This is a genomic window from Phenylobacterium sp. (genome assembly GCF_022402485.1).
Taxonomy (GTDB): Bacteria; Pseudomonadota; Alphaproteobacteria; order Caulobacterales; family Caulobacteraceae; genus Phenylobacterium.
This window is the reverse complement of the sequence record NZ_JAKRSA010000015.1, coordinates 1-56806: the sequence shown is the minus strand read 5'-3', so window position 1 is coordinate 56806 and position 56806 is coordinate 1. Positions and strand designations below refer to the sequence as shown.

The 56806-nt window shown below is 66.2% G+C and carries 49 protein-coding genes and 1 tRNA gene (1 of these 50 cut by a window edge); 26 read left to right on the top strand and 24 right to left on the bottom strand.

The genetic code is table 11. The features are described 5' to 3' along the window. The 3 genes in view from MH112_RS05220 to MH112_RS05210 are tightly spaced (at most 3 nt apart) and all read left to right on the top strand, a layout consistent with a single transcriptional unit that may run on beyond the window. Positions 1 to 108 carry the final stretch of an efflux RND transporter periplasmic adaptor subunit gene (locus tag MH112_RS05220; RefSeq protein ID WP_296564852.1) on the top strand. The gene continues 978 nt to the left of window position 1, outside the view, so 108 of the gene's 1086 nt are visible here — the last part of the coding sequence; the start codon falls outside the window, past its left edge; it ends in the stop codon at positions 106 to 108. 3 nt (positions 109 to 111) lie between these two features. Further along, entirely contained in the window at positions 112 to 1320 is a 1209-nt protein-coding gene (locus tag MH112_RS05215) for an ABC transporter permease (RefSeq protein ID WP_296564849.1), read from the top strand. Beyond that, entirely contained in the window at positions 1317 to 2021 is a 705-nt protein-coding gene (locus tag MH112_RS05210) for an ABC transporter ATP-binding protein (protein WP_296564847.1), read from the top strand. The genes MH112_RS05215 and MH112_RS05210 overlap by 4 nt, the downstream gene beginning before the upstream one ends. Here the strand turns inward: MH112_RS05210 and selD are convergent, their stop codons facing one another. Then, complete coding sequence (gene selD, locus MH112_RS05205; protein WP_296564843.1) at positions 2022 to 3065, bottom strand: selenide, water dikinase SelD; 1044 nt, start codon at positions 3063 to 3065, stop codon at positions 2022 to 2024. A gap of 70 nt (positions 3066 to 3135) precedes the next feature. On the opposite strand from selD, the gene mnmH reads away from it, so the two are divergent. The 3 genes from mnmH (at position 3136) to sppA (ending at position 7787) form a co-directional block, all read left to right on the top strand. Then, the gene (mnmH, locus tag MH112_RS05200) at positions 3136 to 4209 is read left to right on the top strand and encodes a tRNA 2-selenouridine(34) synthase MnmH (protein ID WP_296564842.1); all 1074 of its coding nucleotides are present in this window, start codon (positions 3136 to 3138) and stop codon (positions 4207 to 4209) included. 123 nt (positions 4210 to 4332) lie between these two features. Then, the gene (locus MH112_RS05195; RefSeq protein WP_296564839.1) at positions 4333 to 5883 is read left to right on the top strand and encodes an AbgT family transporter; all 1551 of its coding nucleotides are present in this window, start codon (positions 4333 to 4335) and stop codon (positions 5881 to 5883) included. Between the two features lie 128 nt (positions 5884 to 6011). Next, complete coding sequence (gene sppA, locus MH112_RS05190; protein WP_296564836.1) at positions 6012 to 7787, top strand: signal peptide peptidase SppA; 1776 nt, start codon at positions 6012 to 6014, stop codon at positions 7785 to 7787. A 431-nt stretch (positions 7788 to 8218) separates the two neighbouring features. On the opposite strand, the gene MH112_RS05185 is transcribed toward sppA, so the two are convergent. Together MH112_RS05185 and MH112_RS05180 are read right to left on the bottom strand one after the other, a co-directional pair. Then, complete coding sequence (locus MH112_RS05185) at positions 8219 to 11188, bottom strand: TonB-dependent receptor (protein ID WP_296564833.1); 2970 nt, start codon at positions 11186 to 11188, stop codon at positions 8219 to 8221. Positions 11189 to 11431: 243 nt separating this feature from the next. Then, positions 11432 to 13093 carry a peptide ABC transporter substrate-binding protein gene (locus MH112_RS05180; RefSeq protein ID WP_296564831.1) on the bottom strand — a complete coding sequence of 554 codons (1662 nt, stop codon included), beginning with the start codon at positions 13091 to 13093 and terminating at the stop codon, positions 11432 to 11434. A 10-nt stretch (positions 13094 to 13103) separates the two neighbouring features. On the opposite strand from MH112_RS05180, the gene MH112_RS05175 reads away from it, so the two are divergent. After that, the gene (locus MH112_RS05175) at positions 13104 to 13646 is read left to right on the top strand and encodes a hypothetical protein (RefSeq protein ID WP_296564829.1); all 543 of its coding nucleotides are present in this window, start codon (positions 13104 to 13106) and stop codon (positions 13644 to 13646) included. Between the two features lie 18 nt (positions 13647 to 13664). Here the strand turns inward: MH112_RS05175 and MH112_RS05170 are convergent, their stop codons facing one another. Together MH112_RS05170 and oppB are read right to left on the bottom strand one after the other, a co-directional pair. Beyond that, positions 13665 to 14573 carry an ABC transporter permease subunit gene (locus MH112_RS05170; RefSeq protein ID WP_296564825.1) on the bottom strand — a complete coding sequence of 303 codons (909 nt, stop codon included), beginning with the start codon at positions 14571 to 14573 and terminating at the stop codon, positions 13665 to 13667. Next, positions 14570 to 15493: an oligopeptide ABC transporter permease OppB gene (gene oppB, locus MH112_RS05165; RefSeq protein ID WP_296564822.1), complete on the bottom strand. Its 924-nt coding sequence runs from the start codon at positions 15491 to 15493 to the stop codon at positions 14570 to 14572. Before oppB ends, MH112_RS05170 begins: the two co-directional genes overlap by 4 nt. Positions 15494 to 15611: 118 nt before the next feature. Here oppB and MH112_RS05160 point away from each other — a divergent pair, with 118 nt between their 5' ends. Further along, a complete protein-coding gene (locus tag MH112_RS05160) occupies positions 15612 to 16019 on the top strand; it encodes a TIGR01244 family sulfur transferase (RefSeq protein ID WP_296564819.1) in 408 nt (135 codons plus the stop codon). A gap of 12 nt (positions 16020 to 16031) precedes the next feature. Here the strand turns inward: MH112_RS05160 and MH112_RS05155 are convergent, their stop codons facing one another. Beyond that, on the bottom strand, positions 16032 to 16190 hold the full coding sequence (locus MH112_RS05155) for a hypothetical protein (RefSeq protein WP_296564816.1): 159 nt from the start codon (positions 16188 to 16190) through the stop codon (positions 16032 to 16034). Between the two features lie 93 nt (positions 16191 to 16283). Between MH112_RS05155 and MH112_RS05150 the strand changes: the two genes are divergently transcribed. Next, positions 16284 to 17183, top strand: a complete 900-nt coding sequence (locus MH112_RS05150) for an MBL fold metallo-hydrolase (RefSeq protein WP_296564813.1) — start codon at positions 16284 to 16286, stop codon at positions 17181 to 17183. Here the strand turns inward: MH112_RS05150 and MH112_RS05145 are convergent. After that, on the bottom strand, positions 17180 to 19465 hold the full coding sequence (locus MH112_RS05145) for a long-chain-fatty-acid--CoA ligase (RefSeq protein WP_296564810.1): 2286 nt from the start codon (positions 19463 to 19465) through the stop codon (positions 17180 to 17182). The genes MH112_RS05150 and MH112_RS05145 overlap by 4 nt on opposite strands. A gap of 441 nt (positions 19466 to 19906) precedes the next feature. On the opposite strand from MH112_RS05145, the gene MH112_RS05140 reads away from it, so the two are divergent. Beyond that, entirely contained in the window at positions 19907 to 20998 is a 1092-nt protein-coding gene (locus MH112_RS05140; RefSeq protein ID WP_296564807.1) for a 3-deoxy-7-phosphoheptulonate synthase, read from the top strand. A 4-nt stretch (positions 20999 to 21002) separates the two neighbouring features. Here the strand turns inward: MH112_RS05140 and MH112_RS05135 are convergent, their stop codons facing one another. Then, a complete protein-coding gene (locus tag MH112_RS05135; protein WP_296564804.1) occupies positions 21003 to 22496 on the bottom strand; it encodes a bifunctional aminoglycoside phosphotransferase/ATP-binding protein in 1494 nt (497 codons plus the stop codon). 14 nt (positions 22497 to 22510) lie between these two features. Next, positions 22511 to 23185, bottom strand: a complete 675-nt coding sequence (gene pdxH / locus MH112_RS05130; protein ID WP_296564801.1) for a pyridoxamine 5'-phosphate oxidase — start codon at positions 23183 to 23185, stop codon at positions 22511 to 22513. Positions 23186 to 23268: 83 nt separating this feature from the next. Here pdxH and MH112_RS05125 point away from each other — a divergent pair, with 83 nt between their 5' ends. The 4 genes from MH112_RS05125 to MH112_RS05110 all read left to right on the top strand — a co-directional run bounded on the left by MH112_RS05125 (position 23269) and on the right by MH112_RS05110 (position 26146). Then, positions 23269 to 23979, top strand: coding sequence for a DnaJ C-terminal domain-containing protein (locus MH112_RS05125; protein WP_296564799.1), 711 nt, complete (start codon positions 23269 to 23271; stop codon positions 23977 to 23979). A gap of 96 nt (positions 23980 to 24075) precedes the next feature. Continuing rightward, a complete protein-coding gene (aroC, locus tag MH112_RS05120; RefSeq protein ID WP_296564796.1) occupies positions 24076 to 25194 on the top strand; it encodes a chorismate synthase in 1119 nt (372 codons plus the stop codon). Positions 25195 to 25339: 145 nt separating this feature from the next. Beyond that, on the top strand, positions 25340 to 25852 hold the full coding sequence (locus MH112_RS05115; RefSeq protein ID WP_296564794.1) for a response regulator: 513 nt from the start codon (positions 25340 to 25342) through the stop codon (positions 25850 to 25852). 69 nt (positions 25853 to 25921) lie between these two features. Beyond that, entirely contained in the window at positions 25922 to 26146 is a 225-nt protein-coding gene (locus tag MH112_RS05110; RefSeq protein WP_296564792.1) for a hypothetical protein, read from the top strand. A 44-nt stretch (positions 26147 to 26190) separates the two neighbouring features. Here MH112_RS05110 and MH112_RS05105 read toward each other — a convergent pair whose 3' ends face one another. Genes MH112_RS05105 through queC form a run of 3 tightly spaced genes read right to left on the bottom strand, consistent with a single transcriptional unit; the run spans position 26191 to position 27959 of the window. Further along, on the bottom strand, positions 26191 to 26562 hold the full coding sequence (locus MH112_RS05105; RefSeq protein WP_296564790.1) for a 6-carboxytetrahydropterin synthase: 372 nt from the start codon (positions 26560 to 26562) through the stop codon (positions 26191 to 26193). A gap of 36 nt (positions 26563 to 26598) precedes the next feature. Continuing rightward, the gene (gene queE, locus MH112_RS05100) at positions 26599 to 27231 is read right to left on the bottom strand and encodes a 7-carboxy-7-deazaguanine synthase (RefSeq protein WP_296564788.1); all 633 of its coding nucleotides are present in this window, start codon (positions 27229 to 27231) and stop codon (positions 26599 to 26601) included. After that, positions 27228 to 27959: a 7-cyano-7-deazaguanine synthase QueC gene (gene queC, locus MH112_RS05095; RefSeq protein WP_296564786.1), complete on the bottom strand. Its 732-nt coding sequence runs from the start codon at positions 27957 to 27959 to the stop codon at positions 27228 to 27230. Before queC ends, queE begins: the two co-directional genes overlap by 4 nt. A 273-nt stretch (positions 27960 to 28232) precedes the next feature. Between queC and MH112_RS05090 the strand changes: the two genes are divergently transcribed. Beyond that, positions 28233 to 29336: a response regulator gene (locus tag MH112_RS05090; RefSeq protein ID WP_296564784.1), complete on the top strand. Its 1104-nt coding sequence runs from the start codon at positions 28233 to 28235 to the stop codon at positions 29334 to 29336. A gap of 100 nt (positions 29337 to 29436) precedes the next feature. Then, the gene (locus MH112_RS05085; protein WP_296564783.1) at positions 29437 to 30060 is read left to right on the top strand and encodes a class I SAM-dependent methyltransferase; all 624 of its coding nucleotides are present in this window, start codon (positions 29437 to 29439) and stop codon (positions 30058 to 30060) included. Positions 30061 to 30070: 10 nt separating this feature from the next. Here MH112_RS05085 and MH112_RS05080 read toward each other — a convergent pair whose 3' ends face one another. Further along, on the bottom strand, positions 30071 to 31924 hold the full coding sequence (locus MH112_RS05080) for an ATP-binding protein (protein WP_296564781.1): 1854 nt from the start codon (positions 31922 to 31924) through the stop codon (positions 30071 to 30073). Positions 31925 to 32181: 257 nt separating this feature from the next. Between MH112_RS05080 and MH112_RS05075 the strand changes: the two genes are divergently transcribed. Continuing rightward, complete coding sequence (locus tag MH112_RS05075; protein ID WP_296564780.1) at positions 32182 to 33222, top strand: amidohydrolase family protein; 1041 nt, start codon at positions 32182 to 32184, stop codon at positions 33220 to 33222. Positions 33223 to 33234: 12 nt separating this feature from the next. Here MH112_RS05075 and MH112_RS05070 read toward each other — a convergent pair whose 3' ends face one another. The 3 genes from MH112_RS05070 to MH112_RS05060 form a co-directional block, all read right to left on the bottom strand. After that, the gene (locus MH112_RS05070) at positions 33235 to 35043 is read right to left on the bottom strand and encodes an NAD(P)/FAD-dependent oxidoreductase (RefSeq protein ID WP_296564777.1); all 1809 of its coding nucleotides are present in this window, start codon (positions 35041 to 35043) and stop codon (positions 33235 to 33237) included. Between the two features lie 168 nt (positions 35044 to 35211). Then, positions 35212 to 35685, bottom strand: coding sequence for a hypothetical protein (locus MH112_RS05065; RefSeq protein ID WP_296564775.1), 474 nt, complete (start codon positions 35683 to 35685; stop codon positions 35212 to 35214). Positions 35686 to 35776: 91 nt separating this feature from the next. Further along, positions 35777 to 35853 (bottom strand) — tRNA-Met (locus tag MH112_RS05060). Positions 35854 to 35957: 104 nt separating this feature from the next. Between MH112_RS05060 and MH112_RS05055 the strand changes: the two genes are divergently transcribed. From MH112_RS05055 to MH112_RS05045, 3 genes are read left to right on the top strand one after another with little or no spacing between them, the layout of a single operon-like run. Next, the gene (locus MH112_RS05055; RefSeq protein ID WP_296564773.1) at positions 35958 to 36986 is read left to right on the top strand and encodes a glycosyltransferase; all 1029 of its coding nucleotides are present in this window, start codon (positions 35958 to 35960) and stop codon (positions 36984 to 36986) included. Beyond that, positions 36986 to 38686 (top strand): asparagine synthase (glutamine-hydrolyzing), encoded by a 1701-nt coding sequence (asnB, locus tag MH112_RS05050; RefSeq protein ID WP_296564771.1) that lies wholly within the window; start codon positions 36986 to 36988, stop codon positions 38684 to 38686. The genes MH112_RS05055 and asnB overlap by 1 nt, the downstream gene beginning before the upstream one ends. Before the next feature lie 42 nt (positions 38687 to 38728). Then, positions 38729 to 39979, top strand: coding sequence for a PQQ-dependent sugar dehydrogenase (locus MH112_RS05045; protein ID WP_296564770.1), 1251 nt, complete (start codon positions 38729 to 38731; stop codon positions 39977 to 39979). A 53-nt stretch (positions 39980 to 40032) separates the two neighbouring features. Here MH112_RS05045 and MH112_RS05040 read toward each other — a convergent pair whose 3' ends face one another. Together MH112_RS05040 and MH112_RS05035 are read right to left on the bottom strand one after the other, a co-directional pair. Next, entirely contained in the window at positions 40033 to 41154 is a 1122-nt protein-coding gene (locus MH112_RS05040) for an NAD(P)/FAD-dependent oxidoreductase (protein ID WP_296564767.1), read from the bottom strand. 51 nt (positions 41155 to 41205) lie between these two features. Then, positions 41206 to 44637, bottom strand: coding sequence for an indolepyruvate ferredoxin oxidoreductase family protein (locus MH112_RS05035; protein WP_296564765.1), 3432 nt, complete (start codon positions 44635 to 44637; stop codon positions 41206 to 41208). Positions 44638 to 44779: 142 nt separating this feature from the next. Between MH112_RS05035 and MH112_RS05030 the strand changes: the two genes are divergently transcribed. The 3 genes from MH112_RS05030 to MH112_RS05020 all read left to right on the top strand — a co-directional run bounded on the left by MH112_RS05030 (position 44780) and on the right by MH112_RS05020 (position 46206). Then, a complete protein-coding gene (locus MH112_RS05030; protein WP_296564762.1) occupies positions 44780 to 45277 on the top strand; it encodes an Lrp/AsnC family transcriptional regulator in 498 nt (165 codons plus the stop codon). A 207-nt stretch (positions 45278 to 45484) separates the two neighbouring features. Further along, a complete protein-coding gene (locus MH112_RS05025) occupies positions 45485 to 45664 on the top strand; it encodes a hypothetical protein (protein ID WP_296564760.1) in 180 nt (59 codons plus the stop codon). A 140-nt stretch (positions 45665 to 45804) separates the two neighbouring features. Further along, complete coding sequence (locus MH112_RS05020; RefSeq protein WP_296564757.1) at positions 45805 to 46206, top strand: GFA family protein; 402 nt, start codon at positions 45805 to 45807, stop codon at positions 46204 to 46206. A gap of 14 nt (positions 46207 to 46220) precedes the next feature. Here the strand turns inward: MH112_RS05020 and MH112_RS05015 are convergent, their stop codons facing one another. Continuing rightward, positions 46221 to 47549 (bottom strand): DUF6880 family protein, encoded by a 1329-nt coding sequence (locus MH112_RS05015; protein WP_296564755.1) that lies wholly within the window; start codon positions 47547 to 47549, stop codon positions 46221 to 46223. A gap of 200 nt (positions 47550 to 47749) precedes the next feature. Here MH112_RS05015 and MH112_RS05010 point away from each other — a divergent pair, with 200 nt between their 5' ends. Continuing rightward, on the top strand, positions 47750 to 48646 hold the full coding sequence (locus MH112_RS05010) for a pirin family protein (RefSeq protein ID WP_296564753.1): 897 nt from the start codon (positions 47750 to 47752) through the stop codon (positions 48644 to 48646). Positions 48647 to 48699: 53 nt separating this feature from the next. Here MH112_RS05010 and MH112_RS05005 read toward each other — a convergent pair whose 3' ends face one another. The 4 genes from MH112_RS05005 to MH112_RS04990 all read right to left on the bottom strand — a co-directional run bounded on the left by MH112_RS05005 (position 48700) and on the right by MH112_RS04990 (position 54191). After that, entirely contained in the window at positions 48700 to 49512 is an 813-nt protein-coding gene (locus tag MH112_RS05005; protein WP_296564750.1) for an SH3 domain-containing protein, read from the bottom strand. A 250-nt stretch (positions 49513 to 49762) separates the two neighbouring features. After that, the gene (gene pgsA / locus MH112_RS05000; protein ID WP_296564747.1) at positions 49763 to 50383 is read right to left on the bottom strand and encodes a CDP-diacylglycerol--glycerol-3-phosphate 3-phosphatidyltransferase; all 621 of its coding nucleotides are present in this window, start codon (positions 50381 to 50383) and stop codon (positions 49763 to 49765) included. A gap of 88 nt (positions 50384 to 50471) precedes the next feature. After that, a complete protein-coding gene (gene uvrC, locus MH112_RS04995; protein WP_296564744.1) occupies positions 50472 to 52331 on the bottom strand; it encodes an excinuclease ABC subunit UvrC in 1860 nt (619 codons plus the stop codon). Positions 52332 to 52403: 72 nt separating this feature from the next. Continuing rightward, the gene (locus MH112_RS04990; RefSeq protein ID WP_296564741.1) at positions 52404 to 54191 is read right to left on the bottom strand and encodes a long-chain-acyl-CoA synthetase; all 1788 of its coding nucleotides are present in this window, start codon (positions 54189 to 54191) and stop codon (positions 52404 to 52406) included. Between the two features lie 223 nt (positions 54192 to 54414). On the opposite strand from MH112_RS04990, the gene MH112_RS04985 reads away from it, so the two are divergent. Beyond that, positions 54415 to 54639 (top strand): hypothetical protein, encoded by a 225-nt coding sequence (locus MH112_RS04985; RefSeq protein ID WP_296564738.1) that lies wholly within the window; start codon positions 54415 to 54417, stop codon positions 54637 to 54639. A gap of 15 nt (positions 54640 to 54654) precedes the next feature. Here MH112_RS04985 and MH112_RS04980 read toward each other — a convergent pair whose 3' ends face one another. Continuing rightward, entirely contained in the window at positions 54655 to 56274 is a 1620-nt protein-coding gene (locus MH112_RS04980; RefSeq protein ID WP_296564735.1) for a ShlB/FhaC/HecB family hemolysin secretion/activation protein, read from the bottom strand. 171 nt (positions 56275 to 56445) lie between these two features. On the opposite strand from MH112_RS04980, the gene MH112_RS04975 reads away from it, so the two are divergent. Next, positions 56446 to 56806 (top strand): hypothetical protein (locus MH112_RS04975; protein WP_296564733.1); only part of this gene is annotated, 361 nt, incomplete at its 3' end.

Here is a 56806-nt window from a genome sequence, read left to right as displayed (position 1 = left end):
AGCGGATTGTCCGCTGGCGACCGACTGGTCCTTGCACCCGCCGGGCTTCGACCGGGGGAAAAGGTTCGACCGGTGGCGACCTCGGTTGCTTCCCCGGACGGGTCCTAGGCCATGTTCGCCCTCACGGTGGCCCGACGCTACCTGACCTCCAACCCTGCCCAGACCGTGCTGCTGGTTACGGGCGTGGCTCTCGGGGTGACGGTGTTCATCTTTATCACCGCCCTGATCGAAGGGCTGGCCATAAACCTGACCGAACAGGTCACAGGCAATAGCGCCCATGTGACCCTGGAGCCCGCCACCCGCCTGGCGCAGATCCTGCCGGGAGACGACGGCGTTCGGACCGAGGGCGTGGCGCTGATCTCAACCTTTCAACGCAGCCAGATTCGCACCTGGAGCTCCACGGTCGACCTGATCCGCAGCCAGTCCGGCGTGGCCGGGCTCAGCCCGCAAATCAGCGGTAACGCCTTCCTGGTCAAGGGCGAGGCGGTACAGCCTGTATCCGTCACGGGGCTCGAGCCCGAAGGTCTGGACGCCATCACCCCGATCACGCCCAGCCTGGTCAGTGGCCAGGGCGCCCTGGGTGCCGATGGTCTGCTCATCGGGGTGGAACTGGCCAAGGATCTGGGTCTGACGGCGGGCCAGCCGGTGCTGCTGCGAACCGATCGGGGTGGCGAGCGCCTACTGACGGTCAGGGGGATTTTCAAGACGGGGCTGCAGAGCCTGGATTCCAGGGTCGCCTTCATGTCCCTGCAGACCGCCCGTCCCCTGTTCAACCTGCCCGAAGGCGTGACCAATATCGAGGTCAAGCTCGACGAGCCAGGCCGGGCGCGGGAGGTGGCCGACTTCCTGGCCGGTGCCACAGGCCTTCGCGCCACCCCCTGGCAGGACAAGAACCTGAACCTGGAGGCCGCCCTCGACGCCCAGGGGCGCACAGGAACCCTGATCCAGATCTTCTCGCTGATCTCGATCATCATCGGTGTGGCCAGCGCCCTGGTGCTGTCAGCCTATCGCCGGCGGAGCGAGGTGGGGATCATGCGCGCGTTCGGCATTTCCGGGCGCTTCATCGTAGCGGTGTTCATGCTGCAGGGGCTGCTGATTGGCCTGGCCGGCGGTTTGCTCGGCTGCCTGAGCGGTTATGGGCTCTGCACCTTCCTGGCCTCCCTGACCGGCGCGGACGGGACCCCGCCCCTGCCCATCGCCCCAGAGCGCGGTGGTTATGTGGCGGTGCTGATCCTTACCACCCTGGGTGCGGTGCTGGCCTCGGCCTTCCCGGCCCGTTCTGCCGCACGGATCGATCCCCTGGAGGCAATCCAGCAATGAGCTCGGTGCTTCAGGCGCGCGGCGTGGTCATGACCTTCCGCAATGGCGATGAGGAAACCCAGGTGCTGCGCGGCATCGATGTGGATCTGGCCCCCGGGGAACTGGTGGCCCTGGTGGGGGCCTCAGGTTCGGGCAAGTCCACCCTGCTGTCGATCCTGGGTCTGCTGCTGCGGCCGACCGAGGGTGAGATCCAGATCGCCGGACAGAGGGTGGACGACATGGGGGAAAAGGCCCGGGCGGCCTTCCGCAACCAGCGGCTGGGGTTTGTCTTCCAGTTTCATCATCTGCTGCCTGACTTTTCGGCCATGGAAAATGTGGCCTTTCCGGCGGCGGCCCCGGCGGGCGGCATTTCCCCCGAGATGCGCCGTCGGGCCCTATCGCTTCTGGAAAGGGTCGGTCTGGCCGATCGGGCGCACTTCCCGGCCTCGCGGCTGTCGGGCGGGCAGAAGCAGCGGGTGGCTATAGCGCGGGCCCTGATGAACCGCCCCGAACTGGTGATCGCCGATGAGCCGACGGGCAATCTGGACCTGCGCTCGGCGGGCCAGGTCCTCGACCTCATGGGCGAGGTCAACCGCGAGGAAGGTGGAACCTTCCTGATCTGCACCCATGATGAGCACGTGGCCGCCCGCTGCCACCGGCGCATCCTGCTGGTCGATGGTAAGGTCCAGCCGCAGGAGGAGAAGGCGATCCCTGGGGGTTGATCAGATCACCTTCACCGAGGGCTGGCCTTCCACCACCTTACCGACGACGGCTGCGGCACCGGCCCCCAGCGCCGCGAGACGCGCCATCACGGCTGGAACAGCGGCGGGATCCAGGGCGATGAGCAGGCCGCCGCTGGTCTGCGGGTCACAAAGGATATCCCGCCGCCATTCTGGGAAGCCCTCAGGCAGGCTGACCGCCTCGCCATAGCTGGCCCAGTTGCGCCCTGAAGCGCCGGTGCGCACGCCGTCCCGGGACAGGGCTTCGACCCCGGCCAGCAGAACCGGCCCGTCAGCTGCGATCTCAGCCGCGACCCCTGCCCCTCGGCACATTTCCAGGGTGTGGCCCAGCAAGCCAAAGCCCGTGACGTCGGTCACGCCATGCACGCCCTCGAACCTGGCCAGCTCGGCACCGATCCGGTTGAGCTGAGTGGTCGAGGCGATCAGGGCCTCATACCCCGCCGTCTCAAGACGCCCCTGCTTGAACGCCGCGCTGAGCACCCCCACCCCAAGGCCCTTGGTCAACAGCAGGACATCGCCGGGCCGCGCCATCCGGTTGGTGAGCACCTGATCGGGATGCACCAGACCAAGCGCCACGAGACCATAGATCGGTTCGACGCTGTCGATGGAGTGCCCCCCCGCCACCGGGATGCCCGCCTCGGCGCAGACCGCCGCGCCGCCGGCCAGGATCGCGGAGATCTGTTCGGTGGACAGCTTGCCGATGGGCATACCGACAATGGCCAGGGCGAAGATCGGGCTCGCCCCCATGGCATAGACATCGGAGATGGCGTTGGTGGCGGCGATGCGTCCGAAGTCGAAGGGATCATCCACCACGGGCATGAAGAAGTCGGTGGTCGCCACCAGGGCCTGCTGATCGTTGAGGCGCCATACGGCGGCATCGTCGGAGGTTTCGGTCCCGACCATCAGGTTGGGGAACAGACCCGCCTGGGGCACACCGGCCAGAATCTCGCGGAGCACGGCAGGCGACAGCTTGCAGCCGCAGCCGCCGCCATGGGCCAGATCGGTCAGCCGCTGCTGTTGCGCCATCGGGTATCGTCCTTGTTTCGAACGGTTGCAGGCGCGTTGTATAGCACCCCGACGAGGTTGGGAGTGCAGCATGGCCGGGTATGAGACGACCGAGGCGGTAAGCGCCGCCGACCTCGCCCGTTATGATGCGGTCATCGATGTGCGCAGCCCCGCCGAGTTCGCCCTCGACCACCTGCCCGGCGCGGAAAACCTGCCGGTGCTGGACGACCAGCAGCGGGCGGAGGTGGGAACCATCTATGTCCAGGAATCGCGGTTCCTGGCCCGTCGGATCGGCGCGGCCCATGTGGCCCGCAACATCGCCCGCCACCTGGAGACCGCCCTGGCCGACCGCCCGGCCAGCTTCAAGCCGTTGATCTATTGCTGGCGCGGGGGGCAGAGGTCTGACGCCATGGCCACCATCCTGTCCCAGGTGGGCTGGCCCGTCACCCTGCTGCGCGGGGGTTACCGGACCTATCGACGACACGTCACCGCAAGCCTCTATGACACGCCAAAGGCGCTGAAATTGCTCCTGATTGATGGCCATACCGGCTCAGCCAAGACCGAAATTCTGCACCAGCTGGAGGCCTTGGGGGTCCAGATCCTTGATCTCGAGGGTCTGGCCGAGCATCGGGGCTCGCTGTTTGGGGCCCTGGCGGGGCGGCCGCAGCCCAGCCAGAAGCTCTTTGAGACCCGTCTGCTCCAGGCCCTGAACACCCTTGATCCTGAACGCCCCATCGTGGTGGAGGCCGAGGCCAGCAAGATCGGCGATCGGATGACGCCGCCGGTCCTCTGGCAGGCCATGCAGAGCGCGCCCCGGGTGGTGCTTGACGCCCCGCAAGCCAGCCGGGCGCAGTATCTGGTGGGCGCCTATGGGGATATTGCCGCTGATCCAAACGCCTTGGAGGCGGCCTTTGACCGTCTGCCGGTAGCACCGAGCGCCGAGCGCAGGGCGGCTTGGCGGGGGATGATCGCTGCCGGTGCCTTTGCCGACCTGGCCCAGGCCCTGATCGACCTTCACTATGATCCGGCCTATGACCGCGCCGCCCGCAAGGCCGGGGCGCCGGTGGTGGGACAGATCATCGTAGAGCCCACCGATCCGGCAAGCTGCAGCGCTGCGGCCCGGGGGGTCGCCACTCTTGTCTGCGAGACCTTTGGGTGCCTCTAGGCCGATCAAATTCGCGTTGGAACGCCCCCGATCTGGGGGGCATGAGGTGGCCCTCGCACGGCAAGGCTTGCCACGGCGCTCGCTATGGCGAAGTTTGGCGCAGAATTGCAAAGGGGTAGCCAGATGGCCATGCAGTCCGGGGTCTTGGGGATGATCGAGAAGGTGGGCAACCGCCTGCCCGATCCTGTGGTCATCTTCGTCTGGATGATCGTCGCCCTGTTCGTGGGCAGCATGATCGCTGCGGGCCTTGGTGCCTCGGCGGTCAATCCGGCCACCGGCGAGACCCTGACCGCCGTCAGCCTGGCCACATCAGAGAACCTGCAGCGGCTGTTTGTGGACATGCCGCGCACCCTGACCAGCTTCGCCCCCTTGGGCTTCGTGCTCACCGTCATGCTGGGGGCCGGGGTGGCCGAGCGGACGGGACTGTTCACGGCGGCCATGAAGGCCAGCATCTCCAAGGCCCCCAAGGCCCTGCTGACGCCGATCATCATCTTTGTGGCCATCATCGCCAACCACGCCGCCGACGCCGCCTATGTGGTGCTGATCCCCCTGGCCGGCGTGGTGTTTGCTGCGGCCGGCCGCCATCCGGTGGCGGGTATAGCTGCGGCCTTCGCCGGGGTCTCGGGCGGGTTCTCCGCCAACATCTTTCCAGGCCATCTGGACGCCCTGCTGCTGGGGATCACTGAGCCTGCTGCGCGGCTTCTGGACCCCAGCTGGACGGCCAATATCGCCGGCAACTGGTGGTTTATCCTGGCCATGACCGTCATCTTCACGCCCCTGGGGTGGTGGGTCACGGACAAGATCGTAGAGCCCAAGCTCGGCCCCTGGGTGCCGCTGTCGCCCGCGATCGATGCGGCCGAGGCCGAGGGGGACGCCGAGGGGGCCAGTGCCCGCGAGCGTAAGGGCCTCATCTGGGCGGGTATTGGCGCGGTGGTGGTGATCGGCCTCTGGACAGCCATGACCCTTGGGCCGGCGGCCCCCTTCATCAATGCCGAGGGCGGTCCCGGCGAGCGGCTGACTCCGTTCTATTCCTCCCTGGTGGCGGGCTTCTTCCTGCTGTTCCTGGTCTGCGGCGTCGCCTACGGCGCGGCGGCTGGCACCGTCAAGAGCCAGGGCGATGTGGTCCGCCTGACCGGACAGTCCATGGCCGAGATGGGTCCCTATATCGTGCTGGCCTTTGTGGCCGCCCATTTCGTGGCCATGTTCAACTGGTCAAACCTCGGGGCCATTGTCGCCATCCATGGCGCTGAGGGCCTGCGCGCCTCTGGCCTGCCAACCCCGCTGCTCCTGTCGGGCATCGTCCTCCTCGCGGCCTGCATCAACCTGTTCATCGGGTCAGCCTCGGCCAAGTGGGCGGCCCTGGCCCCCATCCTGGTGCCGATGCTGATGCTGCTGGGGGTCAGCCCGGAAATGAGCACCGCAGCCTACCGGGTCGGAGATTCCACCACCAACATCATCACCCCCCTGATGGTCTACTTCCCGCTGATCCTCGGCTTTGCCCAGCGCTACCAGAAGGACTTCAAGGTCGGCTCGCTGATGGCGGTCATGATCCCCTACTCGCTCACCTTCCTGGCAGCGGGCATGATCATGGTGCTGGGATGGACCGCCCTCGACCTGCCGCTCGGCCCCGGGGCCGGCGTCACCTATGAGCTGCCCACCCTCAGCGCGCCCTAGGACCAAGAGCGACATATTGCGCCTCTGGCGGGTGATCTGGCTGATCGCCCGTCAGATGCTCTTCATTTCCCCGCAACGGGCCCCGATATAGGGTTGAGATAACATCCTCCTCCCTGCACGGGCCCCCGATGAAGCAGTTCCTGACCACCATGGCTGGCGTGTTCGCCGGCCTGACCCTGTTTCTGGTGGGCGTGCCCTTCCTGCTGATCGTCATCGCCGCGGGGGCGACACGGCCAGCCCCTGTGCCGGGGGCGGTGGTCCTGCAGCTGGACCTGCGCAGTGCCCTGACCGACCAGGATTCCCAAGGCCCCCTGGCGGCCTTTGGCGGGGGCTCGCCCTCAGTGATGTCGGTCATCGAGGCCCTGCACCGGGCCGAGGACGACCGGCGGGTGAAGGGGCTTCTGGTTCGCCTGCCCGAGGTGGGCATGGAGCCCGGCGCTGCCGATGAAATTCGACTGGCCCTCAGGCGCTTCGAAGCGGCTGGCAAGCCGGTGATCGCCCACAGCCAGGGCCTCTATCAGGCCGGCGTGGTGACCTCCACCTACATGGTTGGGGCGGCTGCAGGTGAGCTTTGGATGCAGCCGGGTGCCGGCCTGCAGGCCACCGGACTTGCGGTAGAGGACGTGTTCTTCAAGCGCTTCTTCGACCAATACAGCGTTGAGCCAGACTTCGAACAGCGCAAGGAATTCAAGAACGCGGTCAACACCTATCTCCACAGCGACTACACCGCCGCCCACCGTACCGCCCAGCTGTCGTGGATGAACTCGGTCTATCTGAGCACCCTGGGTCTGGCCGCCAGCGACCGGGAGATGGAGCCTGCCGTGCTGCGCAGCCGGCTGGAGGCTGGCCCCTATAATGCCGCCCGGGCCCTGGAGCTGGGCCTGATCGACAAGCTCGGCCATCTGCATGAGGCCCAGCAGGCGATGTTGACGGCGGCTGGCGACAATGCCCGCCTGCTGGACCTGGCAGCCTATGCCCGCAGCGCAGGCACAGAGGATGGCTCGGGGCCGACCATCGCCGTGATCGAGGCCGAAGGTCCGATCATCACCGGTCAGAACGGCCTGTCGAACCCCCTGGCGCCCAGCGCCATGATCTTCTCCGACGATGTGGCCCAGGCGCTCTATGACGCCGCCGAGGACGACGACATCAAGGCCGTGGTTCTGCGGGTCAATTCGCCAGGCGGGTCAGACACCGCGTCCGAACAGATCCTCGCCGCGGTCCGCGCCGCCAAGGCCGCCGACAAGCCGGTGGTGGTCAGCATGGGGACCTATGGTGCCTCCGGGGGTTACTGGATCGCGTCAGAAGCCTCGGCCATCATCGCCCAGCCCACCACCCTGACCGGCTCCATCGGCGTCTATGGCGGCAAGCTCGCCCTCGGCCCGGCCCTGGCCGAGTTTGGTGTCGACATGCGCAGCTTAGGGGTCGGCGGCGAGTTCGCCGGGGCCTATGGCATGGGCGGCGGGTTCACTCCGGCCCAGGAAGCCGCCTTCTCGACCATGATGGATGATGTTTACGACGCCTTCATCGTGCGGGTGGCCCGGGGTCGTGATCTGACGCCCGAGCGGGTGGACGAGATCGCCCGCGGCCGGGTCTGGACCGGCGCCCAGGCCAAGTCCCTGGGTCTGGTGGATGAACTGGGCGGCTTCTATCAGGCCGTGGACAAGGCCAAGGCCCTGGCCGGGATCGAGGGTGAGGTTCGCCTGCGCCGGATGACGCCGCACGCCAGCCCGCTCGAGGCCCTGGAACGGGCCCTGGGCATGAGTGCGGTCTCGGTGAAGACCCTGGCGGCCGCCGCCTGGGTGCTGGGGGATCCTCGGGCCCAAGGGGTGCTCGACACCCTGGCGGCCGAGCGGCTTCGGGCTCAGGGTTCAGCCGCGGTCCTGGCCCCGACGCCCGTGCGCTAGGCTCCAGGCGCGCGCTCAAGGACCCATGCCCGCGAAACGGGGCGGGTCACCTTCTGTCTGTGTCTAGAGGGGCCGCCCTAGGACGCTAGGCGGGGTGCCATGGATGAGCCCGGCTAGGGCGGGCACCGACACAGCACAGGCTGCGACGGTGGCATCCTGATGATCTGCGGGCCGCCAGCGCGGCCAGCTCACGCCTTGCGCCCTAAGGCCAGGAAACACTGCCGCCAGGGGCCCGTTCCGCAGAACACGCCCCGCCCCCGATACCAGTAACAGCTCGATGGCCCCGGTGGTCCAGAGCCTTGGGCCCCGTTGCGAGACCGCGTTTTCAGGGACCGCTGCGCGATTGGCAGCTGGCGGGCTGTGTCTGGCCCACGAAAAAGGGCGGCGGACCGAAGTCCGCCGCCCCCTCTCCAGGACTGAACTACGGTCCTTTAGAACCGCAGGTTCAGGCCGACCGCGAAGATGCGGCCGAGCGTGTCGTAGGCGCTGGGCAGGGTGTTGCCCGAGTTCGCCGAGGTGGTCGCTGCTTCGTTGCCGAGCACCGGGGGATCCTTCTCGAGCAGGTTCTGCACGGAGAAGGTCACCTTGGCGACGTCGTTGAAGGCGTAGCTGGCGGCCAGGTCGATGTAGTTATAGGCCTCGATCTCGCGGAACGCCCGGAAGGTGTTGGGCTGCTGCACCGGCTCGATCTCGACCTTGTTCAGGTGACGCCACAGGTAGGACACCTGCAGGTCGCCCATGGTCCAGGTGGTCCGCTGGACGAAGCGGAACTTGTGGGTCGGGTTGCCACAGGCATTACCGAAGAAGCCCAGGCAGTCGATTTCCGGCACGGTGTTGCTCGAGCGCGACTCGTTGGTCAGGTAGTAGTTACCCGTCCAGGAGACCGCCAGGCTGCCCCAACGCTCGCTCAGGCCCAGGGTGTCGAGGTCGAGGCCGAAGTTGACCGCCGCTTCGACGCCTTCGGCGCGAATGTAGTTGAGGTTGGTGGTGAAGCGCTGAACGCCCGAGCCCGGCGAAGCGATGTCGCCGTCGACGCGGACGATGCGCTGGCAGAACTGCTGGATACCCGAGATGTAGCAGCCGTCCAGGGTTTCCTGGGCGGAGAAGGCACCGATGTAGTCCTTCACCTCGATGTCATAGTAGTCGACCGACACGACCGGAGCGCGCAGGGCGGTCAGGAAGGTCGGGGTCCAGACAAGACCGACGGTGGTGGTGTCCGCCAGTTCCGCCGAGGGCAGTTTGGTCAGGTCGGTACCTTCGAAGGTGTTGATCTGGCCGGCCACGATATCCTGGACGGTGCCGACTTGGGCGGCCGTCATGCCGGTGGCGATACAACGGGCGCGGACGTCAGCGGTAATGGCCCGACGGGCACCCAGCGAGCAGGGATCGAAGTCGGCGTTACGCAGACCGATCACCACCGGCGCGGCGATTTCGCCGACGTTCGGGGCGCGGGCGGCGCGCTGACGCATGACGCGCAGCAGCAGACCGTCGAAGGGCTCGTAGTTCAGACCGGCCTTCCAGGTGCTGTAGGTCCCGGTCGGGTTGTAGTCCGAGTAACGATAGCCGAGTTCCAGGCCCAGGGACTGAGCCAGGGGCTGGTCCATGGCGATCGGAACGATCATTTCGCCGAAGATTTCGTGCGCATCGAAGCCGCCGACGATCGGCAGCTGGTTGCCGCCAGCGCCGCCGAGGCAGCTGATGGGCGGGAGCTTGAGGCACTCGTCCGGCGTGGAGGCGCCGAACTCTTCGCGGTATTCCACGCCGAGGGAGGCGACCACCGACTGCGAAGCCCAGGGACTCTTCAGGGCGGTCAGTTCACCGTTCACAGACGCGTTGAACACGGTCTGCTCGTAGCTCTCGATAAGGACGCCCGTGGCGCTAGAGTAGGCGGCCATGGCCGGAGTAATGGTGCCATAGGCACCGAAGACGTTGATTGGAACGCAGCCCGAACCGCCCACACGGCAGGTGGTGGTGGAGACCGCGTCAAGCGCGTTGCCGAAGTTGGTGGTATTGGTATAGCCGGCGCGGATTTCGGTCCGGTCAACCTGACCCTGCTGGAGATAGACGTTCCAGTTCCAGTTATCCATGAACTCGCCCCGAAGGCCGAGGGTGAACTGGAACATGTTGTTGTCATAGGTCGACGAACGGGCGCCGAGCTCGCCGGTCCGGCGACGGATCACAAGCCGCAGGTCATCAGCAGCGTCGACGACGCCGTTGGCGTTCAGGTCACGCCAGCTGGTGGCCGGCAGGGTGCCGGCGGTGCGAGCGGTGTTGGCCGAGTTAATCAGGGTGGTCTGGGCCTGGGCCGTCAGGAAGGGGTTGGCCAGCGGCACGTAATAAGAGTTGCCGAAGATGCCCGACGGGGCGATCTGCTGGGACACATTGGTGGAGGAGTAGACCACGCGGGCATAGGCTTCGACGTTCTCAGCCAGCTCGTAGTAGCCGATCGCGGTGGCACCGAAACGCTCCTGCGGGGTCTGATAATAGTTGAACGGGTTGAAGTTGAACACGCCGCAGTTGGGGCCAAGGGTGCCGTCTTCACGGAACTGAGCCGCCGAGGTGCCGACGCCGGTGATCTGGGTGCGGGTGGGAACGGTGGTGGTCGAACCACCAGCGGCCACAGAACCCGGGCCGCCGCAGCCTGCGGGAGCGGGGGTCGGCTGACGGCCGTCGAGGAAGTTCTGATAGTTGGCGCCCGAGGCGGTTTCGATGCCGAGGTTACCGAGCGGACGGGTGCCGAACAGCACGCCTTCACGCTGGGAATAGTTCATGCTCAAGGCGACATTGCCGCGGCCGTCGGCCACGTTCGAGCCGAAGGTGAGCGAGGTGGAGATCACTTCGCCGTCGCCAGCGCCGGTCACCGAGTACTTGGTGTCCAGTTCGACGCCTTCAAAATTCTTCTTCAGGATGAAGTTGATGGCGCCGGAGATCGCGTCCGAACCGTACACGGCCGAGGCACCACCGGTGATGATGTCCACGCGCTCAAGGAAGGCGGTCGGGATGACCGACACGTCCACCTGGCCAGCCGTGTTGTACGGGGTGACCCGCTGACCGTCGATGAGGACCAGGTTCCGCTGGGCGCCGAGGCCGCGCAGGTTGACGGTCGACACACCTTGCGTGCCGTTGTTCACCGCGTCGCCGTCCGAGGGGACGGAGATGGGCAGGAAGCGGATGATCTTTTCCACTTCAGGCTGCTGCTGCAGGCCAATTTCAGCCGCGCCGACCGTCAGGATCGGGCTGGCCGATTCAAGGCCGGGCACCTGAATGCGCGAACCGGTGACGACCAGTTCTTCGACTTCGGCGACCTGGGCGGTGGCCGGCGAAACAGCCATGGCGGCAAAAGCCGCGCCGCAGATCATCGATGACGCCAAAAGGCGCTGTCGGTTAGATTTGATGTTCAAGGTCAGATCCTCCAGCGGGCCAACCCCACGTCCGAGACGGACAGGCGATGAGCCGCTCCCCACAAAAAAAGTGTCCCGCGGATCGAGACCGATCCGGGTTACGGGGAGTTACGAGGGTTACGGAACAGGGGTCAACGGCCATTAACAAGCCGCAATGTTTTCACGCCCCACCTGTCACATTCCAGACACAGACTGGCCATGTCTGAGGCACCTGACGATCAATTCATGCCCCTGATCGGCGGCCTAACGACCCTCAACGCATAGATAACGCGTCCGGTGATGGTCGATGATGTTGTCGACCCAGCCGGTGATCCTGGGGTTCACCAGAGCCTTGGTGTTCAGGAAATAGACCGGCACGATGGGGGCGTCTTCCAGCATGATCCGCTCGGCCTCAGCCAGGTACCCCGCGCGGATTTCAGCGTCCGGCTCATTGTCGGCCTTGGCCAGCAGTTCGTCATAGAGCGGGTTGTTATAGTCGGCGTAGTTCTGAGAACCAGCTGTGGAGCGGTTGAGATAGAGGAAGCTCATCGCGTCGTTATAGTCGGCCACCCAGCCGGCATCGGCGATCTGGAAGTCTCGCACCCTGTAAGAGGCATAGGCGATCTGAACCTCGTTCTGAGCCAGGGCCAGATCGATACCCACCGCCTTGAGGTCGGCCTGCACCGCCGGCATGAACAGGGTCGGATCGGCGGAGTTGCGGTGCTTGATCTCGAGTTTCAGGGGCTTGTTGGGACCATAGCCGGCCTCGGCCAGCAGCCGCCTGGCTTCCGCCTGCCGACGCTCAAGGGGCCATTTCGCCCATTCCGGCTCCGGGGGCGAGGTGTAGTTGGCTACCCCCGGCGGGACATAGTTGTAGGCCGGGACCTGCCCGCCCCGCAGCAGCTTGTTGGTGATGAACTCCCGGTCCAGCGCCATGCTGATGGCCCGGCGCACCCGGACATCCTTCAGTGGCTCCACACTGGAGTTAAAGGCCATATAGGCCACGCCCAGATAGGTATGGGTCCGCACATAGTCCGGGATTTCTTCCCGCAGGAAGGCGATCCGGTTGGACTGAACCTCATAGCTGATGTCCAGCTCCCCCCGCCGAACCCGGCGCTCGGAACTGGCGGCGTCGGTGGTGGGATAATAATAGACCTGATCCACGCAGACCTTGTCGGCCTCATAGAACCGGGGATTCTTGGTCATCTTCACGTGGTCGCCCAGCCGCCATGTCGCGATCCGGTAGGGGCCATTGGTGACGATGTTCTGCGGTTGGACCCAGGCGTCCCCCAGCCGCTCCACAAGGTGCTTGGGCACCGGCGACATGGTCTGGTGCTTGGCCACCTCGGTGAGATAGGGGGCCGGGTGAACCAGGCGGATCTCCAAAGTGCGGGGATCAACGGCCCGGACCCCCAGGGCCTCGGGCCCGGTCTTGCCTTCATTGAGTTCCTGGGCGCCATCGATGAAATAGAGCAGCGAGGAATATTCCGACGCGGTTTCCGGCAGCAGGATCCGACGCAGGGAGAAGACGAAGTCCTCGGCGGTCACCGGCACGCCGTCCGACCAGGTGGCCTCCCGCAGATAGAAGGTCCAGACAAGGCCGTCGTCACTGACCTCCCAGCGCTCAGCCATGCCAGGGGCCACCCCGCCGCTGGCGTCGTCCTGGGTCAGCCCAATGAAGGCATCAGCGAGGATTCGGCTTTCCCACGTCCCTGTGGCCTTGTGTGGGTCCAGGGTCGCAGGCTCCGACCCATTGCCGATCAGCAGGCAGACCTCCCCCTCAGGGCAAGGGGGGCGGACCGGCGCCTGAGGGGCGCAGGCTGCGGCGAGCAGCACGGGGACGACGATCGCCAGGGCGACATGGGATGACGAGAAGAGATTGCGCCGACGGCGGCGGACCTCTTCAATGAGGCTTGGAAAGATCATGAGGCAACCGATGACAGGTTTTTGGCCCGGAGCAAGACTCAGCCTGGTGATCGCCAGTGCTGGGATACTCATGCCCGCAGGCGCGCTGGCGCAAACGCCTGAGGCCCCAGGGCGGGCGGCAATTCTCCAGTCGCTGCTGGATTGCCGGGGACTCACCGAGGACGCCGCGCGGCTGGCCTGCTTTGACCAGGCTGCCGGTGCCATGGACCAGGCTGAGGCCAAGGGCGACATTGTCGTGGTGGACCGCGAACAGGCGAGAACCGTGCGCCGTCAGACCTTTGGCTTCTCCATGCCGTCCATGGCGCTGTTTGAGCGGGGGGTAGCCCCTGAAGAGATGGACAGGGTCAGTGGCGTCGCCAAGGCTGCCTATCAGGCCAGCGGTAAGTGGGTGATCGAGCTGGAAGACGGCGCGGTCTGGCAGCAGACCGACAGCGAAGTGGTCGGCCGCCGCCCCCGGGCCGGAACCAAGGTGGAGATCCGCAAGGCTTCCCTGGGCAGCTACTTCATGAACCTGGACGGCCAGCGCGCTGTGCGGGCCAAGCGCGTCCAGTAGCTGACCCATGCGCGGCGCCTATCGGTCCTTGGGATCGATGGCGTCGCGCAGGCCATCGCCGATGAAGTTGAAGCTCATCAGGGTGACCACCATGGTCAGCGATGGGAACACCAGCAGCCACCAGGCCAGCTCCATGTCCTGAGCGCCATTGGCGATCAGGGTGCCCAGCGAGGCCATGGGCGGCTGCACGCCCAGCCCCAGGAATGACAGGAAGCTTTCGGCCAGGATCACGGCGGGGATGGTCAGGGTCACATAGACCACGACGGGGCCCAGCAGGTTGGGGATGATGTGCTTGGCGATGATGCCGCCATCGCCGAGGCCTGCGGCGCGGGCGGCTTCGACGAATTCCTTGTGCTTCAGCGACAGGGTCTGGCCCCGCACGATCCGCGACATGGTCAGCCATTCCACCGCCCCGATGGCCACGAAGATCAGGATGATGTTCGAGCCGAAGGTCACCATCAGCAGGATGACGAAGAAGATGAAGGGCAGCGAATAGAGCACGTCGACGATGCGCATCATGATCTCGTCGATCCGCCCGCCCACATAGCCAGCGATCGCCCCCCAGGCGACGCCGATAATCAGCGACACGGTGGTGGCCACCAGACCGATGGCCAGCGAGACCCGCAGACCGGTCAACAACCGCGCCAGGAGGTCCCGTCCAAGGGAATCAGCGCCCAGCAGATGGCCCTGCGTCATGGGCGGCGCCCAGACATGGTCCTTGTTGATCTGGTCGTAGGCGTAGGGGGTGAAATAGGGGCCGATGATCGCCGCCAGCACCAAGAGGCCCAGCACGATCATGCCGCCTACTGCGGCCTTGTTGCGCATCAGACGACGGCGGGCGTCATCCCAAAGGCTGCGCCCGCGGGCCGCCTTTTCCATGGTCTCGGCACCCACCCGGGAGCCCGGGGTCAGAATGGTCCCGGTCATGACAGACGCACCCGAGGATCAAGGGCTGCCTGCAGCAGGTCAGCGATCAGATTGAGGATCAGGATCAGGGCGGCGTAGAAAATCACCATCCCCATGACCACGGTGTAGTCGCGCTGCAGGGCGCTGATCACGAAGAACTTGCCCAGCCCCGGCAGGTTGAAGATCTTTTCCACCACCAGGGAGCCGGTGATCAGGCCCGCGGCTGCGGGGCCGAGATAGCTGACCAGGGGCAGGATGGCCGCCCGCAGGGCGTGGCGGCGCACGATCCGGTTCTCCGGCAGGCCCTTGGCCCGGGCGGTGCGGATATAGTTGGAGCGCAGCACCTCGACCATGCCGGCCCGGGTCAGGCGCGAGATGATCGCCACCTGCGGCAGGGTCAGCACCACGATGGGCAGGATCAGATTGGGCAGGGCCCCGCCATTCCAGCCTGCACTGGGCAACCATCCGAGCTTGGAGGCGATCACCAGGACCAGCACCGGCGCGGTGACAAACGTGGGAATACAGACCCCCAATATGGCAATGGTCATCACCACATAGTCGGTGGTCTGATTCTGTCGTAGCGCGGCCAGCACCCCCAGACTGACGCCAATGATCGTCGCCAGAATGATGGCGGACAGGCCAAGGGTCAGGCTGACCCGGTAATTCTCCTGCAGAATCTGCAGGACGGACTTGTCCTTGTACTTCAGCGACGGACCGAGATCGCCCTGCACCACGCCGACGAGATAGGCGGCGTATTGCTCATGCAGGGGCCGGTCCATGCCGTATTTGGCCATGACATTGGCCTCGATCTCCGGCGAGAGCTTGCGCTCCCCGTCGAAGGGGCTGCCTGGGGCGGCCCGCATCATGAAGAAGGCCACCGTGATCACGAGGAACAGGGTGGGAATGGCGATGAGGAGGCGTCGGCCTATGAAACGCAGCATTTGAGGTGGCTTGGGTCTTCCGCTGAAGGCCTGGGCGTTGGGCCGGGCGTTGCGAAACTTTCATTGCGCCCCGATGATGTCAAACGAAGCTGTAACCCATGTCACCTTCAAGGCCCTCATGACCCCGTTCAGACGCGTCACCGACCAGTTCTCCGTCAGCCCTCAAATCGCCGTGAGCGATGTGGCGGCGGCCGCCGAACAGGGCTTTGTCCTGATCATCAACAATCGTCCCGATGGGGAAGACCCGGCCCAGCCGTCGGGCGCGGAGATCGAAGCCGCCGCCCGCGCCGCCGGCCTCGACTACCTCGCCATTCCGGTCCGCGGCGGTCCGGACGCCGCCCAGGTCGAGGCCCAGCGCGAAGCGATGGACCAGGCCTTAGGCCCGGTTCTGGCCTATTGCCGGTCGGGCACCCGCTCGATTGTCACCTGGGCCCTGGGCCAGGCTGCGGCTGGCAGGACCGATCGCCAGACCCTGGTCGCCCTGGGAGCCGAGGCCGGCTACGACCTCTCAGGCGTGGTGGGCTAGAGGCAGGGCGGCTTAAGGAAGATCGGCCAGGCTGACCCGTGCGGCCATGACCGAAGGCTCGGCCTCGCAACTGGCCATGGCCAGGGTCAACTGGGCCGCCATGAGACAGAGCATGGCGAACGCCGCCCGCTGTAGCCGTTTTGAGACAAAAATAGCCGTATCTGCGATCATGGCCCTTACCCCTGCCCTTGTGTCCCCCCTGATCCGCAACATCGGCGCCGCAATCACCTGTCCTTCGACCGACGCCTTCGGGAGCTAACGCCCATGATTCCCTATGTCCGCGACATCCAGTTCGAGTACGGGGTCTGCGATCAGGTCTCGCCCCTGATCCGCCGGGTGGTGGCCCGCAATCCTGGCCCGTTCACCTTCATGGGCACGGGCACCTACATCGTCGGCCGGGGCGAGGTGGCGGTGATCGATCCAGGGCCGGACCTGCCCGAGCATCTGGAGGCGATTCTCGCCGCTCTGGAGCCTGGCGAGCGGGTGACCCACATCCTGGTCACCCATCACCACAGCGACCACTCCCCCCTGGCGCGACCCCTCAAAGAGAAGACCGGGGCCCCGATCTATGGCTGCGCGGTGGGTATCGCCGCTGAAGAGTCGACCATACGCACCGAGGCCGGTGCGGATTTCGGGTTTGCCCCGGACATCAGCCTGTGCGGCGGCGGGCAGGTCATGGAGGGCCCTGGCTGGACCCTGGAGGCCGTGGCCACTCCGGGCCACACCTCAAACCACATCTGTTTCGCCCTGAAGGAAGAGAACGCCCTGTTCTCAGGCGACCACATCATGGGCTGGTCGACCACGGTGATCACCCCGCCGGACGGGGATATGACCGATTACATGGACAGTCTCGAGCGGGTGAAGGCCCGGGGATTCGACGTGCTATGGCCCACCCACGGCCCGCCGATCCTGGCGGTGACGCCATTCATCGAAGCCTATGCCGCCCACCGCCGCGCCCGGGAGGCCCAGGTGCTGGCGGCGGTGGGTGAAGGCTTTGAGCGGATCGTCGACATGGTGCCGACGCTCTATGCCGATGTGGATCCCCGCCTGCACCCGGCGGCGGCCAGGTCGGTCCTGGGGCACATGATCGACCTGGTGCGCCGGGGCAAGGTGACGACCGATGGACCCCCGTCCATCGACAGCCGCTACCGTCTTGCCGGCTAAACCCCCAGCCCGCCGCTGGCGGCCATGACCGCCAGGGTGAGCACGCTGATCAGAATGGCAGCAAAGGCCGGCAGCCAGTAGCGACGGAAGCCGCCAATGGCCGCCACGACAATGGCCAGGACGCCGGTGGCGGCGCTGGCCATGGCCACCTGTGGGAACAGGCCAAGCAGCAGCCGCGCGGGGTCCCCGCCCACCCAGCCATAGCTCCAGCCATAGGTTCCCACGGCCCACATGGCGGCCGGCGCCAGGGCCACGATCAGGGCGACGACCATAAAGAGGCCCGGCAGGGGCGAGGACCGGCGACGCCGGGGTGCTGCGCCCGGCATGACGAACGGCTGGTCGCTGAAGCTGGCCTCCGTCGCCGGGGCCGCCTCTGGGACATAGGCGGGCCAGGGGGTCGCGTCGGTGTCCTCAGGCTTTACAGCCTCACCGGGAAAAGGGCCGAGGGCGTCCGCCACAGCCTCCTCAACCGACGTGGCGGCAGGCTCGGCTTGCGGGGCACCCACCACCGTCAAGCTGTCAGTCGCTACAGGTGCTTCACCGGGTCCGGGGGCCGGGGTCCAGACTGACGCGTGGGGCTCAACCTCCGACGCCTCAGGCTCCGGGGCATAGAGCTTGGGGGCGGACGCCAGCAGGGGCGCAGCCGGAGCTGGCGCGGCCGTCGGCAAGGTGTAGTCGGCCATCCGGTCGCGGATCAGCTTCTTGTCGATCTTGCCTGTGGCGCCGAGGGGAATGTCATCCACAAAGACCACATCGTCGGGCATCCACCATTTGGCGATCTTGCCCTCCAGGAAGTGGAGGAACTCTTCCTTGCTGGCGGTCTCGCCGTCGCGCAGCTTGACCAGCAGCAGGGGCCGCTCGTCCCACTTGGGATGGGCCACGCCGATCACCGCTGCCAGGGCCGCCTTGGGGTGGCCCGCCGCCAGGTTCTCGATCTCGATGGAGCTGATCCATTCCCCGCCGGACTTGATGACATCCTTGGCCCGGTCGGTGATCTGCATGTAGCCGTGGCCATCGATGGTCGCCACGTCGCCGGTGTCGAAGAAGCCCTCGGGGTCGAGGATCTTGCCCCCGTCAGCCTTGAAGTATTCGCCGACCACGAAGGGGCCCTTGACCTTCAGGCGCCCGAAGGTCGTCCCGTCATGGGGCAGACGCGCCTCGGCGTCGTCCACCAGCTTCATCTCGATGCCGAGCGGCGGACGGCCCTGCTTCAGCTTGAAGCGTAGCTGCTCCTCGGCGCTCATGGCGGCGATCTTGTGGTTCGGAGTCGCCTGGGTGCCCAGGGGCGAGGTTTCCGTCATGCCCCAGGCATGGGTGACATCGACGCCGTACTCATCGCGGAAGCCCCGGACGATGGCTTCAGGCACTGCCGAGCCGCCGATCACCACCCGCTTGAGGCTGCTCAGCTTGCCGCCGGTGTCGCGCAGGTGCTGCAGAAGCATCTGCCAGACCGTGGGCACAGCGGCCGAAAAATTGACCTGCTCGCTCTCCAGCAGCTCATAGACCGAGGCACCGTCCAGCTTGGGACCCGGCATGACCAGCTTGGCCCCCACAGCCGGGGCGGAGAAGGCGATCCCCCAGGCATTGGCGTGGAACATCGGCACCACCGGCAGGATGGAGTCCGCCGCGCCAACGCCGAGCACGTCGGTGCCCATGGTGGTCAGGGTGTGGAGGAAGTTGGAGCGGTGCGAATAGAGCACGCCCTTGGGATTGCCCGTGGTGCCCGAGGTATAGCAGAGGCCCGCTGCGGTGTTCTCGTCAAAGCCGCCCCAGGCGCAGTCGGGGGAAGCCTCGGCCACCAGGGTCTCGAAGCACAGGGCGCCCTCGATGGGGCAATCGGCCATGTGCGCCTCATCGGTCATGACGATGATCTTCTCCACCGTCGGCAGCTTGCCCTTTAGGGCGGCCAGAATCGGCAGGAAGGTCAGGTCGGTGAAGATCACCCGGTCTTCAGCGTGGTTGATGATGTAGGCCAGTTGCTCCGCGAACAGGCGCGGATTGAGCGTGTGGCAGACCATGCCCACCCCCATGATGCCGTACCAGGCCTCCAGGTGGCGGGCGGTGTTCCAGGCCAGGGTGGCAATCCGGTCGCCGGGCTTCATGCCCAGGCTCAAGAGCGCGTTGGACAGACGCTTGGCCCGCTCATGGACCTCGGCATAGGTGGTCCTAACGATCGGACCCTCAACGCTGCGGCTGACGATCTCCCGGTCCCCATGCCATTCCTTCGCATGGTCCAGGATCTTGTCGACCGTCAACGGCCAGTCCTGCATCAAGCCCAGCATCACTTCGCTCCCAGAGTTTTTAGGCGTTTCCTTGAGGGCTAAGCTAGTTTTGCAACAGCCTTTAGGCAATGCGAGTCGCCCATCAGGCGCGCCTTGCGACGGAACGGGTGCCGGATTTCCGGGCGAAACCCGCCCAAGCCGTGGAGGTGGTATCAATATTCAACCCCAGGGCGATTGCGGCGGGCTGCCACAGGCTCCCAGGGGACGATGACGCAAGAAACTTGCGCAACATGGGTGACAGCCGGCCCCCTCTGGGTTAAATCTTCTCTGTCATGTCCAAGAACGCCGCCAGCTATCTCTTTTGGTATTTTGGCTATCCGACGCCCCTGGCGACGGACGGAGTTCGGCTGACGTGACCCAGACGTAAGACGCACCCCACCGCCGCCGCCGATCCGGCGGCTTTTTTTTGGCCCGTCGGACGGCTCCCCTCGAGAGCCCCCTATGACCGCCACCTTACCCAGCACCACTGACGACCTGCGTATCCGCGCGATTACCCCGCTGACGCCACCGTCTGAGATCATGGCCGCCCAGCCCCGTACCGACCGGGCAACCGGCACAGTCACCCGAGCGCGCGCCGCCGCCCAGGACATCATCCATGGACGCGACGACCGCCTGTTGGTGGTGATCGGCCCCTGCTCGATCCATGATCCGGATGCCGCCATGGCCTATGCCCACCGGCTGGCCGCAGAGCGGACGCGGTTTGCCGGCGAGCTGGAAATCCACATGCGCGTCTATTTCGAAAAGCCTCGCACCACGGTGGGTTGGAAGGGGCTGATCAACGATCCTGGTCTGGATGGCGGTTTCCAGATCGATCAGGGGCTCCGGATCGCCCGGGGCCTGCTGGCCGACATCAACGACATGGGGCTGCCAGCAGCCTGCGAATTCCTGGATGTCACCACCCCCCAGTACATCGCTGACCTGGTGGCCTGGGGCGCCATCGGAGCGCGGACCACCGAGAGCCAGATCCACCGGGAGCTGGCCTCGGGCCTGTCCTGCCCGGTGGGGTTCAAGAACGGGACGGACGGCAATGTGCAGATCGCGGTCGACGCCGTGCGCGCGGCCAGCCAGCCCCACCATTTCCTGGCCGTGACCAAGGAAGGCCGCTCGGCCATCGCCGCCACCACCGGGAATGGAGACTGCCATGTGGTCCTGCGCGGCGGATCAGCGCCCAACCACGACGCCGCCAGTGTCGCCGCCGCCTGCGCCCTGATCGAGAAGGCGGGTCTGGCCCCCCGTCTGATGATCGACGCCAGCCACGCCAACAGCCTCAAGAAGCCGGAAAACCAGCCAGGGGTCGTGGCTGAACTCGCCGCCCGCCTCAGCGCCGGCGACCAGAGCCTGATGGGCGTCATGATCGAGAGCCATCTGGTGGCCGGCCGACAGGACCTGATCCCTGGCAAGCCCCTGACCTATGGCCAGTCCATAACCGATGGCTGCATCGGCTGGGACGACTCGGTCGCCGTCCTGGAGACCCTGGCTCAGGCCGTTCAGGCCCGTCGCCGGGTCCTGGCCCGGGAGCCCGCAAAGGCCTGAGCCTTCAGGCCGGGGTCTGGAGGTGACTCCAGGCCTCGGCGGCTTCGTCGGCCGAACCTGAGGCGTCGATCCTGACCCAGTTGATCTGGCCAACTTCTTGATCGATCTGCTTGCGAAGGGTGTCCACGGTGGCGTCAGAGGCGTCCCCGTGACGGGCGTTGATCCTCTCGGCCAGGATCTCCGCCGGCGCCTCCAGCCACACGCCGTCAAAGGCGACGCCGTAACGGGTCGCCAGGGCTTCGGCCCTTCGACGCAGGTCCGGGGCGATGAAGGTGGCGTCGAGCACCACCGCCCGGCCCGCCGCCAGGGCCTGACCCGCCTCGCTGAACAGGGTGTCATAGACCTGCTCATAGAAGCCTGGCCCATAGGCGCTGGCCGGCAGGCGGCTGTCGGGGGCGACCCCCATCAGTCGCTTGCGAACCTCATCGGTGCGCAGGACGATCGCCCCGGGTGCCGCCCCGATGCCAGGGGCAACCAGCCGAGCGAAGGTGGACTTTCCTGTGCCCGATAGCCCGCCCACCCCCAAAAGCCTCGCCGGGGGGGGAGATAGATGGGCCAAGGCCGCATCCAGATAGGCGATGGCGGCCGGATCATCACCGGTATGGGCCCAGACATGAGCCCGCACGGCCGCCCGCACCGCCATCATCAGCGGCAGGGTGGCTAGGCCATCCCAGAGTTCGGGCCCGAAGTGCCGGGCCGCCTCGTCCAGATAGGCTGACAGCACCCGCACCGCCGCGTCCCGCCGGCGGCGGAAGTCCAGGTCCATGAGCAGGAAGGCAATGTCGTACTGCACGTCCACATCCGACAGGGTGTCGTTGAACTCAATGCAGTCGAACAGGATCGGCCGACCGTCCTCCAACAGAATGTTCCCCAGGTGCAGGTCACCGTGGCAGTGGCGGGCAAAGCCCCCGAGAACCCGAGCGTTCAGCAGGGCCTCATGGCGAGAAAAGGCCACTTCGGTGGCGGCAATGACGGCCTCGACCCGATCGGCCCCAAGACGCGGGGCCAGCTGTCGCAAGAGATGGGTGTTGGAATCGATGGTGAACTTGAGCGCGCGTCCCCCGCCCCCTTCGGGACGCAAGGCTGCGCCCGCATGGAAGCCGGCGACCGTACGGCCAAGACTGTCGGCCAGGGGGCCGTCTACGGCCCAGGGCTGAGCGGCGAGGACCGCGTTCTCATCGAAACGCCGCATCTCCAGGGCGTACTCCACGGCCTCGCCCCGGCCATCGAACTCCAGCCCCCCGTCCGCTGCCCGGGTGATGGCGCGCACGCTGCGATAGATGTCTGGCGCCGCCGCCCGGTTGAACCGAAGCTCCCGGTCCAGGGCCCAACGGCGAAGGTCCAGGGTGGAATAATCCAGATAGCCGAGGTCCAGTCGCCGCTTGACCTTGAAGGCGCGGTCAGGGGCCAGAAACACCCGGGCGCAGGCGGTGTCGATGCGCCGCTCGGCCTGACCTTCAAGCCAGGCGGCGACCTCGACCTCTTCGGGGTCGGTCAAGGCTCAGGCGTCCTTCACGGGTAAAGTCGTTCAGTGGTCCAGCCCGCGCCGCTGCGGCGGAAAACCAGGCGCTCATGCAGGCGGAACGGCCGGTCGCGCCAGAACTCCAGGGCGGTGGGCGCCAGCCGAAAGCCCGACCAGTGCGGCGGGCGCTCCACCTTGCCCAGACCAAATCGCAAACCTGCCTCGGCGATGCGTTTCTCGAGCGCCAGCCGATCGGGAAGAACCTGCGACTGCTCCGAGGCCCAGGCGCCCAGCTGCGACGCCCGGGCACGGGTGGCGAAATAGGCGTCCGCCTCCTCGCTGCTGACCGGGGTGATCGGACCGCGAACCCGAACCTGCCGGCGCAAAGATTTCCAGTGGAACAGCAGGGCAGCCTGGGGATTTTCCGCCAGTTGACGGCCCTTGGCGCTCTCCAGGTTGGTGTAGAAGACGAAGCCCTGCGGATCGACATCCTTCAGAAGCACCATGCGCACGTCTGGGGTGCCGTCGGCGTCGGCGGTGGCCAGCGCCATGGCATTGGGGTCGTTCAGCTCCTTGCCGCCGGCCTCCTGCAGCCACTGGGCGAACAGGGTGAAGGGGTCGGTGGCACTCAGCAGAGGCGGCGGCTCAGCCTGGGTGACCTGGGCGACATAGTCGTCGTCAGACGGCGAGGCCGGGATCAGCGAGTCTTCTGGGGTCTTTGACATGACCTTGGCCTATAGCGCGCAAGGTGACCGCCGTCAGGGGTTTAACGCGCCGTTGACGGCGCTGAGTCTAGGACGTTCGTCCTATGAGCGGGACAGATCAGGCCCTGACAGCGCGGCAGGCGCGGGAGTTGCTGGGCGTGGCCGCCGCCGCCTCGCCCGGCGAACTGCGCCGCGCCTTTCGAAATCGCGCCAAGACTGTCCATCCCGACCGCGTCGGCGGCGATGCCGAGGCCTTCCGCCAGACAGTCCTGGCCTATGATATCCTGCGTGGACGTGCTGCCGGTGACCGGCGCTTTCAGGCCCCCCCAAGCGTTCCGGCACGTCCCGCGCCGTCAGAGGCGGCAACGCTCACCCTCACCCCGCATCACGCCCTGCACGGCGGTCAGGTCGAGCACCGCATTGTTGATGGTCGCAGACTGAAGATCACCGTGCCCGCCGGCCTGCGCCATGGCGACCGGCTGCGCGCCGGGGGCGAGATGCTCACCGTGGCGCTTCGCGGTGAAGGGCAGCTGATCGTGCGGGGCAATGATCTGTGGATCACCGTTGGGCTGGAGGCTTCACTTCTGGACCAAGGCGGTCGGATCAAGCTGGACACGCCTCTGGGACCTCGGGACGTCTGGATTACCCGCAAGGCCTCGGCCCGGGGGCTGATCAGACTGAACGGTGAAGGGCTGCCGGCCAGAGGCCGCCATCGCCAGGGTGACCTGTTCATCCGGTTGCAGGCAGCCCATGAAACCGCCTCCAGCGCTGCCCGCACCCTTCTGCGCCGGTTCGCCGCCGCCTGGGCGGCGTGAGAGCCGCGCCAAGCAGCTCATACTAGCCTTCGGGCTAAAGCCCTAAGCCGCGTCACGGACGTGGCGCCTGCGTGGAAATGCGCTAAGAGCGCGGCTATGTCGCACAACACATTTGGTCATCTGTTCCGCGTCACAACCTGGGGCGAAAGCCACGGCCCAGCCCTCGGCTGCGTGATCGACGGTTGCCCCGCAGGTCTGTCCCTGACCGCCGAGGATGTGCAGGTCTGGCTGGACCAGCGCCGCCCGGGCCAAGGCAAGTTCGTCACCCAGCGGCAGGAGCCCGATGCCGTGCGTATCCTGTCGGGGGTGTTCGAGGATGCCCGCACCGGCGGCCCTGTGACCACCGGCACGCCCATCTCGATGATGATCGAGAATACCGACCAACGCAGCCGCGACTATTCAGAGATCGCCCAGGCCTTTCGCCCAGGTCATGCGGACTATGCCTATTTCGCCAAATACGGCGTGCGGGACTACCGTGGGGGTGGCCGCGCCTCCGCCCGGGAAACCGCCGCCCGGGTGGCGGCCGGTGCCGTGGCTCGGAAGATCCTGAGCGGCGTCAGCATTCGCGCCGCTGTGGTGCAGATCGGTCCCCATGAGATTGATCGCCGCCGCTTTGATTGGGCCGAGACCCGCAACAACCCCTTCTGGTGTCCTGACGCCGAGACCGTACCCGTTTGGGAGGCTCACCTGGAGAAGATCCGCAAGAGCGGCTCTTCCACCGGGGCCATTGTCGAAGTCGAGGCGACCGGCGTTCCAGCCGGCTGGGGGGCGCCCATCTATGGCAAGCTCGACGCCGAACTGGCCGGCGCGCTCATGTCGATCAACGCCGCCAAGGGGGTCGAAATTGGCGCAGGCTTTTCCTCGGCCGCCCTCACGGGGGAAGAGAACGCCGACGAGATGCGCATGGGCAATGACGGTGAGCCGATCTTCCTGTCCAACAAGGCCGGCGGCGTGCTGGGAGGGATCTCCACCGGACAAGCGGTGGCTGCGCGGGTGGCGTTCAAGCCGACCTCCTCCATCCTCACCCCCCGCCGCAGTCTGGATGAGACCGGGCAGGAGATCGAGTTGCGCACAAAGGGTCGCCACGACCCCTGCGTCGGGATCCGTGCCGTTCCAGTGGTCGAAGCCATGGTGGCCTGTGTGCTGGCTGACGCTTTTCTCCGGCACCGCGGCCAAGCGGGCGAGGCACGTTTCAAGCCCGGTCTACCAGACTAGACGCTAGAAAGACTGGGCGAGCCTTAAACCGGGTATCATTGGTTTTGACATTGACCGCGCGTCGGACTTACCCGAAATGGGCCACCCATGATGTCCCTCCGCCGCCCGTCCGACAGGACGCAGGCAGACCGCGAAAGACGGACCCTTGCGATACGAACTGCTCAGGATCCTGCTTGTTGACGACAACCACCACATGCGGGTGCTGTTGACCGAGATCCTGCGCGCCATCGGCGTGGTGCATATTCATGAGGGTGCCGATGGGGCCGAAGGGCTGCAGCAGCTGCGCAACCACCCTATCGACATCGTCATGACCGATCTGTCGATGCAACCCCTGGATGGCATCGACTTCGTACGTCTGCTGCGCAACTCCCCCGATAGCCCCAACCAGATGATCCCGGTCATCATGATCACAGGGCATTCCACCATGCGCCGGGTGGCTGAAGCCCGGGACGCCGGGGTCAATGAGTTCCTGGCCAAACCGTTGACGGCCCGCGGGGTGCTCGAACGGCTGAACCGTATCGTGGAATATCCCAGGCCCTATATCCGCACCCAGGACTACTTTGGCCCCGACCGCCGGCGCCGGGCAGACCCTGGCTTCACCGGGCCTTGGCGGCGTCGGGATGATGCGGCGATCTCCTTGGCGCACCAGCTCGACTGAGATCGGGCTACTCGCCACCATTTGGTGATGATTTGCGGGTCTTGTGGGGACTGTCCTGGGGGATCCAACATGACCATGCCGCTGCTTCTTCGCCTCAGCCTCATCGGAGCGCTGGCCCTCACCCAGGCCGGCTGCCTCGCCGCCGCCGTGGTCGGTACCACCGCCGGCGTCGCCATTGGCGTCACAGGTGCCGCGGTGGGTGCCACGGCCAAAGGTGTCGGCATGGCGGCTGGTGCCGTCATCCCCGGGGGCGACGATAAGGACGATGAGCGCAAGGCCCGCCGTGATCGCTAAGCCAAGAGGGTAACGTCAGGGCCCAATAGCCTAGACGACCCGCCCTAGAGGGACAGGGCGCAACTCTCGCCGATGGTGGGCCGGGATACCTTGACCCTTGCGAGGCCGGGAAACTGCACCTTCAGACGCTCTGCGAAGTACAGGCAGAGGTTCTCCAGGGTCGGACTGTCGAGCCCCGGCTTCTCATTGAGAAGGCCATGGTCCAGCTCCAGGGCGACCGCTCGCAGCGCCCCGTCCAGCTCGGCCAGATCGGCGACCCAGCCCACCGGCGGCTGCGGGGTGCCGGCTACGGTGGCCTCGACCTGGAAGGAGTGACCATGCAGGCGCGTATAGGGGCTCTCAGCCGGGCCATCGGGCAGATAGTGGGCCGCATCAAAGGTAGCGACCTTGGTGATCTCAAAAATTTGCGATGTCATTGGCGCGCTCGGGCAATCCGTCCAGCCGATCGGCCCTCAGGGAATGCCCAGATATTTGTGGGTTTGGACGCTTAAACGCCACTGAGGGTGCGCGAGGCAATAGGCGATCGCCGCCTCGGTGTTGGCGATCCTGTTGGGCCCATCCATGGGCTGAAGGTAAAATCGCTCGAAATCCAGGCTGGCAAACCGCTCTGGATCAACGCCGGGCTGAGGAAAGACCAGTTTCATTTCCTGGCCGGCCGTCTGGGCCAGGGGGGCCTGGGCCTTCGGACTGACGCAGATCCAGTCAACGCCAGGGGGCGCTGGGAGCGTTCCGTTGGTTTCCACAGCGATGGAGAAGCCCCGGTCCTTCAAGGCCGTGATCAGGGGCGGATCCAGCTGCAGCAAGGGCTCGCCGCCGGTGCAGACCACCAGCCGGTTAGCCGCGCCACCGGTCCACGCCCCGGCGACCGCATCGGCCAGTGCCGCCGCATCGGAAAAGCGGCCTCCCCCGGGGCCGTCCATGCCAACAAAGTCAGTGTCACAGAAGGTGCAGACCGCCTGTGCCCGGTCGGCCTCGCGCCCGGACCACAGGTTACAACCGGCAAAACGGCAGAACACCGCAGGTCGGCCGGCCTGTCCCCCCTCCCCCTGCAGGGTCAGGAAGATCTCCTTGACCGAGTAGCTCATGGGGCGAGCTCCGGGCGTCCCTGTGCCACCCACTCCGACCAACCTTTGGACCTGAGATCGCACGCCGGACAGGTGCCGCAACCATAACCCCAATCGTGACGCACGCCGCGCTCGCCCCGATAGCAGGTATGGCTTTCCTCACAGATGAGATCCGTCAGGTCCTCTCCGCCCAGCCCCTTGGCCAGGGCCCAGGTCTGCGCCTTGGTGAGCGACATCAGGGGGGTCCGGATCTGGAAATCCTGCGCCATGCCGAGGTTCAGGGCCCGCTCAAGGGCCTCGATGGTGTCGCGGCGGCAGTCAGGATAGCCAGAGAAATCGGTCTCACACATGCCGCCGACCAGGTCGCGTGTTCCCCGTCGGTCAGCCAGGGCCGCGCCGTAGGTCAGAAAGACGAGATTACGCCCCGGCACGAAGGTGGAGGGCAGCCCCTTGTCAGTGATCTCGAAGGCGCGCTCACGGGTCATGGCGGTCTCAGCGATGGCGCCAAAACTGGTCAGATCGATGAGATGATCAGGGCCCAGACGCTGCGCCCAATCTGGAACCTGATCAGCCATCGCCCGCCGGACCACCTGCCGCGCCTGCATCTCGACGGTGTGGCGTTGGCCATAGTCGAAACCCACGGTCTCGACATGGTCATAGCGAGCCAAGGCCCAGGCCAGGCAAACCGAGGAGTCCTGGCCCCCGGAAAACAACACCAGGGCGCGCCTGTCACGAGCAGTGTCCGTCATGCCCCCCATATGCGCGCGCAGGGGCTGCAAGGGAAGACGCCGCTGGCGCGCTGAGTGTCCAGATGATCGCCTTTTGGAGGGGTAAACCAACCCCCAGCAGTCCGACATTCCACTTTCAGTTGGCTACAACTTCAAGGCGTCTGATCCCAGCACCAACGAGACGTGCTGCGCGTTCTGCTTTTGAGCTCTGCGTCAAGGCGACACAGCTCGCTTAACGTCTCTGCAAAGTGTTGCACCCATCTTAGGTGGCAGATTGCAACGGCGTCCGAAACCATGCCCCCCTCCGAGTTCTTCTTCGAGCACATTACCGAAGAAATCCGCATCCAGATCGAGGGGATGCAGGCGCTGAATGCGCGCCTCGGACGACACCATCTTCCACCTGACGCCGCAGCCTGCGCTGACGGCATTGATGAGGCCGCCAACGCCATCTCGCGGCTGCTGGTCCTGGCCCAGGACCTGAAGCAGATAGCGACCGGCAGCCTGAGCGTGAGCCCCGCCCCTTATCAACTGCGGGACCTGATGGACGATGTGCAGGCCCGCTGGATCAGTCGCGTGGGACAAGGCGGCGTCACCCTGCTGGTGTCCTGCGTTGGGGAACCCGCCATGGCCGCGGTTGTGGACGCCCACAGATTGCACCAGGTGTTCGATGGTTTCATTGGCCTGGCCATCTCCGGGGTTCGGCGTGGCGCAGTTGAAGCTTCGCTTGAAGTCACGCCCCTGGCCGATGGGACGCTGCAGCTGGTGGGTCGCGTCCGGGGCGCTGGCGAGGCGACTGAGGGAAATCTGTCGGGCAGCCTTGAAGAGGTCACGGCGCGCTTTGGCCTGGAGACGGCCATGGGTGCTGCGCTCAGCCAGAGGCTTCTTGAGACCCTGGAGGGGCACTGCCGCACGGAACTGAATGCGGGGGGCGGAGAGACGGCTGTATTTACCCTGACCGCGCCCCTCGCGCCGGCTGCCGAGATGGTGCCAGGCGAGCATGCCGCCGAGCGCGTCGCCCATGTGCTGATCGTCGACGACAACGCCACCAACCGCATGGTGGCCGAAACCCTCTGCGAGATGTTCGACTGCACGGCAGAGACTGCCGTCGATGGGATCGAGGCGGTTGAGCTGGCCCGGACGGGGCGCTTTGACCTGATCCTGATGGACATCAAGATGCCGCGCATGGACGGTGTCGCAGCCACGCGCGCCATCCGCGCCTTGGATGGCCCTGCCGGCCAAACCCCGATCATCGCCCTCACCGCCAATGCCGATCCCGAGGATGCTGCGGGCTATATCGCCGCCGGCATGATCGGGGTGGTTGAGAAGCCGATGAAGCCCGAGCACCTCCTGCGGGCCTTGCAACAGGCCCTGGGGCAGGACAAGGCTCAGGCCGCCTGAGCGTCTAAATCAGCCAGGTCATGGCCCGTGACCTCGCCAGCGCCCTAGCCTCCCCGAGCACTGCAGGCCATGATGATCTCGCATCACCCGGGGGGCCTTGATGGCGAGCTATTACGAACGACGTATCCTGCCGGGTCTGCTGACCTGCGCCTGCGGATCGCCTGGCATCATGCGGCAGCGGGCGAAGATCGTGCCCCAGGCCCATGGGCGGGTCCTGGAGCTCGGCATCGGCGGCGGCCTGAATCTCGCCTTCTATGATGTAAACAAGGTCGAGAGCGTCACCGGCATCGACCCTTCCCCGGAACTGCGAGCCCTGGCTCTGACGGCCCCGAGGGATCCTGATCTCAGGCTTGAGGTGGAGGCCGGGACGGCCGAAGCTCTGCCCTTTGATGACCAGAGCTTCGACAGCGTGGTCTGCACCTTCACCCTCTGTTCGGTGGCGGACAGCGCCAAGGCCCTGTCGGAAGTCAGACGGGTGCTGAAGCCAGGCGGGACCTTCTTTTTTTGCGAGCACGGTCTGTCGCCCGAGCCGGCGATCGCCCGCTGGCAACGGCGATTGGACCCGCTTTGGAGCCGCCTCGCGGGGGGCTGCCACCTGAATCGCCCTGTGGCTGAGACGGTGGAAGGGGCGAGGTTTACCCTGACAAGCCTGGAAAAGGCCTATCTGCCCAAGACGCCCAGGATCGCCGGGTGGAATGAATGGGGCTCAGCCCAGCCAGCCTAGTTGCCGGGCTTCAGACCGGCCAGCCTGCCAGACTGCTGACGTCCCCCTGCCGGGCTGCCGGCTCCCTCACGACCTGATCGATCAGGCCAAGAAGGGTCTCAAACTGTACGGGCTTGGCCACCACCGCATCCATCCCCGCACCCATGTAGCGGCGGATCTCATCGGCCATGACACTGGCCGTGACGGCGATCACCGGGGTGCGGGTCATCGCGTCTGCCCGTTCCATGGCGCGGATCTGCCGGACGGCAGCCAGGCCATCAAGCCTGGGCATGTGAATGTCCATCAAGATCACGTGCCACTCACCGGCCGCCCAGGCCTCCACCGCCTGCAGGCCGTCGGCAGCTAGGCCACACTCGGCCCCCTCGCTTTCCAGGAGGGTCTGGAGAACCGCCCGGTTGGCCAGATTATCGTCGGCGATCAGCACCTTGCACCCCGAAAGCCCGACGGAAGGGGCCGGCTTGGTCACGATAGGCGGAAGAAGGCGCTCATTGCGCGCGGCGGTCATCGCATCTCCCGCCGCAACGGCGGGCAGGGGCAGGTCGAGGATAAACCGGCTGCCGCGGCCAGGCTGACTGGAGAAGGTGATCTGGCCACCCATGAGTTCGGCAAGGTCACGGCAAATGGACAGGCCTAGGCCCGTACCGCCTGAGCGACGGGTATTGGAAGAATCAGCCTGGACGAACTTCTCGAAGATGCTGGCCTGCTGATCTGTGGGAATGCCGACGCCGGTATCGTGAACCTCGCAGACGAGGTGCTCATGATCACCGCTGATCCTGACGATGACCGATCCCGCCTCGGTGAACTTGAGGGCGTTAGAGATCAGGTTGCTGAGGATCTGGCGGACACGGACCTCATCCCCCAGCCTCAGGCCCGAGACGTCCGGCGCGACATCCAGGCGGAAAATCAGACCCCGATCAGCCGCGAGCTGCCCATAGAGTTTCCGAAGAGTCTCTGAGAACCGGTCGAGGTCGAAAGGGGCTGGGGACAGGCTCATTTCGCCGGCCTCAATCCGCGACACGTCCAGCACCGCGTTGAGGATCTCCAGCAGATCTTCAGCCGAGCGCCGGACTGTGGTCAGGCGATCGCGCTGCTTGGGGGCCAGGTCATCGCGCTCCATCACCTGGACCATGCCAAGCACCCCGTTCATGGGGGTGCGGATCTCGTGGCTCATGGTGGCCAGAAACTCGCTTTTGGTGCGGTCAGCGGTGCGCGCGGCGACGGCGAGGTCTTGCGCCTCGCGGGCCAGGTCCTGATTGCGGGCCAGTTCGTGTCGCAGGGCATGGTTCAGCTTGTCAGTGGCCAGCCGGGCGCGGAGTTCGCGCATCATGGCGCTCCGCATCATCGCGGAAATACCGACCGCCGCGAACAGGCTGGCCAGACTGACATAAGCGTATTCACTGATCAGGTTTCCGGGGGCGTTCCGGGCCATCAGCACCAGCAGGGCCAGGGCCAGACCTGCCGCGGCAAACCCCAACCGCCGCGTCGGCGCGCCCGTGGCGAAGGCCAGGGCAAGCAGCACGTAGTAGATGAGTTTCAGGGGCTCGAAGTTAAAGCTGAGCTGCGTGGTGACATTGGCCAGAGGCAGGCCAAAGAGCAGAACGGCGAAGCCTTCAAGCTGCAGCAGCCCCACGGGCGCGCGCAGGCGTCGCCAGATCAGGAAACCGACCACCGTCGTCGTCGTCGACAGAGCCAGGAGCACCGGCAGCGCCACCCCCGACGTGAAGAAAGGATGGGACAGGGTGATGATCAGATAATAGACGGCCGCAATGGCCGCGAACATCCGCAGGATCGGTGCCTGGGACTTCGCCAGCACCTCCGGTTCGACCTTGATGTGGTCACCTTTTGATTTGTTCAGGATCAGCAAGTCGTAGTCCCGGCGTGTTTCAGAGCGAAGCTAGCGCGGTCATATGAAACCCCACGAGTTCATTGTGCAGACAAAGTGTCACACCCGTTTATCAGCCTCATCAGGAGGCTTCAGGGGACTCAGCGGACAATCCTATGGGGAGATCAGCCCAGGCCAGCCATATCCACATTGGGAAAGCGCGCGCACGCAACGAAAGTGAGGCGATCCGCGGCAGACTGACCTAAAACTGGGTGGCCGCGATGCACGGAGACACGCCAATGGCCCCCGAGACCATCCTCGATCCCCAGCTGCCGATCATCGATCCGCACCACCACCTTTGGGACATGCGGACGCGGTTTGGCCCCGATGCACCGCCCCCCCGCCACGGGTTTGAGGCCCTGCTGCGTCGCACGCCCCACTACCTGCTCGACCATCTTCTGGGGGACCTCGGCGCCGGCCATAATGTCCGCGCGACGGTTTTCATCGAGTGCGGTGCCATGTACCGCGCCGGTGCCTCACCAGCGCTCGCGCCTGTGGGCGAGACGGAATTCGTCAATGGGGTGGCGGCCATGAGCGCCAGTGGTCTGTATGGCGAGACCCGGGCCTGCGCCGGCATTGTGGGTCATGCGGATTTCACCCTCGGCGACGCCGTCGCCCCGGTGCTGGAAGCCCATCTCGCCGCCGGCGGCGGGCGGTTCCGGGGCGTCCGTCAGAGCGCAGCCCAAGATCCCGATCCTGCTGTCCTCGGGTCTCTCACCCCGCGCCCAGCGGGCCTGTTCCGCAGCACGGCGTTCCGTGAGGGCTTCGCCCACTTGGCCGCCTATGGTCTGTCCTTCGACGCCTGGCTGCTGGAGCCGCAGATCCCTGACCTGATCGACCTGGCAGACGCCTTTCCAGGGACAACCATCATCCTTGACCATGTGGGCACCCCCCTGGGGATCGGTGCCTATGAGGGCCAGCGGCAGGCGCGGTTCGGGGTCTGGCGCGATAACCTGCGGGCCCTGTCCCAAAGGCCCAATGTGCTCTGCAAGATCGGCGGGCTGGCCATGCCGTTTGCTGGTTTTCCGAGCTTCATGGCCGAGCCGCCCGCCCCCGCCGAAGCCCTGGCCGAGGAATGGCGGCCCTATGTGGAGACCGCCATCGACGCCTTTGGCCCCGCCCGCTGCATGTTTGAGAGCAACTTCCCGGTGGACGCCGGGACCTGCGATTACGCCACGCTTTGGAATGCCTTCAAACGCCTGGCGGCCGGCGCGTCGGCCGACGAAAAGGCGGCCCTGTTCCACGACACCGCCCAACGCACCTATCGCCTGGAGCTCTGAGGCGGCAAAGCCTCAGCGGAACTCCAGGCCCTCAAAGGCACCAGACGTCCGCCAGCCGTCGATATACTTGAAGTATGCGCTGGCACCCTGGGGGTAGCCGACGTTCAACTTTGCGGCGGGCCCCGGGTCCTGGCCTTCGTTGTTGTAGTAGCCAGGGGTGCAGTCGGGTGCCCCCAGCATGCGGCCCATGCCAGTGAGCAGCAGATTGACCCAGGCCTCCTGCGCCGCTTCGGTCACCTCCACCGCCTTGGCACCCCGATCAAGGGCGTGGCGGATGGTCATGGCGATGGTGCGGCCCGATTCCGTCAGATTGTGCGGAATGTTGGAGATCAGGTTGGCACCCTGGGTCGGCTGGACGAAGAAGGCGTTGGGGAAGTCCCGCACATGGATGCCGTGCAAGCTTTTCATCCCCTCGGCCCAGGCCTGTGACAGCTTCAGCCCGCCGCGACCGGAGAGGTCAAAGCCCGCCCGCTGCTCAAACGGCGTGCCCACCTCGAAGCCCGAGGCGTAGATGATGCAGTCGACCTCATACTCGACGCCGGCCACCACAAAGCCCTTTTCGGTGATCGCCTCGACCCCCTTGCCGTCGGTGTCGACCAGATGGGTCCCGGGCGTGTTGAAGGCCTGCAGATAGGCGTCGTGGAAGCAGGGGCGCTTGCAGAGCTGGCGGTACCAGGCCTTGAGCTTCTGGGCGGTCTCGGTGTCGGCGACGATGGAATCCACCCGGGCGCGGATCTCCTCCATCTTTTCGAAGTCGGAATCCTCGAAGGCGGCCAGCATCTTGAAGGGGCTGCGGTCTTCCGGCGGTAGTTCGTTGATGCGGGCGCGGATGCGACGGGAAAGATCGGTCCAGCCGTCCATGACCAAGTCGTCCTCGGCCAGGTTGCCGCCCTGGTTGGCGGTGAAGTTCTCCAGCCAGCGCTGCTGCCAGCCGGGCTCGGCCACGGTCTTGAACCAGTCCGGATCGATGGGGGCATTGGCGCGGACATCCACCGAGGACGGCGTACGCTGGACCACATAGAGCGCCTGGCAGGCCCGGGCGAGGTGGGGCACGGCCTGGACCGATGTGGCGCCAGTACCGATGATCGCCACCCGCTTATCGGCCAGCTTCTCCATCAGGCCGCCCTTTGGATCACCGCCGGTATAGTCATAGTCCCAGCGGCTAGTGTGGAAGGCGTGGCCCTTGAAGTCCTCAATACCGGGAATGCCCGGCAGCTTGGGCACATGCAGGGGCCCAGTCCCGAGACCGATGAAGCTCGCGGTGAAGGCGTCGCCGCGATTGGTGCGGATCAGCCAGCGGCTTTCGCCCTCGTCCCAGGTCAGATCCTCGACCTCGGTGTGGAACAGGGCGTTATCATAGAGGCCATACTGGCGGCCGATCCGCTGGCATTGCTCGAGGATCTCCGGGGCGTGAGCGTACTTCTCGCTCGGCATGTGCCCGGTCTCTTCCAGGAGCGGCATATAGATCATGGACGCCGTGTCGCACTGGGCGCCGGGATAGCGGTTCCAGTACCAGGTGCCGCCGAAGTCGCCGGCCTTGTCGAGGATGCGCACGTCGGTGATGCCGGCCTCCACCAGTCGCGCGCCGGTCACCAGGCCCGCAAAGCCGCCGCCGATGAAGGCGAAGGTGACATGGTCGGTCTTGGGTGCGCGCTCGACCCGGGGGGTGTAGGGATCCTCGAGATAGTCGGCGAACCGGCCGCTGAGTCGCACATATTGGGCGTTGCCGTCGGCCCGCAGGCGCTTATCCCGCTCAGCGACATATCTGGCGAGCAGGGCCTGCTTGTCGATCACCCGCCCCGTCGATGCTTCCGAGCCCATGGCCGCTTCCCTAAACTGTTCTTATAATTCAGAAAATTAACTTTAGAGCGAGTGGCCTCAGCCGGCTGCCTCACCCCTAACAGATTCGAATATAGGGTTTGGGCGAGGCCTGAGCCAAGGGTCTTGAAGCGTGGCTCCGTCAGGCGGCACCAAAGGGGCGCCTGCCCCCTAGGGATTGGCTGGCGCCGTGCCCCTGGGATCGGTGGCGCAGGTGGCGACCCCGTCACGGATGGTGATGATCGTCGGCTTACCGACTCCAGGTCGATAGGTGGTCTCCACCCCACCCGCCTTGACCCGCACAAAGTCCGGACCGGTGAAGTGGCAGGCCTGAAAGACCCCGCCGCCTGGCAGGAAGGTCTTGTGCAGTTCCACACAGCTGGCGTGACCAAACCAGCGCCCCAGGGTCACCCCGGCATAGTCAAAGCTCTGCAGGTCCGGCCGGCTCTTGGAGACCGGCAGCGGCCCCGCCCAGACCGGGCATTCCGGCCCCTGCGGCGTCCAGCGCTCCACGGCCGCCATCCGCTGCTGGCCCAGGGCGAACAGCACCCCGCCGATCAGCGTCACGGCGGCGACGCCCATAATTGTGAGTTGTACCGTACGGCTACTCGTCTTTACCGGGGCGTCATACCTGTTCCTCGCCATCTCAAGACCTCCAGCTCACAAGAGGCCGCAGGGGGCCTTCCGTCGACGTAATTTGCAAGGGGGGAGAGTGAGGCGGCCTCAAGAGAGACCGTGGTAGCTGGGGGCGGGCTCGAACCGCCGACCTGTGGGTTATGAATCCACCGCTCTAACCAGCTGAGCTACCCAGCCAAGGGTTCGCGCCGCTGACGCGCGAGGCGCGGGTTATAGGGATTTCAGATCGTCGCATCAAGCGGCTTGGGTGCAGGCCAAAGCGAGGCTAGGTTCGCGCCCGCATGAGCGTGCTTCATCTTCTGGGAACGGCCGGCGAAGGCGGGGCGGAGACCTATTTCGTCGACCTGGCCCTGGCGCTCGCCCGCGATGGCGTGGCCCAGGCTGCGGCCCTGCGTCCGCACCCTGCTCGCGAGCGGGCAATGCGCGCCGCCGGGGTGGCGGTGGAGACCTTCGGCTTCGGCGGGGCCCTGGACCTGATGACCCGACGCCGGGTGGCGCGCTTCGCGCAGGCTCAGACGGTGAGCGTGGCGCTCGCTTGGATGAACCGGGCCGCACGGCACACCCCCAAGGGACCCTGGGCGCGGATCGGGCGGCTGGGGGGCTATTACAACCTCAAATACTATGCGGGCTTCGACTTCCTGGTGGCCAATACCCAGGACATCGCCGACTGGGTGACCGGGCAAGGCTGGCCGGCGGACAAGGTGGCCTACATCCCCAACTTCGCCGAGGCGCCGGCCGAGGCTGCGCCGGTCGAGCGGGCGAGCCTGGACACCCCGGCTGAAGCCCCCCTGCTGCTGTCCATGGGCCGGTTGCATGAGGCCAAGGCCCATGACGTCACCCTTAATGCGCTGACCCGACTGCCCGAGGCCTATCTTTGGATCGCCGGCACGGGGCCGGAAGAGGCGCGGCTGAAGGCTTTGGCCGTGGCCTTAGGGGTTGCGCCCCGGGTGCGGTTCCTGGGCTGGCGCAGTGATCCCTCTGCGCTCTATCGGGCCGCCGATGTCTGCGTCTTTCCATCGCGCTTTGAGCCGCTCGGCAATGTGGTGATCCAGGCCTGGGCGCACGGCCTGCCGGTGGCCGCCGCCGCCAGCCAGGGGCCCTCCGCTCTGATCCGCGATAGCGAGGACGGCCTGCTGGTTCCGGTGGACGATCCCGAAGCCTTGGCGGTCGCCGTCCGCCGACTGCTGGACGATCCCATGCTGCGCATCCGCCTGGCGCAGAATGGGCTGGCCCGGGTGGAGGCGGACTTCTCACAGGGCGCCGTGGTCGCCCAATGGCGTGACCTCTTCGCCCGCTTCGGAGCCAGCTGATGTGCGGAATCGCAGGGATTCTGGACGGTGAGGCCTCCGCCCGCCCGCTGATCGAAGCCATGATCCACCGAGGACCCGACGGTGTCACAGTGGAAGACACCGATGGACGATCGCTCGCCCATGCGCGGCTGTCAGTCATCGATCTGGAGGGCGGCTGGCAGCCCCTGCACGCTGCCGGTGGGACGGTCATCGGCAACGGGGAGATCTACAACTATCTGGAGCTGGCCGAAGACTTCGGGCTCCAGGACGCGCTCTCCACCGGCTCAGACTTCGAACCCCTGTTGCACCTCTATGCGAAGGAGGGACCAGCTGCGTTCCACCGGCTGCGGGGGATGTACGCCTTCTGTCTGGTGGGCGCCGACGGTCGCACCTGGCTGGTCCGCGACCCCTTTGGCATCAAGCCGCTCTATGTGATGGAGCTGGAAACGGGACTGGCCTTCGCCTCGGAGGCCGGCGCCTTCGTCAAGGCGGGCCTGGCCCCGCCGGCCATCACCACCGACGGCGCCCGGGAGATGCTGGCCTTCAGCTATACCCTGGGCGACAAGGGTGCCCTTTACGGCCCCCGCCGGGTCGCGCCCGGCGCCATCATCGAGGTGGTGGCAGGCCGGCTGGTTCCCCATGAGATTCGCCCCGCCCTGCCCTCTGCCCCCACGCGGTCGCCGGCCCAGGGCGAGGCTGCCCTGCTGAGAAAGCTGGATGCGGTGCTGGAGGACAGCGTGCGGGTCCATCAGCGGGCCGACGTGCCCTATGGCCTGTTTCTGTCCGGCGGGATCGACTCGGCCGCCATCGCTACCTTGATGAGCCGACTCAACAGTCGGCCCGTCACCGCCTTTACCTGTGGGTTTGATGCGCCCGGCGCCCGGGATGAGCGGGCCCAGGCCGAGCGGGTGGCCCGGGCGCTGAACCTCGACTGGCGGGAGACCACCTTCACCGAGGAGGACTTCTGGACCCTGCTGCCCCAGGTCGCCGCCGCCCTGGACGACCCCACCGCCGACTACGCCATCCTGCCGACCTTCAAGCTGGCCAAGGCCGCCAAGGGAACCCTGACCGTGGTTCTCACCGGCGAGGGGGGCGATGAACTGTTCGGCGGCTATGGCCGCTATCGCCGCGCCCTTCGGCCCGCCTGGCTGGGAGGGCGACCGGCCGAGCCCCGGGGCGTCCATCCTGAACTGCTGGCGCGCTGGCAGAACCAGGCCCAGGCACCGGCTGGCCTGACCCGCCTGCAACAGGCCCAGTATGCTGACATCGCCACCTGGCTGCCCAACGATCTGCTGACCAAGCTCGACCGCTGTCTGATGGCGCATGGCCTGGAGGGGCGCACCCCGTTCCTGGATCCCGTCGTCGCAGACTTTGCCTTCGCCCTGCCCGACCGGTTCAAGGTGCGCGGCCGCCATGGGAAGTGGCTCTTACGCAAATGGCTCGAGACCGCCTGTCCCGCCGCCGCGCCCTGGGCGCGCAAGCAGGGCTTCACCGTGCCGGTGGAGACCTGGATCGCGCCGCGCGCCCGGGCCATCGCCGAGCGCATCGGCTATGTGATCCCCATCGGCGTGGCCATCGGTGCGCACGAGGCTCAACACGTTTTCCTGACCGAAAATGACCCTCGACGCTGGCCCCTGCTCTTCCTTGCGGTCTGGTCGCTCATACATGTAGACGGCGCCACGCCCCAGGAAGCCCTGGGGGCCGTGGTGGGAACGAACTAGGGCGCGTGCGCCAACAAAGCTCGACCAAAGGGAGAACCGTTCATGCGTCACCTGCTTCTCACCACCGCGCTCGCCGTGGTTCTCGCCGCCTGTGGCGCCACCGAAGGGGTGGCCCAGTCCGCAGCGCCTGCGGCGCCAGGGGGACAGCCATGGGAGACACGCCCTGCCAATGTGCCGTCTCAAACTCCCGCCTTCCCCGGCCAGACCCGCGCCCCGGAAGTCACGGCCAATGTGGCCTATGGGGTTGAGGTGGTCGCCACCGGTCTGGAGCGGCCCTGGGCCATCGCCTTCCTGCCGGACGGTCGAATGCTGGTGACCGAAAAGCCTGGACGGCTTCGGATCGTCACGCCTGCCGGCGAGTTGTCGGCACCCGTGGCCGGCCTGCCGGAGGTGGACGCCCGCGGCCAGGGCGGTCTGCTGGACGTTGTCCTGGACCCCGACTACGCCGAAACCAAGCTGATCTACTGGAGCTATGCCGAACCCCTGGGGGAGGGCACCAACACCACCGCCGTGGCCCGGGGCCAACTGGTGGAGGACGCCGCCGGCGCCCGGATCGAAGGGGTCCAGGTGATTTTCCGTCAGGAACCGGCCATGGCCGCCACCCTGCATTATGGCAACCGCCTGGTGTTTGACCGTGAAGGCCGACTGCTGATCGCCTTGGGCGAGCGCTCCATCATGGCGGGCCGGGTCCAGTCCCAGGACCTGAACTCCGCCTTGGGCAAGGTGGTCCGCATCAACCGCGACGGCTCCATCCCCGCAGACAATCCCTTCGTCGGACGGGAAGGCGCGCGCCCGGAAATCTTCGCCTCAGGCGTCCGCAACGTCCAGGCCGCCGCCCTGCATCCCAAGACCGGCCAGCTCTGGGAGGTCGAACACGGCGCCCGGGGGGGCGATGAGCTCAATATCATCGAGGCCGGCAAGGACTATGGCTGGCCGACCATCACCTACGGCATGGAGTATTCCGGTCGGCAGATCGGCGAGGGCCTGACCGCGAAAGAGGGCCTGGAGCAGCCGGTCTATTACTGGGATCCGGTCATCGGGCCGTCGGGCATGATCTTCTACCAGGGCGACCTGTTCCCGGCCTGGAAGGACAGCCTGTTCATCGGCGCCCTGCGCGACAAGCATCTGGTCCGCCTGACCCTGGACGGGGACCGTGTGGTGGGCGAGGAGCGTCTGGCCACCGAGGTCAATGACCGCATCCGCGAGGTCGATGTGGGCCCTGACGGTGCCATCTACCTGGCCACCGACAACGCCGAGGGCCGGATCCTGAAACTGGTTCCCAAGGCGAACTAAGCTACCCTCACCCCGTCATGCCCGCCCCAGAAGCGGGCATGACGGAAACGGGGCTAGGTTTTCGCCACCCCCAACCTCCCGGCCACCTCTTCCCCAATCGCCAGGGATGAGGTGAGCCCGGGGCTTTCGATGCCGAACAGGGTGACGAGCCCCTCGATGCCATGGGCCTCAGGACCGTCGATGCGGAAATCGGTGTGCGGCTCACCGGGCCCATGCAGCTTGGGGCGGATCCCTGCATAGTCCGGGGTCAGGGCGTCATCGGGCAGGGCGGGCCAGAACTTGCGTACATAGCGATAGAAGTCGGCTGCGGCGTCCGGTTCGACGCTGTAATCCAGCTCATCAACAAAGATCAGATCGGGGCCAAACACCGCCTGACCACCCAGGTCGCGGCGATAATGGGTGCCCAACGCGCCGGGGATCGGTGGCGGATAGATCAGCCGGGCAAACGGCGCCTTGCCCTGCAGCCGGAAATAACGGCCCTTGCCATAGTGGCCCTTGGGGATCTCGGCTGCAGGAAACCCCTCAATCTGGGCCGCCACGTTCTGAGCTGAGAGGCCGGCCGCCGTGATCAGCAGGCGCACGGTCAGCGTGGTTGGCTCCTCGCCGCCAGCCTGAACCTTCCAGCCCCTACCGGCCATCGGCACGGCCCCCTCGAAGGGGGTGGAGACCACAACCGCACCACCCGCGGCTTCGATCTCTCCCTGCAGGGCCAACATATAACCATAGCTGTCGAACACGCCGCTCTGGGGCGAAATCAGCGCGCCGTCGCAGGACAGTTGCGGCTCCAGGGCCAGGGCCTGGGCCTTGGTCAGCAGGGCCATGTCCTCGACATCGTTGGTCAGCGCCTGGGCCAGGATCGTCTCAAGCCGGGCGACCTCGTCAGGGCCATTGGCCACCACCAGCTTGCCGCAGCGGTCGAAGGCGACATTTCGGGCTTCGAGGAAAGGATAAAGCATCCGCCGACCCTGGACGCAGAGTCGGGCCTTCAGCGAGCCCGTGGGATAATAAAGCCCCCCGTGGACCACTTCAGAATTGCGCGAGGAGACGCCCTGGCCGATGGCGGCGTCCGCCTCCAGCACCACAACAGTCAGACCCCGGCGGGCAAGGGCATAGCCGCAGGCCAGGCCCACGGCACCGGCTCCCACCACAAGGGCGTCGAAATCAAAATCAGCCATGCCCTCTGGCTAACCTGAGGAACGGCGAAGGCAAATGGTTTTCGCCGCCGATCAGACCTTGCCCTGCACTGAGGAGGTTTCCCACCTCGCCCAGAGGGACGCTCGCCTCTCGCTTGCGGGCCCGAGCGAGGCAGCCTTCACGTGGCCAAAGCCACGAATGTCCTGTGGAATCTGGGCAATCTCGACGGCCAGGGGGAGGCGTTCGGAGGTCAATTCCCGATCGATGCGGTCCAGGTCGGCTTCGAACTGGACGATCAGACCCCGCTCCATCTGCCGCTCCTCAGAATAGCCAAATAGGTCCAGGGCCGTTCCGCGTAGCCCTTTCAGCCTGGCCAGGACCGGGAAGCCATAGTCCAGCATCCAGCCGCCAAAGGCGATCTTGCGCGGGTGGCCCTGGTCATCCCGGGCGCCCAGGATCGGCGGGGCCAGCCAGACCTTGGCCCTGCCGCCCCGGTAAGTCTGGCTGCGATAGGCGTCGAACCGACCGTCGGCATAGAGGCGGGCAACCTCATACTCGTCCTTATAGGCCATCAGCTTGTAGAGGTTGATGGCCACGGCCCGGGTCAGAGCCTCTGAGGCGAGGGGCGCCTCGCGGCGGGCGATGGCCTCCACCCGATCCTGGTAGCGACGGGCGTAGGCGGCGTTCTGATAGGCGGCCAGCTCGCGGGTGCGATGGGCGATCAGCTCCGCCAGGGGCAGGGTTTCCGGCGTGGCCACATCGGCCACCCGACGCCCACGGCCCTCGGGATCGTGGGCAGCCCGGCGACCCATCTCAAAGGCCTGCAGATTCTGCTCAGCCGCCACACCATTGAGCTTGATGGCGCGATATAGCGCCCGGCTGGAGATCGGAATGACGCCTGTCTGCCAGGCAAAACCCAGCATGATCATATTGGCGTAGATGGCGTCCCCCAGCTCGGTCTCGGCCATATGGTGGGCCGGGGTCTCGTCATAGGACCTGGCGGCCGCCGCGATCCGCCGGGACATGGCGGTTGAGTCAAACCGCACGTCCCGGTCGGTGACGAAGTCGGCTGTTGGGGAGAGGTCAGCATTGCCGAAGGCGATCGTCCGGTCCTTGGCGTAGAGGGCGAGCGCGTCGGCGCCGGCGGCGACCATGACATCGCAGGCGATCAGCACATGGGCGCTGGCCGCCGGCGTGCGACCACCGACCGTGCTCGTCTCATGTTCGCCGATCCGCACATGGCTGAACACCGCCCCGCCCTTCTGGGCGAGGCCTGTCATGTCCACCACGGACGCGGCCTTGCCATCCACATGGGCGGCCATGGCCAGGATCGAAGCGGTGGTGGTTACGCCCGTGCCGCCAACGCCGGTGAAGACGATGTTGCGCACGCCAGGCGAGGGCTGAAAGACCGGCAACGGCGTGGAGTCTGCCGTCAAGGCTGGCAGAACGGCACCATGGGGATTTTCGGCCCCCTCCAGGGTGATGAAGGAAGGACAGAAGCCATCCAGGCAGGAATAGTCCTGGTTGCAGGTCGACGGGTTGATCTTCCGCTTGCGGCCAAACTCGGTGTTCAGGGGTTCCACAGACACGCAGTTGGAAGCCTTCGAGCAATCCCCGCAGCCCTCGCAGACCAGGGGATTGATCATCACCCGCTTCTCGACCGCCGCCAGCTTGCCACGCTTGCGGCGGCGACGCTTCTCGGTGGCGCAGACCTGATCATAGAGCAGAACCGTGACGCCCGGCGTGTCCCGCAGAGTCCGCTGAACAGCCAACAGCGCGGCCCGGGGCTTGACCTCCACGCCAGGCGCCAGGTCGCGGACGCCGTCATAGCGGCTGGGGTCGTCAGCGACGATGACCGTGCGGGCTACCCCCTCTGCCGCCAGCTGGCGGGTAATCTGGGCCGGGGTAAAGCCGCTCTCGGCCGCCTGGCCGCCGGTCATGGCGACGGCGTCATTGAACAGCAGCTTGTAGGTGACGTTGGCCCCTGCCGCGACAGCGGCACGGATGGCGAGCGAACCCGAATGGTTATAGGTCCCGTCGCCAAGATTGACGAAGACGTGCGTCTCGGTGGTGAAGGGCGCGGCCCCCACCCAGCTGAGCCCCTCACCGCCCATATGGCTGTTCAGGTCAGTATTGGGGTCGGAGAAGCTGGCCATGTAGTGGCAGCCGATGCCCGCGAGCGCCCGGGAGCCTTCCGGCAGCCGGGTAGAGTTGTTGTGCGGGCAGCCCGAGCAGAAGAACGGCTTGCGCTGCTGATCCGATGACAGGCTGACGGCGGCAACGCCGGCCGCCGAAACCCGGTTCAGATAGTCATAGACCCTGTCCATGTGCGGGCCCGGCGGCAGGCGGTCGGCGATGGCCAGGGCGACCTCGGCCACGGACAGGGCGCCGAGGTCCGACAGCAGGGGATGGCCATGCTCGTCGGTCTTGCCGATGATCCTCGGCCTGGCCTGGGCCGGCAGGTCATAGAGGGCGGCGCGGGACTGACCCTCGATCAGGGGGCGCTTGTGCTCGATGACCATCAGGGTCTCAAGCCCGGCGGCGAAGGCGCGAAGACCCGTGGGTTCCAGCGGCCAGGGCATGCCGATCTTGTAGATCGAGACCCCGAGGTCGGCGGCCTCACCCGGGCTGATCCCCATGGCCGCGAAGGCCTCGATCACGTCCTTATAGGCCTGACCCTGGCAGGCGATGCCCAGGCGAGGCCTGGCTGAGGCGAGCGTCACCCGGTCGATGCGGTTGGCGCGGGCAAATGCCAGGGCGGCGGGGATCTTGTAGCTCCGCAGCCTGCGCTCCTTGTCCATCGGCTGATCCTTCAGCCGGATGCCCAGGCCACCGGCTGGCAGGTCAAAGCGCGGCAGGACGAACCGGTGGCGGTCGAGCGCCACATCGATGGTCATGCCGGAATCCATGGTGTCGGCCAGGGCGATCAGCCCGACCCACAGGCCTGAGAACCTCGAGAGCGCATAGCCCATCAGGCCGTAGTCCAGCACCTCCTGCACATCGGCGGGCGACAGGACGGGCATCTCGAAGTCCTGGAACGCATATTCCGACTGGGACGGGAGGGTGGAGGACTTGCAGTTGTGGTCATCGCCGGCCACGGCCACCACGCCGCCCTGCCCCCAGGTCCCGGCGAAGTTGGCGTGTTTGAAGGCATCCCCTGTGCGGTCGACGCCGGGGGCCTTGCCGTACCACATGCCAAAGACGCCGTCGTAACGGGCACCGGGGAACAGATTGGCCTGCTGGCTGCCCCAGACCGCCGTGGCCGCCAGGTCCTCGTTCAAGCCCTCCTTGAACACCACCTGGGCGGCGTCGAGGTACTTGGACGCCCGATGGGCCTGCTGGTCGAGGCCACCCAGCGGCGAGCCGCGATAGCCCGACAGGAAGCCCGCCGTATTCAGGCCCGCAGCTTCATCCAGTCGCCGCTGATCCATCAGGACCCGCAGCAGGGCCTGAACCCCCGTGATGAAGACTCGACCGTCGTTGAGCAGAAACTTGTCGTCGAGCGTCACTTCTGTGTGCCGCATCGCAATATCTTTCCCTTTGGGACTCCCTATAGGCTTGCAAGATCATATAAGAACGCCGCAATTGCTTACCTAAGGCGTGCCCCTCTCATCGGGTTCCAGGGCACGAACCGGGCAGATTCGCCGACAAATGGGGGAGAAAAGCGTGGCCGAGACCCTTGATGCCGTTGATGCCAAGATCCTGGACCTGATTCAGCACGACGCAGGCCTGTCGGTGGCGGAGATCGCCGAACGCGTGGGGCTGTCCTCCAGCCCCTGTTGGCGGCGGATCAAGCGCCTGGAGGACGCCGGCATCATCCAGCGCCGGGTGACCATCCTCGACCGTGGACGCCTGGGGCTGAACTTCGAGGTCTATTGCACCGTCAAGCTCTCCCTGCCGACGCGGGACAATCTCGACGCGTTTGAGACCGCCATCACCAAGCTGCACGAGGTGGTCCAGTGCGCCACCGTCACCGGCGCGGCCGACTATGAGCTGCGCATCGTCACCCGGGACATGCACGCCTTCGACAACTTCCTCCGCGACCAGATCCTGTCGTTGGGCCTCGTTTCCAACATCGAGAGCCGCATCGTCATCCGCGCGGTGAAGAACACCACCGCCGCCCCCCTCGGCCTCATCAGCCCCTATGTGAGCAGCCAGGGGTAGTAGCCTCCGGCAAAATGGGTGGCGAACAGGATCGGAAGTCCTGCAACGGAATTGCAGGTCAACTGAAAGCGGCCGCTTAGGCAGCGTGTGGGGGTGCGGATCGTGGGACGGGCAAAGACTCTATTCCGAGGGACGTTCCTCGTCGTCGGAGTCTATATGCTGGTGGCGCAGCCTATGGGCTGGCCCTCCCTACACTGGAGCCTGCTGATGATCCTGGCGGCGCTCGTTTTCGGATGGAAGACCGGCCAAGTCCGTAACGACGCCCAGCGACTTCGAATGCTGTGGAAAGAGGCCTCACCGGAAAGCCGCCGGCAAATGCGCAACCTGACGCTTATCGCAATGGCGATCGCGGCGCTTTTCACCGCCTGGGCCGTCGCACAGCCTTAGAATAGGACCGAGGAAGGCAGGTGATGGTGCCTAAGCGTGATTGCTCCTCAGACGCCCGCCACGACCCTGACATTCCGCCGCGCACGCCCCTCCATTCCCCGCTAGGCTTGGCGACAAGCTGAGCCGGGAAAGGACCTGCGATGTTGAGGGGAAGCTGTCTGTGTGGCCGCGTGGCCTATGAGGCCGAGGCCGAGATCGGGACCATCGCCCACTGTCACTGCGAGACCTGCCGCAAGGCGCACGGCGCGGCCTTTTCCAGCATCGCCTCGGTTCCACGCGACCGGCTCCGCTGGGTGCGGGGCGAAGACCTGCTCAGCGCCTACGAATCCTCGCCCGGCAAGGTGAGGCGGTTCTGCTCGGTCTGCGGGTCGCAGCTGGTTGCTGAGCGGGACGGCGGGCCCAACATGATGCTCAGGCTCGGCTGCCTGGACACGCCTGTGACGGTCGACCGCCAATGGCACATCTGGCGCTCAGACGGCGCGAGTTGGTACGACCCCAGCGCGCCGCATCCCGAACTGGCTGAGGGTTTCCCGCCCGCCTGACTGGACCAGACGCGCTAGCGAAGCTCGGCCAGAAAGGCCGCATGGCTGGGGATGGTCTCGTCGGTCAGGCCGACGGCCAGGGACTCGGCCTCGACGATCAGGTCAGCCAGTTCATCGTTGAAGCCGGCCCCGAGACGGCGGAGTGCAACGGCCCGGGCCCTTACCAGCAGCAGGGCCGCCTGGGGATGCCGGGCTGAGAGCCGCTCGGTCCAGGCCGGCAGGTCATTGACCGATCCGCGCAGCTCCGAGCGCCGTTGGAGGATCAGCGCTGCGGCCTCCCGGTAGGCGGGCCAGTCCATCAGGAAGGTCAGGGCCTTCATCAGGTCACCGAACGTGGCGGCGATCGCGAAAGCCCGGTCTAGCGCCACCACGTCCTCAAAGTCCGCCAGCTTGGCCAGCAGCGCCCTCAGCGCGTCTGGCGCCAGGGTCCGCTCGAACAAGGCCCACCGTGCCGCATCGGCGGCGGTGCCCTCGCCCTCGGCCTCGAGGACGGCAATCTCAGCGGCATACCAGGCCTCGACCTGGGGTGCGGGCTCGCCGGTCTTGCCACGGGGGCGGCCGCCAGGACTTGGGACAAATGCCGCCTCCAGGGCCCTCCGCGCCGGTCCCGGCCGGCCGTCCAGCGCCAGCCGTCTGGCGATTTCAGCAGCGGTGTCCGGCTTTTTCCGGTCGGCGTCCGACAGGGAGAGGATCCAGGCGTCCAGATCGCCGGCCCGGTCGGCCAGCCGGCGCACCACCAGGGCCAGTCGACCTGTAGGCTGAGCCTTGCCCGCCGTAAGGTCGACCAACAGCCGCCTCGCAAGCTCCGGGCTCAAGGCCCCGACGCCACGGCCGACCCAGACGGCCCATTCCGACAGCCGGGTGGCGAGCGCCTCGCCCAAGACTGGCCCTGCCACTTCAGGCCCCAGCTGTGAGGCCAGGGCGGACAGGTCGCTGGAGGCCGCGTCGAAGATCAAGGCCAGTTCGCCCTTGGGGTCCTGCACCCGGCGGGTAAGCGCGGGATAAAGATCGAACCAGACCACTAGCCGGTCTAGGGCCAAGCCTTGATCCAGCCCCGCCAGCCGCTGGACGATCAAGGTCTGTAGCGACTTCAGTTCCGCCAGCAGCTCGGGCCGTTTGCGCCACGAGACCCGCGTCTTGCTGGCCTCCAGGGCGGCCAGGCGCTTGTCCAGCTCAAAGGCCAGATCGGCGGCGCCCGCCTCGGCGGCGAGCTCCAGACGCAGGCGTCGCTTCAGGGCCGGGCTTGCGGTCTCCATGAGCAGGGCCGCCAGCCGCTCTGCCCCAAGGGCGGCCAGATTGGCCTCCGACAGGGCCTTTTTCGCGGTGGCCGGGCGACGGACCATCAGACCCGGCTCCGCAAGGCCGGCCTTCGCCATCTCAGGCCGTGGAACGGATTGCGTCTGCCCATCGCCCTAGAACACGTGATTGCCCTCCGATGGCAAGGTGGGCGGCACAGGTGGCGGCTTCATCCCACCACAGTGGCGGCGGTCGCCACGGCCGGGGTCGCCACCTATAGTTGGGGGCAATATGCAGGGAGCCGCCCATGATCGACCTCGTCATCGACCAGCGCCGGAAGGATCTTGGCGGCTTTGAGGTGGGCCGCGTACTGCCCTTCCCCCGGCGGCGGATGGTCGGGCCGTTCATCTTCTTCGACCATATGGGCCCCGCCCGGTTTGATCCCGGCTTTCCGGCAAATGTGGATGTCCGCCCCCATCCGCATATCGGGCTGTCGACGCTGTCCTATCTGTTCGATGGCCAGATGACCCACCGCGACAGCGTCGGCGCCGTGCAGGAGATCAAGCCCGGCGAGGTCAACTGGATGACGGCGGGCAAGGGCATCACCCATTCGGAGCGCTTCGAGCATCTGCGCGGAAACGGGGGCCGGATGGACGGCATTCAGGCCTGGATCGCCCTGCCCCAAGCCCAGGAGGAAATCGATCCGAGCTTCGTGCACTTTGGCACCGATGACCTGGTGAGCTACGTCGCCGAGGATGGGCTCAAGGCGGTGCTGATCGCCGGCGAGGCCTTCGGGGCCAGGTCCAAGGTGCCGGTGCACTCGCCATTGTTCTATGTCCATTGGACCCTGCCGGCCGGAGCCCGGGGCCAGCTGCCGGCGGAATATCCCGAGCGGGCAGCCTATGTGGCCCGGGGCGAGGTGGAGGTGGATGGCCACACCTATAGCGAAGGCAAGATGCTGGTCTTCGCGCCGGGCCAGCCGGTGCTGTTCACCGGCGTCACCGACGCCATCGTCATGCTGCTGGGCGGCGAGCCGGTGGGCGAGCGGTTCATCGAATGGAACTTTGTCTCGTCGTCCAAGGAGCGGATCGAGCAGGCCAAGGCTGACTGGCGGGCCGGGCGCATGAAGTTGCCCGACGCCGACGACCAGGAGTTCATTCCCCTGCCCGGCGATCCGCCGGCGGCAGCCAATCCCATGTCGTGACGCGGAAAGGCCCGGAGCAAAGCCCCGGGCCCTGGTCTCAACGTCAGGTCAGATCAGGCCGCGCTGAGACGCCAGCCGCCACCAGCATCCGGGCAAGCCGTATAGCGCTCTGTGGTGGCCTGGCCCGAACGGGGCTGAATGGTCTGCTGGACCAACTTGCAGCTGACATTGGAATAGCCGCCGCCCACGGGCTGAACCACCCATTCGGCGACGTAGCCGGTGATGTAGCCATTCTGCTCCACCAGAAGCCAACGGTCGCCCGCCACCCGGCCAGCGACATTGAAGGTCTGACCCCCGCGCAACTGGCCGACCACGGCGGCATTGGCTGAAGGAGAAGCGCGCAGATTGACCGTGTTGCCGGTAGTAAACTGGGCGTTTGTCGGCTCGAAGCTCGTCCGCAGGGGCTGGACGCGACCGGTATAGCGCAGGTTGGCCGTCGAGGTCGGCTGGCCATAGGCCACTCCGCCGCCGCCGCCCAGATTGGCGTTGATGATGTCCACCCGCCCGGTGCTGCCCGTGGTGGAGTCTCTCCAAGTCTGGCTTTGATTGGTGTTCAGGGCGGTTTCGAAGGCCGTGCGGGCGCGCTGCTGCTCGCTGACCTGCATGCGGCAGCCGATCCAGGATCCGGCCACAGCGCCCAGGCCCGCGCCGACCACAGCGCCCAGAACACGCTCGTTCTTGCTCACCTGGCTCCCCAGCAAGGCACCGGCCACGCTGCCCAGCAGGGCACCGGTTTCCTGGCGCTGACCGCTGGCATCACAGGCAAAGAAGTTGCTGAGCGGCGTGCCGGCCGCCTGGGCCGAGGCGAATGTGGGCACCGACGACAGGGCCAGGGCCGCGACCAGGGTATAGGCGAGAGGGCGCATGGAAATGTCTCTTCCGTTGTTAAGTCTATGGAACGCGTGACGGGCCCTGGGGCTCCGCCCCGGCTGGAGACCCTTGACCATTATTGCGATTCATTCTCATTATCTGAGACGGGAGCGTTGGGTGGAACAGGACAGGGAGAAACCCCGATGATGCTGCGGATGACCGGCGAGGCCATGCTGGTGCGGCTGATGCAGATGGACCGGACATCTGGTCCGCCCCCTCCACCCCGCAAGCCGCGCCCAGCGCCGCTCATTCCGCCAGGGCCTTGCGGGTCTGCTCCCAATACTGAGCGCCGGTGATCACCGTCACCAGGGCGGCCAGCCAGAACAGGGTATTGGCCGCCAGGGTGGCCGGGCCCAGTAGCTCAGGGGTGTGCGGCAGACCAAAGGCGCCCCAGCTGGCCACGAACAGCTGCGCGGCCAGGGCGGTCATCTGCAAGGCGGTCTTCCACTTGGCCAGCAGGGTCACCGGCAGGGTGACGCCCTTGCCGGCGCCCACCTCGCGCAGGGCACTGACGGTGAACTCCCGGAACAGAATCAGGCCTGCCGGAAGCAGAACGAGCGGCTGAGGCCCCAGGGACATCAGGCCCAGCACCGCGCCACAGACCAGAACCTTGTCGCCAATGGGATCGAGGATCGAGCCCCAGACGGTCTCGGCGTCGAACTTCCGCGCCAGCCAGCCGTCGAACCAGTCGGTCACCGCAGCGATGACGAAGGCGTAGAAGGCCCACCGCTGCAGGGTAAACTGCGCCTCCAGGGTCAACCGCTCGCTGACCCAGGGGGTCCCGCCCGCCGCCGTAGCCAAGGCCACGAACATGAACAGCGCCAGGACCAGGCGAAGGGAGGTGAGGATGTTCGGCAGGGCTTTCATCGCAGGCCTTATCTGAGCGGTCGGGGGCGCGGCGCGGCTGTCTGTCTTGATCTTCGCGATCATAACCGAGCGCGGCCGAAACGGGCGCCTATTTGCGGAAACGTTCGAAAATCCGCTGGGCCAGGGCTTGGCTCACCCCGTCAACCTTGGAAAGGTCCTCCACCGAGGCCCGGGAGACGCCCTTAGCCGAGCCAAAGGCGTGCAGCAGGGCGCGTTTGCGGCCTGGCCCCACCCCCTCGATCTCGTCCAGGGGGTTCTTTTTCATGTCGATGGCCCGACGCGCCCGATGACTGCCGATGGCGAAGCGATGGGCCTCATCGCGCAGGCGCTGGAGGTAGTAGAGCACCGGCGACTTGGGCTCGAGCATGAAGGGCGTACGCCCGGCCATGAAGAACCGCTCCAGGCCAGCGTCCCGGTCCGGTCCCTTGGCCACCCCCACCACGGCGATGTCGTCCACGCCCAAGTCAGCCATGATCTCCTGGGCCGCCGCCAGCTGGCCGGCCCCGCCGTCGATCAGCACCAGGTCGGGGCGCGGCGCGGCCTCGCCGGCCTCCTCGTCCTTGACCATGCGGGCGAACCGCCGGCGCAGCACTTCGCGCATCATGCCGTAGTCGTCGCCGGGGGTAAGCTCGGTCCCCTTGATGTTGAACTTCCGATACTGGGCCTTCAGGAAGCCTTCGGGCCCGGCCACGATCATGCCGCCGACGGCGTTGGTCCCCATGATGTGGCTGTTGTCATAGACCTCGATCCGCTCCGGCGGCGCATCCAGGCCAAAGGCCTCGCAGACCCCGAGCAACAGTTTGGACTGGGCTGAACTCTCCGCCATCCGCCGGCCCAGCGCCTCCCGGGCATTGGTCAGGGCGTGCTCCACCAGCTGGCGCTTTTCGCCGCGAATGGGCCGGAGGATATCCACCTTGCGGCCCGCCTTCAGGGCGAAGGCCTCGCACAACAGGTCCCGGTCGGCGGGCTCCACATTGGTCAGGATCAGCTTGGGGATCGGCTTGTCTTCATAGAACTGGCCGAGGAAGGCAGCCATGACCTCAGCCGCCTCATCGCTCTTGTCCACCCGGGGGAAATAGGCGCGGTTGCCCCAGTTCTGGCCGGCCCGGAAGAAGAACACCTGGACGCAGGCCTGGCCGCCCTCGCCGTGCAGGGCGATGATGTCACCCTCCTCCAGGGTCTCGGGATTGATCTGCTGCTCCTGAGCCACCGAGGCCAGGGCCCGGATCCGGTCGCGCAGGCGGGCGGCGCGCTCGAACTCCATCTCGTCGGACGCGGTTTGCATCTCGGCTGACAGCTTGGCCAACACCGCCCGGCTCTTGCCCCGCAAAAAGGCCTCGGCCTCGTCCACCAGGGCCCCGTAGTCCTCAAGGGATACAAGGCCTGTGCAGGGGGCGGCGCAGCGCTTGATCTGGTGCAGCATGCAGGGCCGGGTGCGGCTGTCATAGACGCTGTCGGAACAGGAGCGCAGCAGGAAGGCCTTCTGCAGGGTGTTCAGGGTGCGATTGACCGCCCAGGCGCTGGCGAAGGGCCCGAAATAGTCCCCCTTGATCGCATGGGCGCCCCGATGCTTGCTCAGCTGTGGGGCGTCATGATCCCGGCGGATGACGATCTCAGGGAAGCTCTTGTCGTCCCGCAGCAGGACGTTGAACCGGGGCTTGAGCTGCTTGATCAGATTGATCTCGAGCAGCAGGGCGTCGGTTTCGGTACGGGTGGTAACGAACTCCATCGACCGGGTCAGGTCGACCATCAGGGCGATGCGCTGGGTATGGAACCGGCCCTGGGCGTACTGGGTCACCCGCTTCTTGAGGGAGCGCGCCTTGCCCACATAGAGCACCTCGCCGTCCTCGCCGACCATCCGATATACGCCGGGCGTATCGGGCAGGCGCTTGACCTGTTCCTTGATGAGGGCGGCACCGATTAGCGGCCCGGCGGCGGGTTCAACCATTCCGCCGATATAGGCGACTCTGGCGGCGAGACCCAGAGCCAGGGATCAACGCCGCCAGACCGTTGTGTACGCCTAGAGCCGATAGCCGCCTGAGACCACCTTGGTGAACACCGTCTTGGTCAGCTTCACATAGCCCTTCTCAGGGTCCTTGAAGTAGAGCGGGGTCTTGATGGCAGCAGGATCGAAACCTTCGGCCACCAACTCCACCTTGCGCTGCTTGAAGGTGCCGGTGGTCTCCATGGCCGGCATCATGCGCAGGAACAGGGGTTGGGCATAGGGTGCCAGCTCCCGGCCCACATGGGCATTGAAGGCCTCCAGATCGAAGGCCTCGTCGGTGACCAGGGCGGCCATGCCGGCCCGTCCGTCGGCACCAGGCACCTCAACCCCGTAGACATTGGCCTCCAACACGCCCAGGGCCTCCTGCAGGCGGGCCGAGACCTCGTTGGTGGAGACGTTCTCGCCCTTCCAGCGGAAGGTGTCACCGATCCGATCGATGAAATAGTAGTAGCCCTCGGCGTCCTGAAGCATCAGGTCGCCGGTCCGGAACCAGGCGTCGCCCTTGTCGAACACGTCGCGGAGGATCTTCTTTTCGCTGGCGGCCTTATCCAGATAGCCCGTGAACTCCGTCCGGGGATCATTGCTGATACGCCCGATGCACTCTCCGATCTGGCCCGAGCCGCAGGTGATGCAGAAGCCGTCCGGACCCCGGACTGGAACCTCGTTTTCTACATCGAACTGGACCAGTTTGAAGCCCAGGCGCCGCCGCAGATAGCTCGGGATACGACCGATCGAGCCCACCTTTCCGTCGAAGTTGAACATCGACACATTGCCTTCCGTGGAGCCGTAGAACTCCAGGATGTCGGGAATGCGGAAGCGGCTGGTGAGCACCGGCCAGACATCGGGCCGCAGCCCGTTGCCGAAGGCCAGGCGCAGCTTGTGCTGGGTCTCGGCCTCTGTCACCGGATGGTTGACCAGATAGCGGCAGAGCTCGCCGATATAGACGAACATGGTGCAGCCCTCGGCCACGATGTCCGGCCAGAACTGGGTCGCCGAGAACTTCTTCTTCAGCACCACCGCACCGCCGTTCAGCAGGGCCGCCCCCAGGGCGCAAAGGCCTCCGGTGGCATGATAGAGCGGTAGCGTCACATAGATGCGGTCGGTCTCCCGGGCGCCGGTGGAGCCCGCAAACCCCAACATGTAGAACTGGGCGCGCATGTGGGTGACCCGGGCGGCCTTGGGCAGGCCGGTGGTCCCGCTGGTGAAGATGTAGAGGCAGGTGTCCCGGGCGGTCATGCCCTCCCGAACGCTGCGATCGGGGGGCAGATGGCTGCAGCTCTTGAGCGCCTGCACAAGGTCGCGCTGCTCATTATGCGCCTCGCCAAGCATCCACTGCTGAACCTGGGTCTCCAGGGTGTCCTTGATCTCTTCAAAGGCCCCGGAGGTCTCGGGATCGACGATGCAGTGACTGGCACCGGAAATGTTCAGGCAGTGGGCCAGGCCTGCGCCGGTGAGCTGATTATTGATCAGGGCGGTGACCACCCCGACCTTGGACAGTCCGTACCAGATGCAGAAATACTCAAGCCGGTTGGGCATGAAGAGCGCCACCGTCTGGCCACGGCGCAGGTTCAGCCCCGTCGCCCAATGGGCGTAGCGGTTGGCGATCCCGTCCAGCTCGGCATAGGTGACCGTGCGGCCCTCGAAAGTCATAGCAGGGCGGTCAGACCACTTGTCCATCGCCGCCTGCAGGTCATCACAGACCAGATTGGCGGAATCCGGTGAGACAGACTTCACCCTGGGCAGGGTGCGCGCGATCTTACGGATAAACCGCAGTTCACGTGCTAGCCGGTCTTTCAAGCGCATTTGGACCCCCTGATTTTAACCTAGTTGATGGTCGGTTTTGATTGGGGTCAAGGCATAGCAGCTACAAACCGGGTATAGATTTCTGAACCGACAGCGAAGCGCACATCAGGCCCCACGCCGGGCCATGAAGCCTGCGTCCAGACGCCGCAGTCTGGCCTCCCGTAAGAAATATCTAACGGCCGTGTGCGCAGGATCAGCCCACCGCAGAAGGTGGGATATCCGCATGCTCAAAGGGCTGTTTTCGCAAGGCATGGCCGAGTGGGGCACCGCCAGCCTGGTCTTTGTCTCCGGTGCCATGACCGGTCGACTGCTGGCCACCGGCATGACCGAGGTCCAGGCCCTGGGGGCCATGATGGCGGTCCTCGGCTCCCTTACCGCCGCCATCGCCGTACGCGCCTGGCCCGCAGACGGCGTCGTCAAGACCCGCCATTCAGACCCTTCAGACTGAGCAGCCGCGGGAACCTCAGAAGCTGGATGACAGCGACAGGAAGCCGCGCAGGCCCTTGTCAGATTGGCCGAAGGGCGTGGGCCCCAGGGGCTTGGCCATTTCAAACCGCAGGCTCAAACGATCCCTGAACACCAACCTGACCCCTGCCCCGGCCGAGGCCAGGTCCACAGACTCCCATCCCGGCGCAGCATTGTAGTTCCAGACCTTGGCCCCATCGAGGAAGCCATAGGTCTGAACAAAGGTCAGGGGCCGCAGTTGTGGATCCCAGCCGACCCGCAACTCGGCCTGGGCTGAGACACCCCGGTCGCCCATGATCTCGGCATAGTCATAGGCACGCCCCACCGGCAGACCGCCGGCCGAGAATTCCTCGGAGGCCAGCAGCGGGTCGGGGGACCACTGGCCGGCGGCGGCCAGGAAGATGCCGGCCCTTTTGCCCAGGTCCCGGTAGTGGGACCCGTAGGCATAGAGCTTCCAGAACCGGCCGCTGGCGTCAAACCGGCTGCGGCCATCGCCGGCGTCGCCACCGAGACCGCCAAACCCATGGCTGATCTGAGCATAGGCCGTGGAGGATGAGCCATCACCACGGCGCTCGCCCTGCAGGGCGATGCGCGCGACGGCGAGCTCGTCCCTGAGGCTGGCATTGGTCCAGTTCTGCTCCACCCGCCGGGCGTCGCCCTGGGCCACGAACCACAGGGAACGGTCCTGGCGGCGAACGATCGGCAAAGAGACCCTGAGGCTGGCCGACTGGCTCTCATTACCCAGGGTGGCGGTTAGACCTTCACCATTGCCGTCGGCCTTTGACGCCGCCACGGCCCCGCGCAATTGCCCGCCGCCCGGCAAGGGGACCCCGTAGGCGATGTCCACCTGGGTAAACCGCGGTGCCCCCCCGGGTGTGTTCAGGACCCCCAGGGACACCTGATCACCGGACCGCAGGGCGGAATTGACCGCGCCCCGGGCATAGACCTGCCAAGGGCCAGACTGCTGTCCGCCCCGATTATCGGCATAGACCTGTCCCTCAAACCGCCTCAGCTTGGTGGTGACCACCAGCCGGTGGCGGGCCGGATCATCGAAGTCCGGCTCCAGGCGGGCGGTGACCTTCACCCCAGGAAGGTCATTCGCCAGGGCCAGGCGACGGTCCAGATCTGCCAGTTTCAGGGGCCGGATATCGACGATGTCGGCCAGCAGCGCCCCGACAGCGGGCACCGCATCCCCATCAAAGGCCACTTCGCCCACATAGCCTTCGTAAACCACCAGCCGGGCATGGCCCTCGCCACTGGTCTGGCGGGGGGTTGAGGCCCGGGCCAGGAAATAGCCGTCCCGTCGATAATGGTCGGTGAGCGCCTGGGCGACCCCAGCCAGATCGGCGACGCTGATCTCCCGGGCTAATTCATTGGCGTAAAGCGGGGCCAGATCGCCCAGCGGATAGGCGCTGACCCCGTCGATCGTCAGGGCGTGCAGCACGAAACGACCATCTTCAGCAGCCTGGGCGGCCTCTGCGGCCTCCGCGGCCCGGGCCTCGTCTTCGGCTTCCGCCAGCGCGCGATCTGCCGGTCCACCCCCGAACCCAGCCGTGAGTATGGCAACGACCGACGCCAGGGCAGGCCCTGAGCGGCGCAACGCCAGACGGGGTGACAAAACCAACCTCAGGGTTGTGAACATGGTTAACAGATAGTCGGACAATAAGGTGAACAGCAAGCTAACAGCTTATTTTCATTGGATCATTAGCTCTCGGTTAGGGCTGCGCGTCTAGGGTCATGGTTCGACTGACAGCCGCCGAAGTGCGGTCTGGCCAAAGAGGCGTAGAAAATGCAACGGATTAGGCAATTCCTCGCGACCCTCGCGGGCATGATGCTGCTGCTCGGCGCAGGGGCCGCCACCGCCGCAGATTGGCGGCTGATCGAGGTCACCGGCCGGGTGCGAATCGCTTCACCAGGACAGGAACCTCGGGCCGGGGCGGCGAATCTGGTGATTCCCCCGGGCGCGGACATCACAACTGCTGGTGGGGCGCGGGCGGTGCTCAGCGACGGCGATCGGCGCATCGTCATTGGCCCCAACAGCCGCATGACCGTCGCCGCAGGCCAGCCGGCTGGCATGACCCGGATCATGCAGGATCTCGGCTCCATCGTCTTCCAGGTCAACACGCAGGTGCAGCCGCACTTCCGCGTCG

Bases quoted from the DNA above. Each gene is read 5' to 3' on its own strand.
- uvrC (WP_296564744.1), bottom strand. From the start codon at position 52,331: ATGGTTGAACCCGCCGCCGGGCCGCTAATCGGTGCCGCCCTCATCAAG.
- MH112_RS05150 (WP_296564813.1), top strand. From the start codon at position 16,284: ATGATTCCCTATGTCCGCGACATCCAGTTCGAGTACGGGGTCTGCGAT.
- mnmH (WP_296564842.1), top strand. From the start codon at position 3,136: ATGGCCGGGTATGAGACGACCGAGGCGGTAAGCGCCGCCGACCTCGCC.
- MH112_RS05125 (WP_296564799.1), top strand. From the start codon at position 23,269: ATGAGCGGGACAGATCAGGCCCTGACAGCGCGGCAGGCGCGGGAGTTG.
- MH112_RS05015 (WP_296564755.1), bottom strand. From the start codon at position 47,549: ATGGTCCGTCGCCCGGCCACCGCGAAAAAGGCCCTGTCGGAGGCCAAT.
- MH112_RS05180 (WP_296564831.1), bottom strand. From the start codon at position 13,093: ATGATCTTTCCAAGCCTCATTGAAGAGGTCCGCCGCCGTCGGCGCAAT.
- MH112_RS05210 (WP_296564847.1), top strand. From the start codon at position 1,317: ATGAGCTCGGTGCTTCAGGCGCGCGGCGTGGTCATGACCTTCCGCAAT.
- MH112_RS05155 (WP_296564816.1), bottom strand. From the start codon at position 16,190: ATGATCGCAGATACGGCTATTTTTGTCTCAAAACGGCTACAGCGGGCG.
- MH112_RS05070 (WP_296564777.1), bottom strand. From the start codon at position 35,043: ATGGGCTCGGAAGCATCGACGGGGCGGGTGATCGACAAGCAGGCCCTG.
- MH112_RS05160 (WP_296564819.1), top strand. From the start codon at position 15,612: ATGACCCCGTTCAGACGCGTCACCGACCAGTTCTCCGTCAGCCCTCAA.
- sppA (WP_296564836.1), top strand. From the start codon at position 6,012: ATGAAGCAGTTCCTGACCACCATGGCTGGCGTGTTCGCCGGCCTGACC.
- MH112_RS05215 (WP_296564849.1), top strand. From the start codon at position 112: ATGTTCGCCCTCACGGTGGCCCGACGCTACCTGACCTCCAACCCTGCC.
- MH112_RS05195 (WP_296564839.1), top strand. From the start codon at position 4,333: ATGGCCATGCAGTCCGGGGTCTTGGGGATGATCGAGAAGGTGGGCAAC.
- MH112_RS05140 (WP_296564807.1), top strand. From the start codon at position 19,907: ATGACCGCCACCTTACCCAGCACCACTGACGACCTGCGTATCCGCGCG.
- MH112_RS05020 (WP_296564757.1), top strand. From the start codon at position 45,805: ATGTTGAGGGGAAGCTGTCTGTGTGGCCGCGTGGCCTATGAGGCCGAG.
- MH112_RS05010 (WP_296564753.1), top strand. From the start codon at position 47,750: ATGATCGACCTCGTCATCGACCAGCGCCGGAAGGATCTTGGCGGCTTT.
- oppB (WP_296564822.1), bottom strand. From the start codon at position 15,493: ATGCTGCGTTTCATAGGCCGACGCCTCCTCATCGCCATTCCCACCCTG.
- MH112_RS04985 (WP_296564738.1), top strand. From the start codon at position 54,415: ATGCTCAAAGGGCTGTTTTCGCAAGGCATGGCCGAGTGGGGCACCGCC.
- MH112_RS05145 (WP_296564810.1), bottom strand. From the start codon at position 19,465: ATGCTGGGCTTGATGCAGGACTGGCCGTTGACGGTCGACAAGATCCTG.
- MH112_RS05005 (WP_296564750.1), bottom strand. From the start codon at position 49,512: ATGCGCCCTCTCGCCTATACCCTGGTCGCGGCCCTGGCCCTGTCGTCG.
- queE (WP_296564788.1), bottom strand. From the start codon at position 27,231: ATGAGCTACTCGGTCAAGGAGATCTTCCTGACCCTGCAGGGGGAGGGG.
- MH112_RS05085 (WP_296564783.1), top strand. From the start codon at position 29,437: ATGGCGAGCTATTACGAACGACGTATCCTGCCGGGTCTGCTGACCTGC.
- MH112_RS05055 (WP_296564773.1), top strand. From the start codon at position 35,958: ATGAGCGTGCTTCATCTTCTGGGAACGGCCGGCGAAGGCGGGGCGGAG.
- MH112_RS05175 (WP_296564829.1), top strand. From the start codon at position 13,104: ATGACAGGTTTTTGGCCCGGAGCAAGACTCAGCCTGGTGATCGCCAGT.
- MH112_RS05090 (WP_296564784.1), top strand. From the start codon at position 28,233: ATGCCCCCCTCCGAGTTCTTCTTCGAGCACATTACCGAAGAAATCCGC.
- aroC (WP_296564796.1), top strand. From the start codon at position 24,076: ATGTCGCACAACACATTTGGTCATCTGTTCCGCGTCACAACCTGGGGC.
- MH112_RS05065 (WP_296564775.1), bottom strand. From the start codon at position 35,685: ATGGCGAGGAACAGGTATGACGCCCCGGTAAAGACGAGTAGCCGTACG.
- MH112_RS05040 (WP_296564767.1), bottom strand. From the start codon at position 41,154: ATGGCTGATTTTGATTTCGACGCCCTTGTGGTGGGAGCCGGTGCCGTG.
- MH112_RS05045 (WP_296564770.1), top strand. From the start codon at position 38,729: ATGCGTCACCTGCTTCTCACCACCGCGCTCGCCGTGGTTCTCGCCGCC.
- MH112_RS05025 (WP_296564760.1), top strand. From the start codon at position 45,485: ATGATCCTGGCGGCGCTCGTTTTCGGATGGAAGACCGGCCAAGTCCGT.
- selD (WP_296564843.1), bottom strand. From the start codon at position 3,065: ATGGCGCAACAGCAGCGGCTGACCGATCTGGCCCATGGCGGCGGCTGC.
- queC (WP_296564786.1), bottom strand. From the start codon at position 27,959: ATGACGGACACTGCTCGTGACAGGCGCGCCCTGGTGTTGTTTTCCGGG.
- MH112_RS05110 (WP_296564792.1), top strand. From the start codon at position 25,922: ATGACCATGCCGCTGCTTCTTCGCCTCAGCCTCATCGGAGCGCTGGCC.
- pgsA (WP_296564747.1), bottom strand. From the start codon at position 50,383: ATGAAAGCCCTGCCGAACATCCTCACCTCCCTTCGCCTGGTCCTGGCG.
- asnB (WP_296564771.1), top strand. From the start codon at position 36,986: ATGTGCGGAATCGCAGGGATTCTGGACGGTGAGGCCTCCGCCCGCCCG.
- MH112_RS05105 (WP_296564790.1), bottom strand. From the start codon at position 26,562: ATGACATCGCAAATTTTTGAGATCACCAAGGTCGCTACCTTTGATGCG.
- MH112_RS05075 (WP_296564780.1), top strand. From the start codon at position 32,182: ATGGCCCCCGAGACCATCCTCGATCCCCAGCTGCCGATCATCGATCCG.
- pdxH (WP_296564801.1), bottom strand. From the start codon at position 23,185: ATGTCAAAGACCCCAGAAGACTCGCTGATCCCGGCCTCGCCGTCTGAC.
- MH112_RS05035 (WP_296564765.1), bottom strand. From the start codon at position 44,637: ATGCGGCACACAGAAGTGACGCTCGACGACAAGTTTCTGCTCAACGAC.
- MH112_RS05170 (WP_296564825.1), bottom strand. From the start codon at position 14,573: ATGACCGGGACCATTCTGACCCCGGGCTCCCGGGTGGGTGCCGAGACC.
- MH112_RS04990 (WP_296564741.1), bottom strand. From the start codon at position 54,191: ATGCGCTTGAAAGACCGGCTAGCACGTGAACTGCGGTTTATCCGTAAG.